The sequence below is a fragment of the Streptomyces sp. NPDC037421 genome, assembly GCF_055602105.1.
The window spans coordinates 342,074-397,410 of the sequence record NZ_JBVJWV010000001.1 but is presented as its reverse complement, the minus strand read 5'-3'; the positions used below and the strand labels follow the sequence as shown (position 1 = coordinate 397,410).

Below are 55,337 nucleotides of genomic sequence, written 5' to 3'. Positions count from 1 at the left end.
TCCCGGCGGCCCTGGGCCACCTGGCCCGGCGCCACCCGGGGCTGGAACCGAGGGTCCGCGAGACCGATCCGGCGGCGGTCGCGCACGCGCTGCGGGCCGGGGACCTGGACGTGGCCCTGGTCCACGAGTACGACTTCGTCCCCGCGCCGCCGGAGCCCGGGCTGGCCACCCGGCCGCTGTACGGGGAGGCGATGTACCTGGCCGCCCCGGCCGTCCCGCACCCGGCCCCCGCCACCGCCACCGCCGGCCCGGCCGCGGTCACCGGCCCCGACCAGGGCGCGGTCCTGCGCACCCACCAGGACGAGCCGTGGATCACCGCCACCCCCGGCACCCTCTGCCACGCCATGACCGTACGGGCCTGCCAGGCGGCCGGGTTCACTCCCCGGATCCGCCACCAGGTCGACGAGTTCGACACCGTCCTCGCGCTGGTCGCGGCCGGGCAGGGAGTGGCCGTCGTCCCCCAGCTGGGAGTGACCGGCCCCCCGGACCCCGCCGTCGCCCTCACCCGCCTGCACATGGAACGCCGCACCAAGGTCGCCTTCCGCAGCGGCGCCGCCGCCCACCCCGCCGTGGCCGCCTTCGCCGCGGCGCTGCGCGCGTCCGTACCGCCGGATCTGGCCGGAACCGGAGGCGGCGGGTGACGCGAAGGCCCGCACAACTCCCTTGGGGAGCCCCGCCCGTGTACGTTCGATGATCCAGACCGATCCGACCGATCCGAACAGAACGGGGTACGACGTGACACATCGCGTACGAGGGGTCATCGCGCGCAGCAAGGGCGCACCGGTGGAGACGACCACGATCCTCGTGCCCGACCCGGGGCCCGGCGAAGCCCTCGTCAAGGTCCAGGCCTGCGGGGTCTGTCATACCGACCTGCACTACCGCGAGGGCGGCATCAACGACGAGTTCCCCTTCCTCCTCGGCCACGAGGCCGCCGGCGTCGTCGAGTCCGTCGGCCCCGACGTCACCTCCGTCGCCCCCGGCGACTTCGTGGTCCTCAACTGGCGCGCGGTGTGCGGCACCTGCCGGGCCTGCAAGCGCGGCCGGCCCTGGTACTGCTTCAACACCCACAACGCCACCCAGCCCATGACCCTGGAGGACGGCACCCCGCTCTCCCCGGCCCTGGGCATCGGTGCCTTCGCCGAGAAGACGCTCGTCGCCGCCGGACAGTGCACCAAGGTGGACCCCGCCGCCTCCCCGGCCGCCGCCGGACTGCTCGGCTGCGGCGTGATGGCCGGCCTCGGCGCGGCCCTGAACACCGGCAACGTCGGGCGCGGCGACTCGGTCGCGGTCATCGGCTGCGGGGGAGTCGGCAACGCGGCCGTCGCCGGCGCCCGGCTGGCCGGCGCCTCGCGGATCATCGCCGTCGACCTGGACGAGCGGAAGCTGGAGTGGGCGCGCGGCCTCGGCGCCACCCACACCGTCAACGGGCGCACGGAGGACGTGGTCAAGGCGATCCAGGAGCTGACCGGCGGGAACGGCGCGGACGTGGTCATCGAGGCCGTCGGCCGCCCCGAGACCTACCGGCAGGCGTTCTACGCCCGCGACCTGGCCGGCACCGTGGTCCTGGTCGGCGTACCGACGCCCGAGATGCAGCTCGAACTCCCGCTCCTGGACGTCTTCGGGCGCGGCGGCGCGCTCAAGTCCTCCTGGTACGGGGACTGCCTGCCCGAGCGTGACTTCCCGCTGCTGGTCGACCTCTACCTCCAGGGCCGGCTCGACCTCGACGCCTTCGTCTCCGAGACCATCCCGCTCGACGGGGTAGAGGAGGCCTTCGCCCGCATGGAGCGCGGCGAGGTGCTCCGCTCGGTGGTCGGCTTCTGAGCCGCCGACCCGGGGCCGGGCCGGCGGCGAAGGCCGGCCCGGCCCCGGGGGCCTAAACTCGGCCGGGACGTCAGCCCCGGTCCCGGGCCCCGCCGCGATCCGGCGAAGGCGCGGGGGAGGGGATCCGCACCCAGACCCCAGGGGCCGTCCGTGACCCTCCCGCGCAGCTACCGCCAGCCCGGTGTCGTCCTGACCGACCACCGCTTCACCGTGCCGCTCGACCACGACCGCCCCGACGGGGAGCGCATCGAGCTGTACGCCCGCGAGGTGGTCGGACACGACAAGGATCCCGAGCGGCTGCCCTGGCTGCTGTACCTGGAGGGCGGTCCCGGCTTCGGGGCGCGGCGCTTCACCGGACGCCAGGCCTGGCTGGAACGGGCCCTCGCCGACTACCGGGTGCTCCTCCTGGACCAGCGCGGCACCGGCCGCTCCACCCCCGTCAACCGGCAGACCCTGCCCGCGCGCGGCACCCCGGCCGAGCAGGCCGCGTACCTCGCCCACTTCCGCGCCGACTCCATCGTCCGCGACGCCGAGGCCATCCGCCCCGCCCTGACCGCAGGCGCCCCCTGGACCGTGCTCGGCCAGAGCTTCGGCGGGTTCTGCACCACCCACTACCTCTCCACCGCGCCCGAGGGACTGTCCGCCGCCCTGATCACCGGCGGACTGCCTTCTCTCGACGCCACCGCGACCGAGGTGTACGAGGCCGCGTACCCCCGCATCGAGCGCAAGAACCTCGCCCACTACGCCCGCTACCCCATGGACGTCGAACGCGCCCGCCGCATCGCCGCCCACCTCGCCGAGCGCCCCGCCGAACTCCCCGGCGGCTACCGGCTCACCGTCGAGGCCTTCCAGTCCCTCGGCCTGGTCCTCGGCGCCGGAGACGGCAGCCACCAGCTGCACTACCTCCTGGAAGACGCCTTCGTCACCACCCCGGCGGGTCCCGTCCTCTCGGACGCCTTCCTGCACGCCGCCCACACCCGCCTCTCGTTCGCGGGCCACCCCCTCTACGCCCTGCTCCACGAGTCGATCTACGCCCAGGACCCGGCGGCCCCCACCGCCTGGGCAGCCGAACGGGTCCGCGCCGCACACCCCCGCTTCGACGCCGCGAAGGCCCTCGCGGGCGACGACCCGGTGCTCTTCACCGGCGAGACCATCCACCCCTGGCACTTCACCAGCGACCCGGCCCTCGCCCCCCTCCGCGAGACCGCCGGCCACCTGGCGTCCCGCACGGGGTGGGCGCCCCTGTACGACCCGGCCCGGCTCGCCGCCAACGAGGTCCCGGTGGCGGCCGCGGTCTACCACGACGACATGTACGTGGACACCGCCCACTCCCTGGCCACGGCCCGGGCCATCCGCGGCCTGCGGACGTGGGTGACGGACGAGTTCGAACACGACGGCGTCCGCGCGGGCGGCCCCCGCGTCCTGGACCGGCTGCTGTCCCTGGTCCGCGACGAGGTCTAGGAGAGCGGAACGCGGCGACGCGACGGCCTTCCCCGTCCAGGCCCGGCAGGGGAGCGTCGCCTATTGTGCGGCGTATGACCGAACAAGCTGAGCAGCAGCCGCCCTTGCAGCCGATGCCCGCCGACTGGCGGCGCGCCCTCGCGGTCGTCGCGCACCCCGACGACCTGGAGTACGGCTGCGCCGCCGCCATCGCCGAATGGACGGACGGCGGCCGCGAGGTCGCCTACCTCCTCGCCACGCGCGGCGAGGCGGGCATCGACGGGGTCGCCCCGGACGAGTGCGGTCCGCTGCGCGAGGCCGAGCAGCGTGCGAGCGCGGCGGTCGTCGGGGTCTCCACGGTGGAGTTCCTCGACCACCGCGACGGGGTCGTCGAGTACGGCCTCGGCCTGCGCCGGGACATCGCGGCGGCCATCCGGCGGCACCGCCCCGAGCTGGTGATCACGCTGAACCACCGTGACACCTGGGGCGGGGCGGGCGGCGGCGGGTACTGGAACACTCCCGACCACAAGGCCGTCGGCCGGGCCGTGCTCGACGCCGCAGCCGACGCCGGCAACCGGTGGATCTTCCCCGAACTCGTCTCCGAGCAGGGCCTGGAGCCGTGGGACGGGGTGCGCTGGGTCGCGGTGGCGAACACCTCCACGCCCACCCACGCCGTCGACGCCGGCCCCGGCCTGGAGCGCGCGATCCGGTCCCTGCTGGAACACAAGGCGTACATCTCCGCGCTGACCGACCAGGATCCCGAGGAGTACGTACGCAACTTCCTCACCGGCAACGTCGAGCAGACGGCGGCCCGCTTCGGCGGCCGTCCGGCGGTGCCGTTCGAGGTCTTCCCCCGCTGACCGGACCCCCCTAAGCTGACGTTCCGTCAGTTGACTTCGGGGGTGCGGTACAAGGTGATCGACACGGTCGGCAGGGAGGTGGGCGAGGGCGCGGAGCGCATCCGGCTGGACGTCGAGGACGGCTTGGCGCTCCTCACCCTCTGCCGCCCGGACAAGCTCAACGGCTGGAGCTGGGAGTCCACCCGCCAGCTGGGCCTGCTCGCCGACCGGATCCGCTTCGACCCGGAGGTGCGCGCGGTCCTGCTGCGCGCGCAGGGCCGGGCCTTCTGCGCGGGCATCGACGTGACCGCCCCCGGCGGCGCCATCACGGGTGGCTCGGCCGCCGAACGGACCCGCAACTACTACGAGGGCATCCGCTGGGTCCACGAGCGCTTCTCGGTCCTCGCCCGCCTGCCGCAGCCGGTCGTCGCCGCAGTCCAGGGCTACTGCCTGGGCTTCGGCTTCGAACTGGCCCTGATGGCCGACATCCGGGTCGCCGCCGCCGACGCCGTTTTCGCCCTGCCCGAGGCCCGGCTGGGTGTGGCGGTGGACGCCGGCGGCGACCTGCGCATCGCCCGGGAGGCCGGCGCGGGCTGGGCCAAGTTGCTCGCCCTGACCGGCCGCAGGATCGACGCGGCCACCGCCGAGCGCCTGGGCCTGGTCCAGATGGTCGTCCCCCGGGCCGGCCTGGACGCCGAGGCCCGCGCCCTGACCGCCGAGATCGCGGCGAACGCCCCGCTCGCCGTCCAGGGCATCAAGCGCTCGATCGACACCTACGCCGACGCCGCCCTGCCCGCCGCCCTGGACCGGGTCGCCATGACGGCGGCCCTCACCCTCACCTCGGAGGACGCGGCGGAGGGCTACGGAGCCAAGGCCGCCCGCCGGCCCCCTCATTTCAGAGGAGCGTGACCACCGGCCGCACCGAGAAGGCGTCCCACGCGTCCTCCCCCTCCGGCCCGTACGCGAACTCCGCCGCGCCCGGGTTGCACTGCGCCGTCGCCAGCGGCAGCCACCCGAGCAGCCGCCCGTACCCGCCGCAGACGGCTTCGCCGCCGTCCCCGCCGTGCACGGCCGCCCGGCCGTCGCTGAGCTCCGCGGTGTAGCTGTCGTAGGCGATGCGCAGTCCGAAGGCGTTCGGCTCGTCGCGGATCCCGCCCTTCCCGTACGCCTCCTCGGTCAACGGGCAGCCGTCGCCCCACCGGAACAGGGTGCGGGCTCCCGCCCCGCAGGCGTGCTCCCACTCGTCGGCGCTCGGCATCCGCAGCCCCCGCCCGGCCAGTTCGGCCGGGGTATCGGCGGGCAGCTCCGTCAGCTTCTCGTCCTCCACCGCCATCAGCACGGCGGCCAGCTCCGCGGTCCGGACCGGGCTGAGCTGCCCGGCGAGATGGGTCCGCAGGTCCGGTGCGAAGGCGAAGCCCTCGCTCAGGCTCTCCGCGTAGTCCGCCTCCTGCTCCGGCGTGGGCCGCCAGGCCGCGGTGTCGAAGCCGAGGCGCACACGGCCGCCGGGTATGAGCGCGAACTCCCGGCCCTCGCGCTCGATCAGCGCCCGGTGCACGGTCCCGCCCAGGTGCGGGACCGTCTCGAAGCGGCGCAGCCGCCCGCCCGTGCGGGCCGCGGCCTCCTGCGCGAGGCGGCGTGCGGCGGTGGGGGCGAGCGAACGCCACTGGTCGAAGGCCAGTCCGGCGAGGCTCATTCCCCGGCCTCCTGCACGGGGCCGTCGACGCGCTCCCAGTACGCGGCCGCCGGCTGCTGCGCACGGCGGGGTACGCGCAGGACCGGCAGCAGCTCGCGCCGGGACGTGCCCGGGGTCGGGCGGAGCCCGAAGTGGCGGGCGACCACCGCCACCAGGCCCGGGTCCCGGCCCTGGACGCGGCCGTCCGCGCGGAGCAGGCCGGCGGCGGCCAGCTCCGGGTCCAGAAGTCCAGGCTCGGTCCCGCCGCGCGCCAGCGGTCCCTCGGGGTCGTACGGGGCGCCCGGGGGAGCCGTCAGCGACCAGACGACCCGGCCCTCCGGGTCGGCGTACCGGAACTGGACGGGCTCGGCCGGCGACTCCCGCCACAGCGAGACCCCCGGGAACGGGGCCACGCCCGGCGCCACCCGGTCGGTGTGTGCCTCCAGCGCGAAGCTCCATCCGTCCTCGGCGACCCCGACGTGCAGCACGCCCAGGCGGGCCCGGTCCTCGTAGGCCGGGTGCCACCCCGACCCCACCGCGCTCAGCGGCGGCCGCAGGGACTCCGGATCCGCGCCGAGCCGCAGCGCCAGCCCGCGCGGGGTCGTGCCGCGCACGAACCCGATCCAGCGGGCGGACGCACCCGGTCCCGGCTCCAGCAGCGAACCCGGGTCCTGAGGTCCCGCCTGCGCGGGCCCCGGCGGCACCGCCGTCCCCGGGCGCGGGGTCGTCAGGATCCGGCCCGCCCGCTCCGCCGTGACCAGCGGCCGCAGGAAGGGGTCGGCCATCAGCTCGACCGGCAGCACGTGGCCGTCGCCGACCGGCCGCCACCGGGGCAGCGCCTCCTCGGCCAGCACCCGCCAGGCCTCCTCGGGGTCCCCCCACCGCGCGAGTTCCCGCGCCCGCTCCAGGGCCTCGTCCCGCCAGGCCCGGTGGACGCCCTCCCGGTAGCGCTGCCGGTAGCCGTCGAGTTCGGGGTCCTCGGGCGGGAACGGCCGCGAGTCCCCCTCGGCGATCACCGCGAGTACGGGCAGCACGGCGTGCCGGAGCAGCGGATCCCCCTGCGCCAGCTCGGACCGGGCGTCGGGCAGCATGTAGTGCTCCCCGCGCAGGGCCCGTATCTGGAACAGGTACACCGTCGCCGGCGCGTATCCGAACTGCCTCGCCTCCTCCAGTGCCCGCTCCGCCTCGGCGGCGCGCCCCGCCAGCAGGTCCCCGCGCGCCCGCTCCACCTGGGCGGCCACGGCCCGACGGGTCTCGCCGTCGGGCTTGCGCAGGGCGTGGAAGCTCTGGAACTCGGCGTACATCAGGTCGGCGAAGGACTCGTGCCGCTCCGGCCCTTCCCCGCTCCAGCTGGAGTACCGGTACGCGGCCCACTCGCCGTCGGCGTTGACGTCACCGGGGTCGAGCATCAGCCAGGTCTGGTCCCCCTCCAGGGAGATCTGGACCGCCCGGCCCCACCGAGCGGACTCGTACGGCTCCTCCTCCTCGTCCGCGTCCTCCTCCTCGCCGAAGTCCTCGTCCTCGTCTTCGTCCTCGGCGTCGAGGTCCTCCTGCTCCCACTCGCTGAGCATCTCGTACAGGTACTCCGACAGCTCCCGCAGCGGCCCCACCTCCGCCGCCGGGGCCAGCAGCTCCACGAACTCCCCGGCCCACCGCCAGCCGTCGGTGACCTCCAGGAAGGAGCGGTACGAAGGCGGCAGCGGGGCCCCCAGCCGGGCTTCGAGCGCGGCTATCCGCTCCGGCGGAGCGGGGTCGAAGCCCAGCCAGCCCAGGGGCGGCTCCGAGGGGGCCTCGGCGCGCATGGCCGTCTCCCGCTCGGCGCTCCAGGTACGCAGGAAGGGTTCCCAGTCGTCGATCTTCATGACCCCGATGGTGCCGCACGCCACTGACAGCGCCTCAGGAGCCCTTGCCGGACCGCGCGGCGCGCCCCGCTCACGGATGGAACGGCCCGCGCCCCAGCTGCTCGCGCAGCGGTACCACCTCCGGCTGGACCAGGGCCCGGCGCTGCCAGTTCGCCCCGTCGACCACCAGGGTGTGGCCGGTGACGAAGCGGGCGTAGGGCGAGGCCAGGAAGGTGGCGGCCCAGCCCAGTTCGCGCGGGGCGCCCACCCGCAGGGCCGGCTGGCGGGTGTCCTTGGAGTCCGGCGCGGCGCGCTCCAGACCGCCCCGGATGTCCTGGGTCATGTCGGCGTGCGGGAACAGCCCGGGTACCAGCCCGTTGACGCGGATGCCGTAGGGGCCCCACTCCACGGCGAGGGTCTCCACCAGGTTCTTCACCCCGGCCTTGGCGGCGGCGCTGTGGGCGAAGCCGGGGCCGCCGGTCCAGGCGTACGAGGCGCCGACGCTGACGATCGCCCCCGGGGTGCCGGCGGCGAGGTGGCGCCGGCCGAACTCGCGGGTCATGAACCAGGTTCCGGTCAGGGTGGTGTCGACCACCGCCCGCCAGGCGTTGGGCGACAGGTCCTCGGCGGGGCTGGGGAAGTTCGCCGCGGCGTTGTTGACCAGCACGTCCGGCGGCCCCAGCGCCGCCCCGGCGGCGTCGAAGACCTCCGAGACCCGCTCGGGGTCCCGGATGTCGCACACCGCGGCCGCCACCCGGCCCGCGCCGGGTACGGCCGCCAGCTCCTCGCGCGCCGCCTCCAGCTGTCCCGCGCGGCGCCCCGCGATCAGCAGGTCCGCGCCGAGCCGGGCGAACTCGGCGGCGATGGCCTTGCCCAGCCCGGTGCCGCCGCCGGTCACGAGGACCACCTGCCCCGCGTACGTGCCGGGGGGCAGGGCGGCGGCGCCGAGCGGAGGCGGCGCGGGCAGGCCGCGCCTGATCTCGTCCGTCATGGGGCATCGATAGCGCGCCGGCGCGCAGATCGCCATGCCCGTGACGGCGGCCGCTACTCCGGCAGGTACGCCTGCTTCGCCGCGCAGGTCCAGATCACCGGCTTCAGCGTGCCGCCCGCGTTGACGGCCGCGCCGCCGACCCGGCCGTCGTCGGAGACCGACGAGGCGGCGCTGGCCCGGTTCGCGGCGAGCCGGGGCAGGGCGAGTACCGGCCCGGTGCCCGTCCACAGCTGCGCCTGGTCGGGCAGGGTCTGCTCGTCCGGGTGGAACTTGGCGGTGCCGACGCTGACGTTGCCGGTCGGGCTGATCGCCTCGAAGGTGCCGTACGGGTGGGTCTTCAGCGCCCCGGGGGCGCCGACGGGCCCGGAGTACGGCGGGGTCCAGGTCACCGGCCGGAACTGATAGCCCATGCCGTACCAGTCGTAGCCGACGACGCGGCCGCTCTCGTCGATGTCCTGTACCCAGCTGTCGTTCGCGGTGCGGGTCAGGGCCTTGGCCGGTCCGCCGTCGGCGGGCCAGAGGACGGGGTAGGTGCCCTCCAGGCGGGCGCCGGTCTCGGGGACCTCGTAGTCCTCGCGCGCCATGCCGAGGACGTCGCCCTTGTTGTTGATGCCGGTGACCAGGCCGACCCGGGTACCGGGTGCGGCGTCCGCCGGCACGGCCAGGTCGCGGACCTTCAGACCGTCCTTCCACACGGTGCCCTGGCCCGACCGGGTGCGCGAGACGACGTAGCCGGCGTCGTTGACGTCGGCGTCGTCGGACAGCCAGTCGCTCCCCGGCAGACGGGTGACGGCGGCGTCGCCGGCCCGGTACGTGAAGAGGTACCCCTCGGCGCCGTGGACGGTGCCCACCATCAGCCCGTCCTTGTTCACGGCGACCACCGCGCCCGAGAGGCCGGCCTCCGGCACCGGGACCCTGTGGAGCCGGGTGCCGGTCCAGTAGACGGGCTTGCCGCCGGAGAGGCCGACGGACAGGTTGCCCGTGCCGAGGGCGAGGACCCCCTCGGTCTGCTCGTTGCCCACGTTGTAGCCGCCGGACCCGATGGAGCCCAGGACCTGGATCCGGGGCGTGCAGGACGGGGAGGCCGCGGCGGGTCCGGCGGCGGTGACGATTCCGGCCAGGACGAGGGCGGCGGCGGCCGCCGATCCGGCCCGGCGCGTGCGCGTGCTGTTCATCGTTCGGTTCCCCCCGTGGTGTGTGCGCGTGGCGCAGACGCGCGCCCGGACCGGTCGGCTCCGGGCTCGCGGTATCCCCTGGTGCGTCATATGCCCTGTGCAAGCGGCCTGTTGATGTTATCTCCAGGTACTGGCGTTCACTCTTCGTTCCTTCGTCCGATTTCCGGAGAGGGTGGGCGGCCCCCGGGCGGGGCGGGAACCCGCCCGGCGGTGATGGCGTGGACGAGGGTTCCCAAGGGGGCAAGCGACCGCTTAGTATGCCGCCGAGCGTGGTCCCTCGACGGCGGCTGGAGGCCCCGGATGCAGGCATGGCGAGTACACACGACCGGCGAACCCCGCGAGGCCATGCGCCTCGAAGAGGTCCCCGAACCGGTGCCCGGCGAGGGCGAGGTGAAACTCCGGGTGCTCGCGGCGAACGTCAACTTCCCCGACGCGCTCCTCGTCCGCGGCCAGTACCAGATCCGCCCGCCCCTGCCCTTCACCCCGGGCGTCGAGATCTGCGGCCTGACCGAGGACGGCCGGCGCGTCATCGCCAACCCGAGCCTGCCCCACGGCGGATTCGCCGAGTACGTCACCGCCCCCGCCCGCGCCCTGCTCCCCGCCCCCGGCACCCTGGACGACGCCGAGGCCGCCGCCCTGCACATCGGCTACCAGACCGGCTGGTTCGGCCTGCACCGCAGGGCCCGCCTCCAGCGCGGCGAGACCCTGCTCGTGCACGCCGCCGCCGGCGGGGTCGGCAGCGCCGCCGTCCAGCTCGGCAAGGCCGCCGGAGCCACCGTCATCGGGGTCGTCGGCGGCAAGGCCAAGGCCCGCACCGCCGAGGAACTCGGCTGCGACCTCGTCGTCGACCGCACCACCGAGGACGTCGTCACCCGCGTCAAGGAGTTCACCGGCGGACACGGCGCCGACGTCGTCTACGACCCCGTCGGAGGCGACGCCTACACCGCCTCCGCCAAGTGCGTCGCCTTCGAGGGCCGCATCGTCGTCGTCGGCTTCGCCAGCGGCACGGTCCCCGCCCCCGCCCTCAACCACGCCCTGGTCAAGAACTACGCCGTACTCGGCCTGCACTGGGGCCTGTACGCCGCCAAGGACCCCGCTGCCGTCCTCGCCTGCCACACCGAACTCACCCGCCTCGCCGCCGACGGCGCGGTCAAACCCCTCGTCAGCGAACGCGTCGCGCTCGACGGGGCCGCGGACGCCGTCCAGCGCCTCGCCGACGGCACCACCACCGGCCGGCTGGTCGTCGTACCGGCCCAGGACCCGGGAGCCGCCCGATGACCGCCGACGCCGAGGACCTCCTCGCCCGCACCCGCGCCCTCCTCGCCGCCCACCCGCCCGCCTCCACCGCCCCCGCCGACTTCCTGCGCGCCCGCTTCGACGCCGGACTCGCCTGGGTCCACTACCCCGAGGGACTCGGCGGACTGGGTGCCCCCCGCACCCTCCAGGCCGTCGTGGACGCCGAACTGGAGGCCGCCGGAGCCCCCGGCAACGACCCCCGCCGGATCGGCATCGGCCTCGGCATGGCCGCGCCCACGATCCTCGCCTACGGCACCGAGGAGCAGAAGGCCCGCTTCCTGCGCCCCCTCTGGCTGGGGGAGGAGGTCTGGTGCCAGCTCTTCAGCGAACCCGGAGCCGGCTCCGACCTCGCCGCCCTCGGCACCCGCGCCGTCCTCGACGAAGCGGCCGGCGAATGGGTGGTCGACGGCCAGAAGGTGTGGACCTCCAGCGCCCACACCGCCCGCTGGGCCATCCTCCTCGCCCGCACCGACCCCGGCCTCCCCAAGCACCAGGGCATCACCTACTTCCTGTGCGACATGCACGCCCCCGGCGTCGAGGTCCGCCCGCTGCGCCAGATCACCGGCGAGGCCGAGTTCAACGAGGTCTTCCTCACCGGCGTCCGCATCCCCGACACCCACCGCCTCGGCGCCGTCGGCCAGGGCTGGGCCGTCGCCCGCACCACCCTGATGAACGAACGCGTCTCCATCGGCGGCATGAGGATCCCGCGCGAGGGCGGCATGATCGCCCCCGTCGCCGCCGCCTGGCGCGAACGCCCCGCCCTGCGCACCCACGCCCTGCACCAGCGGCTGCTGGAACTGTGGGTGGACTCCGAGGTGGCCCGCCTCACCGGCGAACGGCTGCGCCAGCAGCTCGCCGCCGGCCAGCCCGGCCCCGAGGGCAGCGGCATGAAGCTCACCTTCGCCCGCCTCAACCAGGAGATCAGCGGCCTGGAGGTGGAACTCCTCGGCGAGGAGGGCCTCCTGTACGAGGACTGGACCATGCGCCGCCCCGAGATCGTCGACTTCACCGGCCGCGACGCCGGCTACCGCTACCTGCGCGCCAAGGGCAACAGCATCGAGGGCGGCACCAGCGAGATCCTCCTCAACATCGTCGCCGAACGCGTCCTCGGCCTGCCCGCCGAACCGCGCGACGACAAGGACACCGCCTGGAAGGACCTCTCCCGATGACGACGCAGTCCACACCGGCGCCGCAGCCCGGCCCGGCGGCCCCCAGCGCCCCCTACGACCTGCTCTACTCGCAGACCGAGGAGGAACTGCGCGCCGCCGTACGCGCCCTGCTCGCCGACCGCTGCGCCCCCGCCGGCGTCCTCGCCCGGGCCGAGACCGGCCACCCCCACGACCCCGAGCTGTGGCGCACCCTAGCCGCCGGGATCGGCGCCGCCGGACTGCTCGTCCCCGAGAAGCTCGGCGGAGCGGGCGCGAGCCACCGCGAGGCCGCCGTCGTCCTGGAGGAGCTGGGCCGGGCCGTCGCACCCGTGCCGTACCTGACGGCCTCCGTCCTCGCGACGGAGATCCTGCTCGCCGTCGCCTGCGACAACGCCGAAGCCGCCGCCCTGGTCGGCGAGGCCGCGTCCGGCCGACTGGTCTGCGTCCCCGCCCTCCCCCTCACCCTGGCCCCCGGCGCACCCCTGCCGGCGCCGGTCCACGACAGCGGCGCCGGGGTGCTCAGCGGCACCGTCACCTCGGTCGCGGACGCGGTGGCCGCCGACGTCCTGCTGGTCCTGGCCGACACCGGGCTGTACGCCGTCCCCGCGGACCGCGCCGCCCTGACCCCCCGGGTCCCCCTGGACCTGACCCGGCCGCTCGCCGACGTCACCCTCGACGGCGCCGCCGCCACCCGCCTCGCGGACCCCGCCAGCGCGCGGGCGGCCGTCGCCGGAGCCCTGCTGTCCGGCGCCGGACTGCTGGCCTCGGAACAGCTCGGGCTCGCCGAGTGGTGCCTGACCGAGACCGTCGCGCACGTACGGGGCCGCCACCAGTTCAACCGCCCCGTCGGCTCCTTCCAGGCCCTCAAGCACCGCCTCGCGCGGCTGTGGCTGGACGTGGCCTCCGCCCGGGCGGCCGCCCGCGCCGCCGCCGACGCCCTGGCCACCGGCGCCCCGGACGCCCCGCTCACGGTCGCCGTCGCCCAGGCGTACTGCTCCGGGGTCGCCGTCCGCGCGGCCGAGGAGTGCGTCCAGCTCCACGGCGGCATCGGCATGACCTGGGAGCATCCCGCCCACCTCTACCTCAAGCGCGCCAAGGCCGACTCCCTCGCCCTGGGCACCGTCGGCCACCACCGCGGCCTGGTGGCCGACTTCGCGGAACTCCCGGCGCCCTGACCCGACGGGGCGGGGGTGTGGCCCTGACCGGCGGTGCCCCGCCCCCGCCCCGCCGCCGGCCGGTTCCCATGCTCACCGCATGACGGCAACGATCACCCGGCTCACCGCCACCGCCCTCGCCGCCCACCGCCGCGAACTCGCCTCCCTGCTCGTCGGCATCGTCGGCGGCGGGGCCTCCCTCGGCTTCCTCGCCGGCCTGGACCACGAGGGCGCCGCCGCCTGGTGGGACGGCCTGCTGCCCGCCGTCGAGGAGGGATCCCTCGCGCTCTGGGCCGCCCGCGGCGCCGACGGCCGCCTGGAGGGCACCGTCGGCTGGTACCGGGAGTCCAAGCCCAACGGCCGCCACCGCGCCGAGCTGCGCAAGCTCATGGGCCACCCCGCCGCCCGGGGCCGCGGCACCGCCCGTGCGCTGCTGGCCGAGGCCGAACGGGAAGCCGCCCTCGCCGGGATCGTCCTGCTCTTCCTCGACACCGAGACCGGCAGCGGCGCCGAGCACGTCTACCGCTCCGCCGGCTGGACCGAGGCGGGCGCCATCCCCGACTACGCCACCGACCCGGCCGGAGTACTGCGCCCCACCACCCTCTTCTACGAGCACCCGAAGCACCCCGAGCACCCCGAGCACCCCGAGCGGACCAGGTGACAGGTGACCTCCCACGGCCGCTCCTCGTTGGACCGGTGGACACCGACCGCCGAGCGAGGGAGACCGTATGTACGCAGCACCCGCCGCACCACTGACCCGCCGCGCGGTCCTGCGTACGGCCTTCGGCGCGGCCGTGGCGGGCGGCGTGGCCGCGGCCCTGGCGCCCGTACTGCGCGCCCGGGGCCCCCGCCAGACCCTCACCCCGGCCCCGCTCGCCGAGGAGACGTACCGCGGCCGCCACATCAGCGTGGACCTGGCCTCCGCGCAGGTCCGCATCGACGGCCGGCCCCTGCACGTCATGCGCCGTGCCGACGGGAGCTACCTCAGCGGGGTCAACCACTTCGAGTCCTACGAGACCCCGCTGGAACTCGCCCGCGCCGCCGTCGACGAACTCGGCACCAGCCAACTGGCCTTCGCGGCACCGCACCACGGCTGACGGACGGGAACGGGAGGAGCACCGCCTTGTACACCCGGCAGAACCAGAAGAACCTGACCAGCGCCCAGAAGAAGCGGTTCACGGCCGCCCTGCTGGAACTCAAGCGCAACGGCACCTACGACGAGTTCGTCCGCACCCACGGCACCTACTTCGTCCCCGACCGGGAGCGGAGGCTGCGCGTCGGGCACATGTCCCCCTCGTTCTTCCCCTGGCACCGGCGCTACCTGCTGGAATTCGAGCAGCGGCTGAGGGCCGTCGACCCGCAGGTCTCCATCCCGTACTGGGACTGGACCACCGACAACAGCCCCGCCTCCTCCCTCTGGGCCGAGGACTTCCTCGGCGGCACCGGCCGGGAGGGCGACCGCCAGGTGACCACGGGCCCCTTCGCCTACGAGCGGGGCAACTGGACGGTCACCGTCGGCGTCAGCGAGGCCCGCTTCCTCACCCGCAACCTCGGCCGGCCGGCCAACCCGATCACGCTGCCGACCGCCGCCGAACTCCAGTGGGCCCTCGACGACCCCGTCTACGATTCCGCGCCCTGGGACTCCACCGCCCGCGACGGCGGCTTCCGCAACAAGCTGGAGGGCTGGGCCGCGCCCAGGAGCGAGCGCTGGCGCAACCACAACAAGGTCCACCAGTGGATCGGCGGCCACATGACCGGCGGCACCGCCCCCAACGACCCGGCCTTCTGGCTGCACCACGCCTTCGTGGACCTGCTCTGGGACCGCTGGCAGCAGCGCCACCCCGGCTCCGGCTACCTGCCGGCGGCCCCCCTGGAGCTGGGCGACCTCCAGCGCGGCCGGGTCATCTCCCTGGACGAGCCGATGCCCCCGTGGGACGTGACCCCGCGCGAGACGCTGGGGCACCGGGGCGTCTACCGCTACGAGTGACCGGCGGCCCCCGAGCAGCACAGGGGGCCGCCACCCCGCCGACGCGCGGAGCCGCACGGAAGCCGCACGCGGACACGGAAAGGGCCCCCGCCGTACGAGTACGGCGGGGGCCCTTCAGCCGGTCAGGCGGGCGAGATGATCACTCGCCGTAGCTGCCGCCCTCGGTGTGGTGCTTGTCGCCGCCACCGGAGGCGTTGACGCAGGTGTTGCCGAAGGCCGGGTTCAGCAGGGCGATCACGTTCACGGTGTTGCCGCAGACGTTGACCGGGATGTGGACCGGGACCTGCACCACGTTGCCCGACCCGACACCGGGGGAGCCGACCGCCGCACCGTGCGCTCCGGCATCGGCGACAGCCAGACCCGCACCGGCGGCCACGGCGGTGCCCGCCACAGCGGTGATGGCGAATGCCTTCGCGATACGCGACATCAAGATCTCCTCATGAGATGTGGGGCGCCGCATCGCTGCGGCTTGTGACATGGCGTACAACGCGTCGGAAGCCGAGTGGTCACGGCCCGTTCGGCTACCGGGTGACACGAAAACGGACAGAGCCGGAGTACGTCCGTACCCGAGTGACCGTTTCCCGGCCGCACAAGCGACACTCCCGGCCCGGCGCGATCCGTTCCGCGCGACCCGATCGTGCCTTGTCAGGCCCTGGACGCCTGTGCGACGGTGCCCCGGAGGACACCCCGGTGAGGAGAGCACGGATGAGCGCAGCGGACGGCGGACGGCCGCGGGCCGGTACCGGAGCGGGCGTCGTGGAGGGCCGCTGGGAGAGTGACGGGACCGCCGTCTTCCGGGGGATCCCCTACGCGGCCGCGCCCGTCGGCTCCCGCCGGTTCGACGCCCCGCGGCCCCCGGCCGCCTGGGACGGCGTACGCGACGCCGGGGCGTTCGGGCCCACCGCGCCCAAGGTGCCCTACCCGCCGGCCTTCGCCGCCCTGCTGCCCGATCCGAAGGTCCCCGGCGCGAACTGCCTGAACCTGAACGTATGGACCCCGGACCCGGCTCCCGGGGCCGGCCTGCCCGTCATGGTGTGGCTGCACGGCGGCGCCCACACCCGCGGCTCCTCGGCCGTCCCCGTCTACGACGGCTCGGCGTTCGCCCGCGACGGGATCGTGCTCGTCTCGGTCAACTTCCGGCTCGGCGTCCTCGGCTACGGGCTCTTCCCCGACGCGCCCGCCAACCGGGGTCTGCTCGACCAGATCGCCGCCCTCGAATGGGTGCGGGACAACATCGCGGCCTTCGGCGGCGACCCCGCCCGGGTCACCGTCTTCGGCGAGTCCGCCGGCGCCATCAGCGTCGGCGCCCTGCTCGGCGCACCCCGGGCCCAGGGCCTCTTCGCCCGGGCCGTCCTGCAGAGCGGCGCCCCCGAGGCGCTGCCGCGCGACGGGGTGCGGACCATGGTGCGGCGGATGGCCTCGCTGCTCAACGTGCCCGCCACCGCGCGGGCCTTCGCGGGGGTGGGCCTGCCCGCGCTGCTCGCCGCCCAGGCGGCGGTGCTGCGGCGCTCCTCCCCGGTGCTCGGCGGTCCCGCCTTCGGGCTGGTCACCGACCCGGACTCGCTGCCCGCCGACCCGCTGGAGGCGGCCACCGCCTCGAAGGTGCCGCTGCTGCTGGGCTGGACCGCCGAGGAGCACCGGCTGTGGCTCGCGCCGACCGGCGGCACGCGGCTGCTGGACCGGCTCGGGCCGGCGGCCGTGGCGCTGGGCCGGCTGCGCAGCGGCAAGGACCGGGCGGCCGTACGGGCGCTGCGCGCCGCGCTGCCCGGGGCCTCCCCGGCCGACCTCGCCGGGCACCTGATCACCGACCGGCTGCTGCGCGACCCGCTGCGCAGGATCGCCGGGGCCCCGCGCCCGGCCCCGAGCCACCTCTACGAGTTCCGCTGGCCCAGCGGCGTACCGGGCCTGGGCGCCTGCCACGCCCTGGAACTGGGGTTCGTCTTCGACACCCTGGGGGTGCCGGAGTCCACGTGGCTGGCCGGGCCGGACGCCCCGCAGGCGCTGGCCGACGAGATGCACGGGGCCTGGGTCCGCTTCGCCGCGACCGGGGATCCCGGCTGGGCGCCCTGGGACGGCGACGGCCCGCCGAAGTTCTTCGACGGGCCGGAGCCGGAGGCAGTGCGGGGCGCGGAGGCTGTTACTCCACTGGTCCTTCCATGACCTTGCTGATGAACTCCATCGGTCCCAGGCCCATGTTCGGCACGTAGGTCTTGGCGTTGTGCTGGCCGCCGGGGATCACCCTCAGGCTGGTGTGGATGGGGCCCTTGGTGTACGTCTGGACGAACTTCTGCACGTCCGGCAGCGTCTTCTTGTTGCTCTCGTTGTCGCCGACCTGGAAGGCCAGGTAGACGTCCGGGCCCTTCTTGTCGATGAGCTGCTTGGCGAGGATCTCCGGGTTGTTCTCGGCCTTCTCCTTGTCGTAGCCCTTCCACAGGGAGGAGTCCGGGACGATGTCCGGGCCGGAGGCGATCACGGCCTTGAACTTGTCCGGGTGCTTCAGCACGGCCTTCAGGCCGGCGAAGCCGCCGGTGGAGGAGCCCATGAAGGCCCAGCCGTCACGGGACTTGATGGTGCGGAAGTTCTCCCGCATCAGGTCCGGGACGTCCTCGGTCAGCCAGGTGCCCATCTTGGGCTGGCCGGGGATGTCGGAGCCGTCCCAGTAGACGCCCTTGTCGTCCGGTCCCGGGTTGAGCACCGGCATGGCGAGGATGAAGGGCTTGCCCTTGCCCTCGTGGTACCACTTGCTGATGCTGGTCTGGAGGCCCAGGTCGGTGCCCATCCAGTAGTTGTTCGGGTAGCCGGCGCCGCCCGGCAGGGCGATCATGACCGGGAAGCCGCTCTTGGCGAACTGCGGGTCGTTGTACTCCTTGGGCGCCCACACCCAGACCTTGCCCGAGAAGCCGGACTTCTTGCCGGTGACGGTGGCCACGCCGATCTGCGTGCCGTCGCTCAGGGTCGAGGTGTTCTTGAAGTCGGTCTTCGGGCCGGTGGGCATCGACATCTTGGAGTTCGGCGCCTGCTTGGCCGCGCCGTTCTTGTCGCCGGCGGGCCCGCCGAAGGAGACGTCCTTGCCCTTGTCTGTGAAGGGGGGTATCTCGAAGTAGGCCATCGTGCCCGCCGCGATGCCGCCGAGGGCCAGGACCGCGACGCCCGCGATGATCCAGCGCTTCACCTTGGACTTGCGGCGCGGCTCCTCACCGTAGGGCGGCTCGGAGTAGCCGTACTGCGGCTGCTCGTACGGGGGCTGCCCGGGACCCGGCTGGTACGCCTGGCCGGGGCGCTGCTGCTCGAAGCGGGGCGGCTCGTAGTCCGGACGCTCGTAGCGGGGCTGCGCCTGCGTGGGCTCGTCGAAGCCGCCGGGGCGGTACTGGTCCTGGCCCTGCGGGGGCCGGGGCGGCTGCGGCCGGCCCGGCGGCGGGCCGCCGTACGGGCCGGCTCCCTGCGGGGCGCGGCCGTGCGGCGGCTGGGGCCGGCCGCCCTGGGGCGCGTACTGCGGCGGGCCCTGCTGTCGGCCTTGCTGCCGGCCGGGCTGCTGCCCTTCCGGCCGGTACGGCGGCTGGTCCTGGCCGTCGGGTTCGTACGACATGTGCGGTGGCTCTCCGGCTGTTGCTGCCCCGTTTGGGGATGGTCTGCTTCCGTTCGAATGATGAACGAAAGGGCTGCTGGGTTCCTCATTTTTACTTCTCTTGGGATTCCGCGGAGAAGGTCATTACCCGTCACCCACGGTGCCCCCGGTGTTCCCTTCCCGTTATCCAAGCATCGCTGGCTCATGCGCATGCCGGTGGGTATGGTGCGTCCGCGCCGCCGCCCCCGATCCCCGCACCACCCCCACGTCCGGAGGTGTGTCCCCGTGTTTGGCATGACCATTTCACGGCCTCGCCGCAAGACCGCCCTCGCCACCGCCTTCGGCGCCACCGCCGCCGGAGCCGCCCTCTGGGCCGGCATCGGCCCCGCCCAGCCCGCGCACGCGGCGGGCCTGCCCGCCCCCGACCACACCGTCGTCGTGGTCTTCGAGAACCACGCCTACAACCAGGTCATCGGCAGCTCCAGCGCCCCCTACATCAACTCCCTGAAGGCCGGGGGCGCCAACCTCACCAGCTCCTACGGCATCACCCACCCCAGCCAGCCCAACTACCTCCAGCTGTTCTCCGGTTCCCACCAGGGCGTCACCGGCGACAGCTGCTACACCCCCGGCTTCAGCTCCGCCCCCAACCTCGCCTCCGAGCTGATGGCCGCCGGCAAGAGCTGGGGCAGCTACAACGAGGGCCTGCCCAGCCAGGGCTCCACCACCTGCTCCAGCGGCAAGTACGCCCGCAAGCACAACCCCTGGTTCGCCTTCTCCAACGTGCCCACGAACACGGCGAAGACGATGGCGCAGTTCCCCACGGACTTCACCACCCTCCCCAAGGTGTCCTTCGTCGTCCCCGACCTGTGCAACGACATGCACGACTGCTCCGTCGGCACCGGCGACACCTGGCTCAAGAACAAGCTCAAGGCGTACGCGGACTGGGCCAAGACCCACAACAGCCTCCTCGTCGTCACCTTCGACGAGGACAACCGGCTCGCCGGCAACAAGATCCCGACCGTGCTCTACGGCCAGCCCGTCACGCCCGGCTCCACCTCCGCCACCACCTACAACCACTACGACGTGCTGCGGACCCTGGAGGGCCTGGCCGGGCTGACCACCCACGCCGGGAACGCCGCCACCGCCAAGGACATCACGGGGATCTGGACCTCCTGACCATGTACGTCGCGGACAGTCGCGGTACCCCCGCGCCCGCCGTGGCCCCCGAGCCGCAGGCCGCCGCCCCGGGCAACAGCCCCGGGCGGCGCGCCGCCCTCGCCCCCACGGTGCTCGCCCTCGGCACGGTCTCCCTGATCACCGACGTCTCCTCCGAGATGGTCACGGCCGTGCTCCCGCTCTACCTCGTCGCCGGACTCGGGCTCAGCCCCCTCGGCTTCGGCCTCCTCGACGGCCTCTACAACGGCGTCAGCGCCCTGGTCCGGCTCACCGGAGGCCACCTCGGCGACCGCCTCGGCCGCCACAAGGCCCTCGCCGGCATCGGCTACGGCCTCTCCGCGCTGTGCAAGCCGCTGCTGCTGCTCGCCCGCACCCTGCCCGCCATCGGCGCCGTCCTCGCCCTCGACCGCACCGGCAAGGGACTGCGCACCGCCCCCCGCGACGCGCTGATCTCCCTGGCCGCCGCCCCCGCGGAACGCGGCCGGGCCTTCGGCGTCCACCGCGCCATGGACACCGCCGGCGCACTGATCGGACCGGTCCTCGCCTTCCTGATCCTGCGCGGCGCCGCCGACGGCTACGACGCCGTCTTCACCGTCAGCGCCTGCGTGGCCGCACTCGGCGTCCTGGTGCTCGTGCTCTTCGTACCCGGCCGCCGCACCGTCCCCGCCCCCGGAGCCGCCCCCGTGTCCCTGCGCGGCGCCCTCGGCCTGCTGCGCGGCCGGGACCTGCGCCGGACCGCACTCTGCGCCCTCCTGCTGGGCCTGTGCACCGTCAGCGACGCCTTCGTCTTCCTGCTGCTGCAACGGGCCACCGGGATCGCCGACCGCTGGTTCGCGCTCCTCCCGCTGGGCACCGCGGCCGCCTTCTTCCTGCTGGCCCTGCCGCTGGGCCGGCTCGCCGACCGCGTCGGCCGCCGCGCCGTCTTCCTCGGCGGCCACCTCGCGCTGCTCGCCGTGTACGCGCTGCTCCTCACCGGCGGCCAGCACCCGTCGCTGCCGTACGCGGTGCTCCTGCTGCACGGCGGCTTCTACGCGGCCACCGACGGCGTGCTCATGGCCGAGGCCGCAGGAGCCGTCCCCGAGGAGCACCGGGGCAGCGGGCTCGCCCTCGTCCAGACCGGCCAGGCCCTCGCCCGGTTCGCGGCCTCCCTCGGCTTCGGCGCCGCCTGGACCCTCTGGGGCGCCCGGCCCGCCCTCGCCGCGGCCGCGGTCCTGCTCGCCGCGGCCCTCGCCGGATGCCTGTGGCTGCGGCCCGCCGACGCCCCGCAGGCCTGATCCCCGATCCCCCTTGCCCGAAAGGCCCCCATGACCCTCCAGCGCCGGATCCTGATCCTGGTCACCGCCGTCCTGCTGCTCGCCGGAGTCGGGGTGTTCGCCGTCGTGCGCGCCTCCTCGCGCGCCGCGGAGAAGGACCAGGCCCGCGCCGGCGGGCCGCAGGTCACCCGGGGCGAGGTTTCCCTGGCCCCGGGCGGCGGCAGCCGGATCGTCTTCCGGAACATGGCCTGGGGCCCGCACCGCGACGAGCTCGCCACCGTCCCGGCCGGCGCCCCCGGGGGTCCCCGTACCGCCTCCGGCGTCAGCTGCCTGCGCTTCCACGCCGCGGCCGGCACCGGGATCTGCCTCCAGGCCGACAAGGGAGGGGTGCAGGAGGGCTACCGGGCCGTCGTCCTCGACGGCGGCCTCAAGGAGGTGTCGGCGCACCCGCTCGCCGGGATCCCCACGCGCGCCCGGGTCTCGCCCGGCGGGCACCTCGCCGCGTGGACCGTCTTCGTCGGCGGGGACTCGTACGCCGGTACGGACTTCTCCACCCGTACCTCGCTGCTCGACCTGCGCACCGGGAAGCTCGACGCCTCCCTGGAGGACTTCACGGTCCTCAAGGACGGCAAGGAGTACCGCAACGCCGACGTGAACTTCTGGGGCGTGACCTTCACCGCCGACGAGAAGGCCTTCTACGCGACCCTCGCCACCGGCGGCAGGACCTACCTCGTCCGCGGGGACCTGGCCGCGCGCACGGTCACCACGCTCCGGGAGAACCTGGAGTGCCCGTCGCTGTCCCCCGACGGGACGCGGCTGGTGTTCAAGAAGCGGGTGCCCGGACTGCCCGCCGAGGCGCCGTGGCGGCTGTACGCGCTGGACCTGGCCTCGATGCGGGAGACCCCGCTCGCCGAGGAGCGCAGCGTGGACGACCAGGTGGTGTGGCGTGACGACCGGACCCTCGTCTACTCCCTGCCGGGCGACTTCGGAGCCGACCTGTACACCCTGCCCGCCGACGGCGGCGGCGCCCCGGCCCGGCTGGCGGACTCGGCCCTCGCCCCGGCCTTCCTCGGCTGAATCACCGGGGGAGGGGCGGGACGAGGGCCGCGGCGGGGCGCAGCAGGACCGTTACGCCGGAATCAGCGTCCGGCGCCGGCGGCGGCGCGGGGCGGCGCTGGAGAGCCGCAGCTCGATGATCGAGCGGACGGTGGGCCACTCCTCGTCGAGGATCGAGTAGAAGGCCGTGCTGCGCACCGCCCCGTCCAGCCCCCGCGAATGGGCCCGGCGGACCCCTTCGCAGGTGAAGCCGAGACGTTCCATGGCGGCACGGGAGCGCCCGTTGCGGGCGTCCGCGCGCAGCGAGATCCGCCGCACGCCCCAGGTCTCGAAGGCGTGGCGCAGCATGAGCAGCTTCGCCTCGGTGTTGATGCCGGTGCCCTGGGCGCCCGGGGACAGCCAGGTGTTCCCGATCTCGGCGGCATCGGGGATCGCGGTCGCCGGATCACCGAAGGGGACCCCCGGGACGGCGGGCCACACCAGCGGACCCTGCCAGTAGTCGAGTTCCAGGAACCGGGTCGAACCGACCACCCGACCGTCAGTGGCTCTGACGACGGCGAACGCAAGCGATCGACCCGCTGCCTGATCGGCGAGGGCACGGTCGATGTACTCGTGGGACGCCTGCAACCCGTGCGGCACGGGAGTGAAGGCGTAAGTCGTACGATCCTCGGCCCCGGCCACGGCCAGGGCCTCGGTGTGGTGGGGGGCGAGGGGCTCGAGCCGCACGGAGCGGCCGGCGAGGAGTACGGGTACGGGCACGGAGCCTTCGGTCCTTCTGGGCGGTGGGGTGGTTGCACAGTGTGCGCTCCTGACGTCACCCCCCGCGCAAAACGCGGGTGAAAGGCAACGGGCTGTCAGGTGAACGCGAGTGGCTCAATGTAGCCCCTTAAAGTCCTCTCATGAACCCCCAATTTGGCAATGGCGCGGCATCGATTTGGGATGACTTCGGTCCCCGGCGCGCGGAGGCCGTCCTGCTGGTCCACGGACACCCGTTCAACCGGTCGATCTGGGCGCCCCAGGCGACGGAGCTGGCCGCCGCCGGCTATCGAGTCATAGCCCCTGACCTGCGAGGATATGGAGAGAACCCGGCGGTCGGTGAGCGGACCCTGCTCGCGGACTTCGCCGACGACCTGGCCGCTCTGCTCCGGCGCCTGGGAATCGAACGGGCGGTCGTCGGAGGAGTTTCCATGGGCGGGCAGATCGCGCTCGAGCTCCGGTTGCGCCACCCGGGTCTGGTGCGGGCCCTCGTGCTCAGCGACACCTCCCCGGTTCCGGAGACCGAGGACGGCAAGGAGTTCCGCCGGAAGCTCGCCGAACGGCTCCTCGCGGAGGGTATGCGTCCGTATACCGAAGAGGTCATTGACAAGATGCTGGCGCCCTACAACGTCACCGGCCAGCCGGAGGCCGCCGCCCGGGTCACCGCCATGATGTGCGCCACCGATCCCAGGGGAGCGGCGGCGGCCCTGCGCGGGCGGGCCGAGCGGCCCGACTACCGGCCCGTGCTCGCCGCCCTGCCCGAGGAGGTGCCCTGCCTGGTGCTGGTCGGCGAGGACGACGTCTACACCCCGGTCGCCGAGGCCGAGGCGATGTGCGCGCTCGTGCCGCACGCCCGGCTCGCCGTGATCGACGGGGCCGGGCACCTGCCGGGGGTGGAGCAGCCGGAGGCCTTCAACCGGGCGCTGCTGGAGTTCCTCGCCGTCGTGCCGTGAGCGCTGCCGCGCCCCGAGTGCTGTTCCGCCCAGAAAGAAATGCCCTGGCCGCGCACCGGCGGCGGGGCTAGCTTGGCCGCCATGCGCGAAGTGATCTTGAATGACGGTCGGACGCTGGCGGTCGAGGAGTGGGGGGTGCCCGGCGGGACTCCGGTCGTCTACCTCCACGGCAGCCCGATGAGCCGGCTGGCCCGCCACCCCGACGACTCCCTGTTCCGCGAGCTCGGCGTCCGGCTGATCACCTACGACCGGCCCGGATTCGGGTGCTCCACCCCGCACGAGGGGCGCCGGGCCGTCGACGCCGCCGCCGATGTGGCCGCCATCGCCGACGCGCTCGGCCTGGACCGCTTCGCGGTGTTCGGGGTGTCCGGGGGCGGTCCGCACGCCCTGGCGTGCGCCGCCGCGCATCCAGGACGCGTCACGCGGGTGGGAGCGCTGGCGAGCCTGGCGCCGCGGGACGCGGCCGGACTGGAGTGGACCGCCGGCATGAACGAGGGGAACCGCCGCAGCGCGGCCGCCGCCCTGACCGGGCGGGCGGCCGTCATGGAGCACCTCACGAACGTCGGAACGGCCGGCCTGCCGCCGCTGCCGGAGGTCGAACGGGCCGTCCTCTCCCGGCCGGACGTCAGTGCCATGCTGGGCGCGGCCTTCGCCGAGGCGGTCCGTCCGGGGCTGGACGGCTGGGTGGACGACGTCATGGCGCTCTTCGGCACCGGGTGGGGGTTCGACCCGGCGGCCGTCGCGGTGCCGGTGCGGCTCTGGCACGGCGGCCTGGACACGCTCGTTCCGCCGGCCCACGGCGAGTGGCTGGCCGCGCGCATCCCGGGCGCGGCCCTGCGGCTCCAGGCCGATGCCGGGCACGGCGGCCACTTCGACGCCACCCCCGCGATGCTCGGCTGGCTCGCCGGCGGCGCGGACGACCCCGCCTGAGATCATCCGGGGATGGACATGGACGACGTACTGCGCCGGCTGGCCGCCGTCGGGCCCTTCTTCTCCGTCCCCTGCGGAGCCGAACCGCCCGGGCCGGGCTTCCGGCCGCTGGCGGAGCTCTACGGGGAGCGGCTGGGCCCCTACGTCGAGGAGGTGGGCCGCCGGACCCGGAGCGGCCCGGGGCGGGTCGCGGCCTCCACCGCACAGTTCGGGATCGCCTCCCGGCTGTGGTCGCTGGGCCTCGGCTGCGCCGCCCTGTCCGGGCGGCTGCCGGACCTCGACCCCGGCCGGGTGTGGTGGCGGCTGCCCGACGCGGGCTCGCTGGAGCTCTGGCTGCCCGAGCCGGCCGCGGGCCTGCCCGCCGAAGCCCTCGGGGAGAGCGTCCTCGGGAACCTCGGCCTGCTGGACGCCGCCCTGCGGGAGCGGTACGGGGTCTCCGCGAAGGTGCTGCGCGGCAACGCCGCCTCCGGGCTGGTCGGCGCCCTGCGCGTGCTGCTCGACCGGGTCCCGGACGGGGAGGGCGGGGCGGCGGTGGAGCTGGCGGGGGGCCTCCTCGCCGACGGCGGGACCCTGGCCGGCACCGGCTCCTTCATCCACGAACCGGGCCTGGGCGTGGCCTTCGTACGGCGCAGCTGCTGCCTCTACTACCGGGTGCCGGGCGGCGGACTCTGCGGGGACTGCGTGCTGCGCACCCGGTGACGCGAAGGGCCACAGGGGAGCGGACGTGCCGCTTCCCTATGGCCCTCTGTGCGCGGTGCGTCCTAGAAGGTGAGGTTCCAGGAGTCGATCTTGCCGGTGTCGCCGCCGGCGTTGTCGTTCACACGGAGCTTCCAGGTGCCGTTCGCGACCTCGGAGGAGGCGTTGACGGTGTAGGTCTGGCCGATGTTGTCCGTGCTGCCGCCGGCCCGGTTGTGGACCGTGTAGACGGTGCCGTCGGGGGCGACCAGGTCGACCTTCAGGTCACCGATGTAGGTGTGCGCGATGGTCACGCCCACCTTGAGGGTGGCCGGGGCGTTGCCGGTCACACCGGTGACGGCGATGGGGCTCTCCACCGTGGTGTTGTCGCCGATGGCGAAGTCCGCGGTGTTCTCGAAGTACTTGCCGGCCGGGGGCGTGGAGCCGCCGACCGCCTTCAGCGCGTCGGCCTGGCCCTCGCCGAAGAAGGCGTTGTTGGCCGTGGTGCCGGTGCAGCGGCTGTCCGACGGGCAGGGGATGTCGTTGGCCTGGGTGGCCAGCCGGTCGCGGATCTGCGCCGGGGTGAGGGCCGGGTTGGCGCTCACCATCAGCGCGGCGACACCCGTGACGTGCGGGCTGGCCATCGACGTGCCGCTCTTGGAGCCGTACTTGCCGCCCGGCAGCGTGGAGTAGACGTCCTGGCCCGGGGCCGCGACGTCGATGACGCCCTGGCCGAAGTTGGAGAACGAGGCCTTGGTGGTGCCGGTGCCGTTCGCCGCGACCGTGACCACGCCCGGCAGTTCGGTCGGGATGTCGACGCAGGCGTTGGTGATGGTGCGGGTGACCGGGGTCGAGTCGTTCGGGCTCGCCGTGTCGGTCGTCTTGTGGGCGAGGTCGTAGTTCTCGTTGCCCGCCGCGGCGATCTGGAGCGAGCCCTTGCCCTCGGCGTACGCCTGGGCGCGGTTGACGCCCTCGATGATGGCGGCCTGGTCGAGGTTGTCCGGGCAGTTGAACTGCCACGGGTCGGTGTAGTAGCTGTTGTTGGTGACCTTGAAGCCGTGGTCACCGGCCCACACGAACCCGCAGATGGTGTTCTCGGCGAAGAAGAGCGAGGTGTTCGGCTCGGCGATGCGGACCGAGGAGATCTTCACGCCCGGGGCCACGCCGACGACGCCCTTGCCGTTCTTGGCGGCGGCCACCGTGCCGGCGACGTGCGTGCCGTGGTCACCGACGTCGCGCCAGGCGCCGGCGCGGGTGTCGGTCTTGCCGTAGGCGCAGGAGACCGAGTCGGCGGCGTTGAAGTTCGGCGCCAGGTCCTGGTGCTGGTCGTCCACACCGGTGTCGAGGATGCCGACCTTGACGGTGGCCGAACCGGCGTTGACGGCCCAGGCCTGGTCCGCCTTGATCTGGCTCATGTCGGCGCGGACCGGCTCGCCGGCCGGGGTCGTCGACTGGCCCGGATTGGCGGGCAGCGCCGGGTTGTAGGCGTCGGCCGGGACGTCCGAGGTACGGGTGGCGCCGACCTTCTGGACCCCGCTGACCCCGCGCATCGTCGTGGCGAAGGTGCCGGAGGCCGAGTGGGCGACGATCACGCCGATCGCGTCGTAGGACGCGAAGACAGTGCCGCCGTTGGCGGTCACGGCCGAGCGCACCGCCGAGCTGTCACCGGGAGCGGTGATCACGAGGTAGGCGCGGGTGCCGGCGGCCCAGGTCGCACTCTGGGAAGCCGGGGCCGCAGCCTTGGGGGCCGCCGCCGGGGCGGAGGCCGGGGAGCCGGAGGGACCGACGGGAGCGGTGCCGGCGAGCGCGGCGGGGGCTCCGAAGGTGAGGGCGGCGCCGAGAGTGGCGGCCAGCACCAGGGTACGTCGAGGTCGGCTGGATATGTGGGGTATCAATGCGTCCTCCGAAGACGGGCCGGCGGTGCTGGTGGCACCTACTGGTCCGTACGAAACGAGTGGTGGACGCAAGATGTCAGACGCGCGGCCCCGGAGGGAAGTACCTTTTAGCGCAGCAGAGTTGAAGATCACATGGCCGAAAGTGGCGGTTCGCCACCGTTCGTTGGCGTTTGATGCGGGAACCGGCCGGGCTGGGCACCGTGGGGGCGAGCCCTGCCCGGCCGGATCCCGCGGGTGCGCGGGCCCGGAGGCTCAGGCCGGCACACCGTCCTTGGGGCCGGCCGCCGGACCGGGCACGGCCGGCGGGGCGGGCTCGACGGGTTCACCAGGCGCCGTGTGGCCGTCGTCCACCAGCGTGGCCTCGTCGAAGGGCAGCCGCCCGGCGAGGACTTCTCCGGCCCGCTCGCGGTCGAACTCCTTCGTCCACGTCCCGATCAGGACGGTGGCCACGGCGTTGCCCGCGAAGTTCGTCAGCGCCCGCGCCTCGCTCATGAAGCGGTCGATGCCGACGATCAGGCCCACCCCGTCGACGAGTTCGGGCCGGTGCGACTGGAGGCCGCCGGCCAGGGTGGCGAGGCCCGCGCCGGTGACCCCGGCCGCCCCCTTGGAGGCCACGATCATGAAGAGCAGCAGCGATACCTGCTCGCCCAGGGCCAGGGGCTTGCCCATCGCCTCCGCGACGAAGAGCGAGGACATGGTCAGGTAGATGGCGGTCCCGTCCAGGTTGAACGAGTAGCCCGTCGGCACGGTGATGCCGGTGACCGGCCGGGATACGCCCAGGTGCTCCATCTTCGCGATGAGCCGCGGCAGCGCCGACTCGGAGGAGGAGGTCGACAGGATCAGCAGGAACTCCCGGCCCAGGTAGCGCAGCAGCGCGAAGACGCTCACACCCGTGCAGACCCGCAGCAGGGTGCCCAGCACCACGAAGACGAAGAGCAGGCAGGTCGTGTAGAAGCCGATCATGATGACCGCGAGGGACTTCAGCGCGTCTATCCCGGTCGCCCCGACCACGGCCGCGATCGCCCCGAAGGCGCCGACGGGCGCCGCCCACATGATCATCGACAGCACCCGGAACACCATCTTCTGCACGTGTCCGATCCCGCGCAGCACCGGCTCGCCCGCCGGGCCCATCGCCTGGAGCGCGAACCCGCACAGCAGCGCCACCAGCAGGGTCTGCAGCACCTCGCCCCCGGTGAAGGCGGAGACCAGGGTGGTCGGGATGATCCCCAGCAGGAACTCCTGGGTGCTCTCCGCCCCGCCCGCCTTGGCCTGCGCCTCGCCGGCCCGTGCCGCGGCCTCGGTCAGGTGCAGCCCGCTGCCCGGCTCCAGCAGGTTCCCCACCAGCAGCCCGATGGCCAGTGCCACCGTGGACATCACCATGAAGTACCCGAGGGCCAGCCCGCCCACCGCGCCCACCTTGGCGGCCTTGCGGACCGAGCCGATCCCCAGCACGATCGTGCAGAAGATCACCGGCGAGATCATCATCTTGATGAGGTTCACGAAGCCGGTGCCCAGCGGCTTGAGCTCGACGGCCACGCCGGGTGCGGCGAAGCCGACGGCGATGCCGAGCAGCACCGCGGTGATCACCGCGATGTAGAGGTAGTGGGTTCTGTCGCGTCTGGCGGCCATGTCGCGCCTCCTGGGTGGTGAAGTGGTTCCGGGAGACCATCGCCCACCCTGTGACCCCGGTCACCCTTGCGTTCATTGAGTTCACGGCCCGGTGCACACTGAACGCCATGTTCCGCCTCCCCCGGCCGCCCCGCAGCCTCGCCGGCCAGCTCTTCGCCATGCAGGTCCTGCTGGTCGCGCTCGTCGTCGCCGGCTGCGCGGTCTTCGCGTACGCCACCGCCCGCGACCAGGCCGAGGACGCCGCCCGGCGGCAGGCCGGAGCGGTGGCCCGGGCCGTCGCGGACTCGCCCTCCGTACACGAGGCCGTACGCGCCGGCGCACGCGGAGCCGACCCCTCCGCCGCACTCCAGCCCTACGCCGAGCGGGTGCGCACCGACTCCGGCGTGGACTTCGTGACGATCATGGCCCCGGACGGGAGGCGCTGGACCCACCCCGACCCGCGCCGCATCGGCGAGCGCTTCCTCGGCAACACCGCCCCGGCCCTGCGCGGCGCCACCTTCAGCGAGACCTACACCGGCACCCTCGGCCCCTCCATCCGCGTGGTCACCCCGCTCCGGGACGCGGACGGCACCGTCATCGGCCTGGTCAGCGCGGGGATCACCATCCGGGCCATCAGCGCCCGCCTCGCGGAGCAGCTCACCGCCCTCGCCTGGGTGGCCGCCGGGGCACTGGCCCTCGGCGCGGTGGGTACGTACGTGGTCAACGCCCGGCTGCGCCGCCACACCCACGGCATGGACGCCGCCGGGCTGAGCCGGATGTACGACTACCACCAGGCGGCCCTGCACGGGGTCCGGGAGGGGCTGCTGATGCTCGACGGCCACCGCAGGATCACGCTCATCAACGACGCGGGCCGCGAACTCCTCGGCCTGCGCGGGGAGGTCACCGGCAGCGGCGTCGCCGACCTGGGCCTGCCCGCCCCGCTCACCGGGGCGCTGCTCGCCGACCGGACCCGGGTCGACGAGGTGCACCTCAGTGCGGAGCGGGTCCTCGTCGTCAACAGCTCGCCGGTGGCCGGCGGCGGCCGCCGCGGCACCGTGGTCACCCTGCGGGACCACACCGAACTCCAGGCCCTCACCGGGGAGCTGGACCACGAGCGCGGGTTCACGCAGGCCCTGCGCTCCCAGGCCCACGAGGCGGCCAACCGGCTCCACACCGTGGTCTCCCTGATCGAACTGGGCCGCAGCGAGGAGGCGGTGGAGTTCGCCACCGCCGAACTGGAGCTGGCCCAGGCGCTGACCGACGAGGTCGTCGCCGCCGTGGGCGAGCCGGTACTGGTCGCCCTGCTGCTCGGCAAGGCCGCGCAGGCGCACGAGCGCGGCATCGAGCTGGTCGTCACCCCGGAGTGCGGGGCGATCGAGGCGGGGCCGGGGGTGCCGCCGGCCCGGGACCTGGTCACGGTGCTCGGCAACCTCGTCGACAACGCCCTCGACGCCCTGACGGGGGTGCCGGGCGGGCGGATCACCGTCACCGTGCGCCGGGACGCGGCCGGGCTGCTGCTGCGGGTCGCGGACAACGGGCCCGGGCTGCCCGAGGGGGCGGACGTCTTCCGGCGGGGCTGGTCGGGCAAGGGGGAGGGGCGCGGCCTGGGCCTGGCCCTGGTCCGCCAGGTGGCCCACCGGCACGGCGGCTCGGTGGAGGCCGCCGACGCCCCCGGAGGCGGAGCGGCGTTCACCGCACGGCTCCCGCTGCCGGTGTCTGGGGAGGCTTCGGGGCACGGGCGGGCGGACGCTGCCCCGCAGGCGGTGGAGTGCGGCGCGGTGCCGGCCGGCTCGGAGGCGTCCGGGGAGGACGGCGGGGCGGGGGCCGCGCGTGGCGGCGCTCCCGCCGCGCCGGGCGACGGGCGGCACGGTCAGGGCGGTGCGGCGTGAGCGCGCCCGTGCGGGTCCTCGTCGTCGAGGACGACCCCGTCGCCGCCGACGCGCACGCGCTCTACGTCGGCCGGGTGCCCGGCTTCACCGCCGTGGCGGCCGTCCACTCCCTGGCCGAGGCCACCCGGGTGCTGGAGCGCACGCCCGTCGACCTGCTGCTGCTCGACCTCACCCTGCCCGACGGCCACGGGCTGCGCTTCGCGCGCGGACTGCGGGCGGCCGGGCATCCCGCCGACGTGATCGCCGTGACCTCGGCGCGGGACCTGGCCATGGTCCGCGAGAGCGTGTCGCTGGGCGTGGTGCAGTACGTGCTCAAGCCCTTCGCGTTCCCCACCTTGCGCGAACGGCTGCTCCGCTACGCCGAGTTCCGCGCCGCCGCCGGCGAGGCGGCGGGCCAGGACGACGTGGACCGGGCGCTCGCCGCACTGCGCGCGCCCGCTTCCGCCCAGCTGCCCAAAGGGCTCAGCGCCCCGACCCTGGACCGGGTCGCGGCGCTGCTGCGGGCGGCGCCCGAGGGGCTGACCGCCGCGGGGGCGGCCGAGGCGGCCGGGATCTCGCGGATCACCGCCCGCCGGTACCTGGAGCACCTGGTGGACACCGGGCGCGCGGACCGTACGCCCCGGTACGGCCAGGTCGGCCGCCCCGAACTGCACTACCGCTGGCTGGCGGCGGCCGGCTCGGTGTCGAACGTGTAGAACTTCCGGTGGTCGATCATGTCGGCCGGGGTCACGTCGTTCCACGGCCGCATCGTGTCGCGCAGGTCGACCACGTTGGGGGTGCCGGCGGCCGGCAGGTAGGGGGAGTTCGGGTTCTTCGCCTGCCAGTCCGCCCAGAGCTTGTCCACGAAGGCGTGGTGCATCCAGAAGACCGGGTCGTTGGGGGAGACGCCGGTGGCCATCTGGCCGCCGACCCACACGTGCACCCGGTTGTGGAGGTTGGCGCCGCGCCAGCCCTCCAGGTTGTTGCGGAAGCCGTTCGAGGAGCTGTTCCAGGGGGCCATGTCGTAGACGGGCATGGCCAGTACGGCGTCCACCTCGGCCCGCGTCGGCAGCTGGGCGACGCCTTCGCCGAGCGCGCGCCGCAGGTAGGAGCGGCCGTCCACGCGGACCGCTATTTCCCACTTGCCCGTCGCGTAGGCGAAGGGGCCGTCCATGACCTGCCCGTCGCGGGCGCGGCCGGTGCCGCCGAGGAAGTCGGCGGCCCAGAGGGAGGAGCGGGCGGTGCGGTCGGCGGTCCAGTCCCAGTACGGGAGCGAGACGCTCTTGTCCACCGCCTGAAGAGCCGCTTCGAATTCGAGCAGAAAGCGGCGGTGCCAGGGGAGGAAGGACGGGGAGCGGTGGCCCACCCGGTCGCCCGAGTCGGTGTCGCTCATGATGAAGCCGTTGTGGGTGGTGACGAAGCGGTCGTAGCGGCCGGTGCGCTTCAGTTCGAGCAGCGCGTTGGTGAAGGCGCGCTTCTCCTCGGCGGTCAGCGCGGCCTGGTTCTTGCGGACGGCCATCACATGCCGCCCATCTGCATCGGGGCGAGCTGGGCGCCCTGGAGCTCGCGCACGGCGGCCCGGGCCAGCGAGGCGGGGTCGGTGAAGGTCTCGTAGTGGTTGACGACGCTGATCCAGGTGCCGTCGGCGTTGCGCATGACGTGCAGCTCGCGGCCGTCTATCCGGACGGTCGGCATTCCGGCGCCGCCGTGGTGGCCGCCGTGGTGACCGCCGCCGGTGGCGGGGGATATCTGGATGCGGCGGCCCTGGTACACCTCGTCGACGGTGCCGGCCGGGGTGGTGGCGGCGCGGGAGTCGGTGGCGGCGGCGTGCGCGGTGGCGCCCGCTATGCCGAGGACGGTGAGTGCGCCGGCAGTGGTGCCCAAGGCCTGCCGACGGGTGATCTTGTTCATGGCGGAAGAACTATCAGGGCCTGTACGACAGTTGACCGCTATCCGGACATCAGCGGATAAGTTCTATGTAGAACCATTTGGACGATCTTCCCGTCCGGACCGGCTCCAGTGGCCCGGACGGGAAGATCTACGGAAGAAATACTACTGGACGGTAATTTTTTCGGCCGGGCGGGGGGTCCTATGGAGGGGGTCACACCCGGGACTCGGCCGGAAGCCGTGCCGGAAAGCGCCCCGCACGACCGGTTTTCGAGGGGTTCTGAAGCCGATGTGCGGGGTGGTTTGCACCTATAGTCCGGATATGGCTCTTCATCAGACGAAGGACACCCACGCCCGGGACGACGGGACGGACGTGTTCACGTCCGCCCTGAGCGGCCAGGTCCTCCCGAAGTACCGGATCCCCGACGACCACTCGCCCTCCGAGGTCGTCTACTCGCTCCTGCACAACGAGCTGCTCCTCGACGGCAACGCCGCCCAGAACCTGGCCACCTTCTGCACCACCTGGTCGGACGACGCCGTTCACCGCCTGATGAACGAGTGCCTCGACAAGAACATGATCGACAAGGACGAGTACCCGCAGACGGCCGAGATCGAGGCCCGCTGCGTCAACATCCTGGCCGACCTCTGGAACGCCCCGCCCGGCCACGTCGGCACCGGCTGCTCCACCACCGGCTCCAGCGAGGCCGCCATGCTCGGCGGCCTCGCCCTCAAATGGCGCTGGCGCGAGCGCCGCCGCGCCGAGGGCAAACCTGCCGACCGCCCCAACCTGGTGTGCGGCCCGGTCCAGATCTGCTGGGAGAAGTTCGCCCGCTACTTCGACGTCGAACTGCGCCAGGTCCCCCTGGAAGCCGGCGCCACCGGCCTGCGCCCCCACCAGCTCGCCGCGTACGTCGACGAGAACACCATCGGGGTCGTCGCCATCCTCGGCGTCACCTACACCTGCGACTACGAACCCGTCGCCGAGATCGCCGCCGCCCTCGACCGGATCCAGGCCGAGCACGGCTGGGACGTTCCCGTCCACGTGGACGCGGCCAGCGGGGGCTTCGTGGCCCCCTTCCTGCACCCCGACACGGTCTGGGACTTCCGGCTGCCGCGCGTGGCCTCCGTCAACACCTCGGGGCACAAGTACGGGCTCGCCCCCCTCGGCGTCGGCTGGATCGTCTGGCGCACCGCCGACCTGCTCCCCGCCCAGCTCGTCTTCGACGTGGACTACCTGGGCGGCGACATGCCCACCTTCGCCCTCAACTTCTCCCGCCCCGGCGGAGAGGTCATCGCCCAGTACTACCTCTTCCTGCGGCTGGGCCGGGGCGGCTACCGGCGCGTCCAGCAGGCCTGCGCCGACACCGCCCGGTACCTGGCCGCCGAGATCGAGGGCATGGGGCCCTTCACCCTGCTCTACGACGGGCAGGGCGCCCTGCCCGCCGTCTCCTACACGCTCACCGACCCGGCCGGAGCCGGCTTCAGCCTCTACGACCTGTCCGACCGGCTGCGGATGCGCGGTTGGCAGGTGCCCTCGTACCCGCTGCCCGCCGACCGGCAGGACACCGTCGTCCAGCGCGTGCTGATCCGGCACGGGGTGACCCGCGACCAGACCGCCCTGCTCGTCGACGACCTGCGCCGGGCCGTGGAACACCTCACCGCCACGCCGCAGCCCGTCCCCGCCACCGCACCACGGCCCGGCTTCCACCACTGACCGGCCTCACGGCCTCACGGCCTCACGGCCTCACGGCCTCACGGCCTCACGGCCTCACGCCGACCAGCGCATCCCCAGCGCCGTCAGCGCGGCCACCCGCTCCGGGGCCAGCTTCGCCGCCCGGGAGCGCTGGTTCGCGATCCACGCGCCCAGCCGCAGCTCCTGCCCGCCGACCGGCTCCACGTGCGTGCGCGGCACCCGCAGGTGCCCCTCGCGCGCGTGGAACCGCCGGGCGGCCTCCAGATGCCCCGCCCAGGCGGCGGCGTGGCTCCGGCGCGGGGGCGGGCGCTCCGCCTCCGCGGCCGGCGACAGCCCCAGCCCGTGCTCCAGCAGCCACCGCTGCGCCCAGGCCAGCCGCTCCCACCCCAGCCGCTGGCTCCGCACCCACAGCCCCAGGTCCTCGCCCTGGACCACGACCGAGCCCGGACCGAGCGGGACCGCACCGCCCGCGTCCAGATGGGCGCGGGTCAGCCGGAACGCCCGCTGCCAGCCGATGTCCCAGACCGGGCACCAGGACGCGTCGATCTCCTCCAGGGCCTCCCGGCGCTCCTGCGGCAGCGCACCCGGCCCCTCCCGCCGCGCGGCGGCCCGGTTGTTCTTCATCCACACCCCGACCGGCACCCCGCGCCAGGTCGCGTCCACCGGCGGCAGCAGGTGCCCGTGCTCGGCGGCCCAGGCGCGGGCCGCCGCGAGCCCCTCCTCGAAGGCCACGTCGAAATGGCTCCACACCATGCCGAGTTCCTCCAGCTCACGGGTTCGCTCCCGGCCCAGCGCACCCCTGCGGTACGTGCGCCGCGCGTCCGCGATCCACTGGCCGAGCGGGAACCCCGCGAGGGCGGCCGGCCACTGCGCGCCCCCCGCCGGCACCTTGAAGGCGAACGGCACCTTCAGGTCCCCGGCCGACGCCGCGTAGACCCGGGCCGCCTCCGCCCCCCGCCGCCACTGCGTGTGCTCCGGGTTGAGCACGCGCAGCCGGATGAAGGCCGCCAGCAGCGCCGGATCCCGGGGCACGGAGAAGCTCAGCAGCGCCCGGGCGCCCGCCCCGGGGCCCGTGCCGGCCCCGGCCGCCGCCGGGGCCTTCGCCGCCGCGCTCGGCGCCTGCGGCTGGGCCAGGGCCTCCACCAGCCTGGAGTCGTGCGCCCTCAGCGCCTCCAGGAGCCGCGCGAGGTCCCCGTACGCCCGTGAGGTCAGCATCGACTCCGGGGACTCCCCGGGGCCCAGCAGCACCGGCACCACCAGGGAGGCCACCTTCCCCTCACCCGGCCGGATCCGCAGCGCCCGGCCCACCGCCTGCACCAGGTCCGGCATGGAACCGCGTACGTCCGCCCAGAAGACGGAGTCGCACTCCTTGATGTCCACCCCCTCGCCCAGCACCCGCACGCTGCCCAGGAACGCCTTGTCCGCGACCCGGTCCGCGGCGAACGCCTCCAGCACCCGCCGCCGGTGCGCCGCCGTGTGCTGCCCGCACAGCCAGTCCGCCCAGACCGTGCGCGGATACACCGGCAGCGGCGAACGGCTCGTCACCCGCAGCCGGGCGGCGACCGCCGGAAGCCCCGCCGCGAACGCCTCGGCCTCCTTGGTCAGGTGATGGAACACCAGGGTCCGCCGGAAGCCCTGGTCCGCCGCGGCCGTCACCAGAGCCGCCTGGAGCGCGGCGAGCCGCATCCCGCGCACCCGGTCCGAGCGGCCGTCGGCCCCCAGCAGCACCGCCGACTGGAACCCGGGGTCGCTGACGTCCACGCACACCACCCGGTACGGGGCACAGACGCCCCGGTCGATGGCGTCCGACAGGGACAGGGTGTAGCAGCGGGCGCCGAACGGCCCCTGGGGATCGTCCTCCATGGACGCGACCAGCTCGCCCCGGCCCCGCGGCTCCGCGCCGCCGGCCGTCTCCGCCGCGTACGCGCCGGCCCCGGCCTCCTCCTCCGGCTCCTCGGCTTCCTCGCTGTCCTCGCCGTCGCGCCACACACGGGGCGTGGCCGTCATGTACAGCCGCCGCACGGAGGGGATCCGGGCGTTGTCGTGCACCACCGCCCAGGGCTTGCCGATCCGCCCCGAGGTGCGGTGCGCCTCGTCGACCACGACCAGGTCCCAGGGCGGCAGCCCCGCCAGGTGCGCCCCCTCGATGGTGCCGAGGCCCAGCGAGGCGTACGTGGCGAACACCGTCAACCGCTCCACCGGCCGCGACCCCCACCGGGCCAGCTGCCCCGGAGCGGTCGTCGTGGGCACCCCCACGTCCTCGCCGCGCAGCGAGCACACCGCCAGCGCCCGGCCGGTGCGGCCCCCCTCCCGCCAGGCGGCGACGGTCTGCACGAGCAGGTCGAGGGAGGGGACGAGCACGAGCACCCGGCCCGCCCGCAGCTCCTCGGCCGAGCGCACGGCGACCAGGGACTTGCCGGACCCGGTGGCCATGATCACCTGGGTCCGCAGGCCCCGCTCGGGCAGCCGGCCGGTGGCGGGCAGCTGGAGCGCGCGCACGACGGCGTCGACGGCCTCGCGCTGATGAGGGCGCAGCTCCTGCCTTGCCATACACCCCACCCCGCCCGCGTTGATCTGCTCGTTCCGCTCCAGCCCCTATCTTGCCCGCATTCTGAGTCAAAGAGGAGCGCGCGGGGCCGACCGGGTCAGCGCGCCCCGAAGTTCTGCGTCCACCAGGGGCCGCCGGACCCGGTGTGGATGCCCACGCCGATGTCCTTGAACGAGCAGTTGAGGATGTTGGCGCGGTGGCCCGGGCTCTTCATCCAGGAGTCCATCACGGACTGCGCGGTCTGCTGCCCCCTGGCGATGTTCTCCCCGTACGTCGACCACCGGTACCCGGCGGCCGTGGTCCGCGCCCCCGGGTCGGCGCCGTCGGGGTTGGTGTGGTCGAAGAAGTCCCGCCGCGCCATGTCGTCGGAGTGCCCCTGGGCGGCGTTGCGCAGCTGCGCGTCCTCCTTCAGCGGGCCGCAGCCGGCCGCCGCGCGCTCCGCGTTGACCAGGGCGATGACCTGCCCCGCCACGCCCGCCGGCGCCGGGCCCGGGGCCGGCGGGGCCGGGGGCTTCGCGGTGCTCTTCGTCGGCGCGGGAGCCGCCGGGCTCTTCGAGGTGCTCGCCGAGGCCGACGGGGAGGCCGAAGCGGAAGCCGACGCGGAGGGCGAGCCCGACACCGAAGCGGAAGGCGAGGCCGGGGCGGAGCCGGACGGCTGCGGCGCGGCGGAGTCCGGCGCCGAGAGGGCGGCCAGCGGAGAGCCGGGCGCCCCGCCCGCCTCGGCCTTCTTCGAACCGGGCAGCTGCCCGAGGTACACCAGGCCGCCGCCCGCGACGCACGCGGCGACCACCGCGCCGCCGATGGCCCGGCGCCGGTTCTGGCGGCGCTTGCGCTGCGCCGCGCGGCCGTCGGGTCCGGCCGGACCCTCGGAACCGCCGGCGGCGTCCCCGCCCCTGCGCCGGGCGGCGCGGCCCGGGCCCGACACCACCGGCGAGAGCTGGGTCGCCGCGTCGGCGAAGGCCACGTTCGCCGGGGCGTAGCCGGCGGCCACGGCGGACCGTACGCCCGCCAGCAGCGCCGCCGTGACCGGCACCAGCGCCAGCCCCGCCAGCAGCCCCTCCGCCGGCACCAGCCCGTTCCACAGCCCCGAGCAGCGCATGCACTCGCGGGCGTGCCGGGCTATTCGCTTGCGCCACAGCGCGGAGGGCCGGCCGTCCCAGGTGCCCGTCATCGCCCGCAGCCCCTCACAGGGCGGCTGCGTCTCCAGCGCCCGCTCCACCACGCGGGCGGACTCCAGCTGCGCCTTCATCCGCTGCACCCGCACCGCCGTGTGCTGCGGGGTCAGCTCCAGCGCCGAAGCCACGTCGGCCCGGGTCAGCTCGCCCGCGCACTCCAGCCACCACAGGGACAGCAGCGCCCGGTCGTCGGGCTCCAGCCAGCGCGTGGCACGGGCGGTCTCGCGGCGCTGCCCGGACAGGTGGAGCCGTACGACCGTGAGGTCCGCGAAGTCGGCGCCGGGATCGGCGACGTCCTGGGCGGCCTCCAGCCCGCTCTGCCCGAGGCCGCCGCTGCGGGCCTGCCAGTGCGCCCGTACGCGGTTCATCGCGATGGCCACCAGCCAGGACCGGAAGCTCTCGTCCGTCCGCAGGCCGCCCAGCCCGTCGAGCGCCCGCAGCATGGTGTCCTGCACCACGTCGTCCACGTCGTGGGACCCCTGCAGCGCCCGCCCGACCACGTTGTAGACCAGCGGCAGGTGGGCGCTGACCAGCTCGTCCTGCGCGCGGGGATCGCCCGCGCGGGCCGCTGCCACCAGCTCTGCCGTGTGCTGTGTACTCATGTGAAGTTCCCTGTCCGTACCGGCGGTCGATGTTGCCCGATAACTGGGAGACCGTCGAGTGGGGCCCGGATAACGGTTATCCGGAGGAATCTTTTTCCCCGCCGCCCGGGGGACTCCAGATGCGGGACGGCAGGGACTCCGCCAGGGTGCTGAAGAAGTGCTGGTCGCGCCAGGCCCCGCGGTTGCCGATCACGAACAGCCGGCGCTTCGCACGGCTCACCGCCACGCTGAGGAGGTTCGGGCGGGAGGCCGCCCAGGCCCGGGCGCCCGGGCGGCGCGGGCCGGTGCAGAGGACCAGGATGACGACGTCCGCCTGCTTGCCGGTGAACTCCAGCAGGTGGGCGGCGGAGGCCACCCCTTGCCCGAGGGGGGAGTCCTCACCGGCCCCGACGGGCTCCCCGAGGGCCCCGGGCCCGCCTGCCCCAGGTGTCGGCCTCCTCCTCGAACCCGTCGAGCAGGTGTCGCGTACGGAGACGAGGACGCGGTGGCGGGAGTGGGTGAACCGCTCCTGCCGGCCCCCTCGTCCGACGCGCCGGACGGGCGAGGGGGTGACCGGGCGGCGCTCCGGTGTGTATGGTCTAGACCATCAAGTCGCGGTGTGCGGCGTGCCGTTCCACGCCGTGGAGCAGCCGGGAGGGTTCCATGTCCTGCCATCCGTACGCGGTGCTGGCCGCCCAGCGTCTGCTCCCGGTGCTGCGCAGCGCCGACGCCGACCGGGCCGTGCGGGCCACCGGGGAACTGCTCGGCGCCGGGTGCCGGGCCGTGGAGCTCACCACCTCCACCCCCGGCTGGGCCCGGGCCGTCGCCCGTGCCGCGGGGCTCCGCGACGCACGGGGGCGGACCGCGGTCATCGGGGTGGGTACGGTGACCACCGCCGCCGAGGCCGGGGCGGCCCTCGACGCCGGGGCCGCGTTCCTCGTCTCCCCCTACCCGGCCCCCGAGGTCCGCGAGGCCGCCGAACGGCGCGGGACGCCCTTCCTCGAAGGCGGCTTCACCCCCGCGGAGATAGCCGCCGCCGTCCGGGGCGCGGGCGCCGCGAAGGTGTTCCCGGCCCACGTGGGCGGGCCGGACTTCATCCGCTCCCTCAGGGCCGTGCTGCCGGACGCCGTGCTCGTCCCGACGGGCGGGATCCGGCCCGGCGAGGTCCGCGAGTGGCTCGACGCGGGCGCGAGCGCCGTCGGCGTCGGCAGCGGCCTGCCAGCCGACCCTGGGGAGCTGGCCGCGGTCTTCGCGGAGCTGGCCGGGCCCTGCTGCGGCGGGGAGGGGTGCCGGCCGTGAGCCTCCCGGACTACGACGTCCTCGTCCTCGGCGAGGTCCTGGTCGAGATCCACGCCGACACCGCCCTGCGCGCGGCCGCCGACGGCACCGCCGCCCGGATCTCCTACTCCGGCGACGCCCTCAACGCCGCCGCCGCGGCCGCCGCGGCCGGGGCCCGCACCGCGCTCCTGACCGTCGTCGGGGAGGACGAGCTGAGCGTCCCGCTGCTGCGCCGCGCCGCCGAACTGGGCGTGGACGTCGCCCACGTCCACCGCGCGCCCCGCCCCAACGGGGCCTACCTGCTCTCCGCGGACCCCGACGGGGACCGGGAGTTCGTGTACTGGCGCACCCGCAGCGCCGCCTCCACCCTCTCCCCGGCCCACGTCGGGGACTGGCTCCCGCTGCTGACCGGCTGCCGGGCGCTGATCACCAGCGGGATCACCGGCGCGCTGTCCCCGGGCAGCCGCGAGGCGGTCCTGGCCGCCGCCCGCGCCGTCCACGCGGCGGGCGGGCACGTCACGTACGACCCGAACCACCGCCCCCGTCTGACCGGCCGCGCCGAGGCCCGGTCCCTGCTCGCCGCGATCGCCCCGCTGACCGGGCTGCTGAAGACCTCCTGCCCGGCCGACGCGCTCGCCCTGGTGGACACCGCCGACCCGGCCACCGCCGCCGCCCGCTACCGGGCGCTGGGGGCGCGCGCGGTGGCCGTCACCGCCGGCCCGGCCCGGCTGCTCCTGGACGACGGCACCCGGGCGGTGTACCACCCCGTCCCCGTCGACCCGGCGCCCGTCGACACCACCGGCGCCGGGGACTGCTTCACCGGCACCGCCACGGCCCGGCTCGCCCTGGGCGACCCGCTCGGGCGGGCGGTGGCCTGCGGCGTGGCGGCGGCGTCCCTGTCGGTGGCGGGCCGCGGCGGCACGGGGCGGGTGCCGGCCTTCACGGAGACGGCGGCGCTGGCCGCGCGGCTGGCGCAGGACACGGCTTAGTCCCAGAACTCCGCCTCCTCGGCCTCCCGGTCCGGCTGCTCGTACGGGAGAGGGTCCGTGACCCAGCCGGCGGCGAGGACGAGGCGGGAGGTGCGGTGCACCGCCAGGAAGCCGAAGGGGCGGTGGAAGCGCACTTCCGCTTGGCGGACGCGGTAGCGCAGGCGGGGCATGCCGGCCCCCACTGCGCCGAACGCCGTCACCGCGGCCGCTTCGAAGCCCCTCGCGTGGAAGCGGGCGACCGCCGACTGCCGCGCCGAGCCGACGGCCAGGGGAGTGGAGCTGATCCCGGGGAAGCGGCCGGAGCCGCGGTCGGCGGCGGCTTCCAGGCCGAACAGCCGTGCCTGGGCGAGGAGATCGTGCTCCGCACGGACCTCGAAGGCGGGTGTCGAGATGCTGAGCCACGGCTCGGGCGACTCGGAGGGCACCGTCCTGAGGGTCAGGCCCGGGCCCGGGTTCCCGTCGGGGAGCAGGCTCGCGCCCGTCGACGGGCGGGCCCTGGCGGCGGCCTCGATCCCGGTCCTCAGGACCTCGCCCAGCGGGGCGTCCGGCTCGCCCAGGACGAGGTGGACGTCCACCCCCGTGTCCCCGACCACTTCGAGCAAGGTGACCGGACCGGCGGGGCCGTGGGCCACCTTGGCCCGGTCCAGCAGAGAAGTGACGCGGTGCAGCATGACCAGGTTCCGGCCGGCCCAGGGGCCTTCGTACATCTCCTGCGGGTACTCCCAGAACGGCCGGATCCATTTCAGCCGCAGCGCGAGCGCGGAGGCCAGGACGAAGCTGACGGCGTTCCGGCCCTGCGGCAGCGCGACCGGCATGCGCTCGATGAGGCCGTCCGTCCGCTCGGAGGCCCACGCGTCGAGCACCTTGCCGTCGGCGTCCGGGTCGCCGGACAGCGTGCCCCGGGTGCCCTCCGGGAGCGCGGTCAGCCAGGCCGGCTCCAGCGGGAGGTCCGCCCCGGCCCACAGGCCCGTCGCCGCCCGCAGGCCCCGTACGCCGTCCAGCGCGGCCAGCAGTTCCCGCGCGGCCTGCGCCGCGTCCTCGGCGGGTATGCCGAGGGCCTCCTCCAGCTCCGAACGGGCCCCGTGCGCCGCCCCGTCCGCGAGCAGGGCCAGCAGCGGCCAGACCCCGGCGGCGGTGAAGACCGTACCCCCGTCCACGCCGCAGGCTCCGGCGGCCCAGCGCGCCGTGAGCCGGTTGACCGCCCGTACCGTCGAGTTCCTCATGCCGGGAGGGTACGTGGTGGGGCGCCGCCGGGCCGGACGGTCCTTCCTCGGCCCGGCGGCGCCGGTTCAGCGGCCGCGCAGGCCCTGGTCGACGGCCGTGGTCAGCTCGCCGTCGGCGGTGTCGGCGTCCAGGGACCAGAACATGGCACCGCCCAGGCCCCGTTCGCGGACGTACCGGGCCTTCGTGCGCAGCACCTGCGGGTCGTCGTAGGTCCACAGGGTGGTGCCGTCGAACAGCCAGGCGTGGCCGCCGCGCCGGTCGCGGTGCACCTGGAAGGTGCCGGAGGCGGCCAGCTTCCTCAGCTCCTCGTAGTCCTCGTACCCGGCCGCCCACTTCGCCGGCGCCGGTCCCGCGGCAGGCCGCCCCATCCCGTCCCCGCCGCCCGTGACCCCGGTCCAGCCCTGCCCGTAGAACGGCATGCCGACCACGAGCTTGCGCGCGGGCGCCCCGCGCCGCAGCCAGGAGTCCACCGTGCCGTCGACGCTGAAGTCGCCCCGGGCGTACAGCGCGGACTGCTGGGCGGTGGTCTTCTCCCCGGACACGTGGAAGTCGTAGCCCTGGAGCGTGACGAAGTCCAGGTCGCGCATGATCCGGCGGACGTCGAAGCCCGCGTCGATCTTGGCGGGGGCGGCCGGGACGAAGGCCGTCAGCTCGTACGAGCGCCTGCGCTCGCGCCCGAACGCGTCGAGCTGGGTGCGGAACTCGTGCACCAGCTCGGCGAAGTTCCGCTTGTCCTCCGGCCGGAACTTCGTGTCGGTGTCACCCTCCGAGCCCGGCCACTCCCAGTCCAGGTCGATGCCGTCGAAGACCCCGGCGGCGGCGCCGGCCCCGCCCCGGGCGCCGTCCCGCGGCAGGTCGCCCTTGAGGTAGAGGTCGATGCAGGAGCGGACGAGGGCCTTGCGGGAGGCGGGGGTGAGGGCCGCGTCCGAGAAGTGGGTGGACCAGCTCCAGCCGCCCAGTGAGATCAGCACCTTGAGGCCGGGGTGCCTGGCCTTGAGCTCCTTCAGCTGGTTGAAGTTCCCGGCCAGGGGCTGGTCCGCGGTGTCGGCGACGCCGTCCACGGAGTCGGCCGCGTCCAGCGGGCGGGCGTAGTCGGCCCAGGCGTCGGCCTCGCCGGCCACGTTGCCCGTGAAGCACTTGCCGTCGGCGCCGATGTTCCCGAAGGCGTAGTTGACGTGGGTGAGTTTGCCCGCGGTGCCGTTCGCCTCCAGGTCCCGGACCTGGAAGTCGCGCCCGTAGACGCCCCACTGGGTGAAGTAGCCGACCTTCCGGTACGAGCGGTCGTGCCCGCCCGCCGGGTCCCGGTCCCCGGCCGCCACGGCGGGCGCGAAGGCGGTCAGCAGGGAGAGGGAGCAGGCGGCGACGGCCAGCCGGCCGAGGGTGCTGCGGCGCATGGGCTTCCTTTGCGGATGCGGGGGAGTGGTGCTCCTGGGCCGTGCGGGGACGGGCGCGGCCCTGCACCGGCGGCGCCCGTCCACCCGGGAACGTATTGGTCTGGACCATCCCGGTCAAGGGGGCGTTCACCCGGGTGCCCACCACGACGGCGGCCCGTCCGAAAAACCTCCTTCACGACGCTGGGCACCTCCACGCCCCCTCGCTACCCTCCGCGCATGATTCCCACGGTGGTCTGGGGCACCGGCAACGTCGGCCGCGCGGCGATCCGCGCCGTCGACGCCCACCCGGCGCTCGAACTCACGGCAGTCATCGTCCACGACCCCGCGAAGGCCGGCCGCGACGCCGGCGAACTCGCCGGACTCGGCCACCGGCTGGGGGTGGCGGCCACCGACGACATCGCGGCGGTGCTCGCAGCCCGCCCGGCCGCCGTCGTCTACGCGGCGTCCGGCGACGTCCGTCCGGACGACGCCCTCGCCGACATCACCCGCGCCATCACCGCCGGCGCGGCCGTCGTCAGCCCCGCCCTCTACCCGCTCTACGACCACCGCAGCGCCCCGCCGGAGTTCCGGGACCCGGTGCTGGCCGCGATCGCCGAGGGCGGCGGCTCGCTCTTCGCCTCCGGCGTCGACCCCGGCTGGGGCAACGACGTGCTCCCGCTGCTGATCAGCGGCCTGGCCACCACCGTGGACGCCATCCGCTGCCAGGAGATCTTCGACTACTCCACGTACGACCAGCCGGACTCCGTACGCCACCTCGTCGGCATGGGCCACCCCATGGACTACCAGCCGATGATGCTGATGCCCTCGATCCCCACCATGGTGTGGGGCGGCCAGATCCGGATGATGGCCCGCGCCCTCGGCGTCGAACTCGAAGAGATACGCGAGACCTCCGAGCGCCGCGCCCTCGACACCACGGTGAGCACCCCCTCCATGGGCCTCTTCGAGGCCGGGACCCAGGGCGCCATCCGCTTCGAGGTCCAGGGCGTCGTCGGCGGCGAACCCCGCATCGTCATCGAGCACGTCACCCGGATCCACGCCTCCTGCGCCCCCGACTGGCCCGTCCCGCCCGACGGCGGCGCCGGAGCCCACCGGGTGGTCATCGAGGGCCGCCCGCGCATCGAGGTGACCGTCGAGGCCACCGACGAGGGCGGCAACCGCTCGGCGGGCGGGAACGCCACCGCCGTCGGCCGCCTGGTGGGGGCCATCGACTGGCTGGTGGCCGCGGAACCCGGCCTCTACGACGCCCTGGACGTCCCGCTGCGGCCCGCAGTCGGCAAACTCGGAAGGAAGCAGCCATGAGAATCGACATCCCCGACGGTCAGCACCCGATCGAGTACGTGTGGGGGGACATGGTCCCGGGCATCGGCATGGCCGCCGCCAACTTCTCCCTCTCCGTCTACGCCCACACCACCCTGGGCCTGCGCGAGTTCGAGGCGGCGCGGCTGCGCATCGCGCAGATCAACGGGTGCGTCTTCTGCCTCGACTGGCGCACCGACCGGGACGGGGAGAAGGTCGAGGAGGAGTTCGCGGACGCCGTCACCGAATGGCGCACCACCGGGGCGTTCGACGACCGCACCCGGCTCGCCGCCGAGTACGCCGAGCGCTACACCCTGGACCACCACAACCTCGACGAGGACTTCTGGGCGAGGATGACCGCGCACTACAGCCAGCTGGAGATCGTGGAGCTCAGCATGAGCATCGGCTCCTGGCTGGCCTTCGGCCGGCTCAACCACGTACTGGGCCTCGACAGCGTCTGCGTGCTGCCGGGCGGCTGAACCGTGACGCCCCGGCCGGGGCACGGCCCGGGGCCGCCCGGAGGATCCGGACGGCCCCGGGAACCGGTCCGCGCAGAGGCCTGCGCAGAGGCCTGCGCAGAGGCCTGCGCAGAGGCCTGCGCAGAGGCCTGCGCAGAGGCCTGCGCAGAGGCCTGTTCAGAGGTCCGTGGCGATGATCTTCTCGATGTTCCGCTCGGCGAGGGCCGTGATCGTCACGAACGGGTTGACGCTGGTGTTGCCGGGGATCAGCGCTCCGTCGATGACGTACAGGCCCGGGTGCCCGTGCAGCCGGCCGTAGTTGTCCGTGGCCCTGTCCAGCACCGCGCCGCCCAGCGGGTGGTACGTGAGGTGGTCGCCCCAGACCTTGTTGGTGCCGAAGAGGTCGGTGCGGTAGATCGTCCCCTCCTTGGAGTTGATCTTGTCGAAGATGGTCTTCGCCATGTCGATGGACGGCTGCTTCCACGCCGTCTGCCAGTCCAGCTCGACCTTCCCCGCCGCCGCGTTCCACGAGAACCGCGCCCGGTTCGGGTTCTTGGTGATGGAGAGGTAGAAGGACGCGTACGTCTCGATCCCCGTCGGCAGCGGGGCCACCTCGGCGAAGGCGCCGCCCGCGTCCCAGTTGTCGATGCCGCCGCAGGGGATGGAGGCCTGCACCTTCCCGGTCGGGTCCCACATGTGGTTGGCGCGGCCGCACATGACGTTGCCGTTGTCGCCCCAGCCCTTGCCCACCTCGTCGTTCAGGTGCGGCAGCGCGCCGGTCGCCTTCAGCCGGACCAGCAGCTTGCTCGTCCCCACGCTGCCGGCCGCGAAGAACACCCGGTCGGCGGTGACGGTCTTGGTGGCGAGGACGTCCCCGGAGGTGCCGAGCTGCTCCATGGCGACCGTGTAGCCGCCACCGTCCGAGGGGGAGACGGTGGTGACCCGGTGCAGGGGCGAGATGGTGACCCTTCCGGTCGCCCGGGCGGCGGCCAGGTAGGTCTGCTGGAGGGACTTCTTGCCCGCGTTGTTGCCGTAGAGGATCTCCCCGTCGACCGCGGACTTGGGGACGGTGCCGGCCACCTCCTGCTTCATGTAGTCCCAGTCGTAGACGTCGGGGACGAAGACGAAGGGGAACCCGGAACGCTGGGCGTGCCTGCGGCCGACGCGGGCGAACTGGTAACAGTCGACCGTATCGAACCAGGCCGGGTCGATGAGCCCCACCCCGAGCCCGGCGTTGGCCCGCGGGTAGTAGGTCCGGTACATCTCCTCGGCGTCCACCGAGGGCAGGATCGCGGCGAAGTTCTGCCGCTTGGGGGTCACGGCCATGCCGCCGTTGACGAGCGAGCCGCCGCCGACGCCCCGGCCCTGGTAGACGATGATCCCGCCCATCTCCTCGGCATCGAGGATGCCCGTGTGGCGGGGGACGTCCTTGTCGATGGGGAAGCCGAGGAAGTTGCTGAGCGGAGCCTTGGTCCTGGTGCGCAGCCAGTACGAGCGGTAGTCGGGCCTGGTGGTGTTGGCGAAGATCTTGCCGTCGCTGCCGGGGGTGTCCCAGGCCATGCCCATCTCGGCCATGTGCACCGGGACACCGGCCTGGGCGAGCCGCAGCGCGGCGACGGAGCCGCCGTAGCCGGTGCCGATCACGAGGACCGGGACGCGGGCCCCGGATTCGATGGGCCCGGTGGCGGCGTCGGTGGCCGGTTCGGCATGGGCCGGGGTGACGTCGACCGTCAGCGCCATCGCTCCGAGAATAGAACCAGTTCCAGCGATGAATCCGCGGCGGGAAACACCCATGGATACCTTGCTGTGCAGGCTTTTGTCACTCATGTGACGTTCCTCACTCTCGATGGAGTGGGAACAAGTTCTACTGGCGAATGCCTGCTAAGTCACTACACGCGTCGCGGTAACTTCCGGCTGGTTCCGTTCCATTGGGCGCTGCGGCCGCAAGGCTCAGGAAAGGCTCCAGTGGCCCACGTCGTCCCCCAGTCCCGCGTCCAGCGCGAACTGCACGGCGGCGAGGCGGGCACCCTCGGGAAGCTTGAACGTGACGAACCCGGAGGCCGAATCCCCGGGGACCAGGGTGACGGTGTCCGGCAGGCTCGGCCCGGCACCGGTCGCGGTGCCCGTCCCCGTGAACCGCTGCCCCTCGGTGTCGAGCAGGTGCGCGGCCGGCGCGGGGGAGTCCTCGTACGGCACCGTCCCGGTGTTAACCAGCCGCAGCTCCACCGCCACCAGCCGGTCCGACCCGGCCCTCCCCGCGGGGTCGACGACCCGGGTCAGGGTGACGTCGAGCCGCTCCCCGGCCCGGTCCCCGTCGAGGGACACCGTCTCCCCGGACCCGTCGGGCCCGGCACCGACGAGCAGCAACACGAGGAGGGGCCCCAGCAGGCGCCCCGGACGGTGGCGCACGACTCCTCCTCGGCTCCGCGTTCCGCCCCCTCCCCGCCCACGATCCTCCGCCCGCCCCCCTCCCGCCACCGGCGGCGCGCAAAATGGATTGGATCTTCCGGCCGCTTCATGGCAGGGTGTGTCCCATCCGAAGGGGTATAGCTCAGCTGGTCAGAGCGCTGGTCTCCAAAACCAGATGTCGTAGGTTCGAATCCTGCTACCCCTGCCATCGTGAGCAGTTGCTTCACCACCGAAGTCCCAGGTCAGACGAGTCTGCCTGGGACTTTGACGTTTGCGGCCGGGCGCACGCCGGCCTTCCCCCGGCCGTGGCTCAGCTCGGTCACCTGCCTGCCCCGCTGTGCGGTGGATATTGCAGGTGACGCTTCCGGGCGCCCCGGTACCCTGTGGCATGAGCGACACGACCGCACTTGGCGACCGCATGAAGCGGTACGAGGCCGCGCACCGGGCTGTCCTGCCCCGGCGCACCTATACGATCCTGCGCCTCGACGGCCGGGCCTTTCACACCTACCTGCGTGACGCGGACAAGCCGTTCGACATGGACTTCGTGAAGGACATGGCCGCCGTCACCGAGGCGCTCTGCGCCGAGGTCAGCGGCACGGCCTTCGCCTACCACCAGTCCGACGAGATCAGCCTGCTGCTCACCGACTTCGCCAGTCAGGGCTCCGAGCCCTGGTTCGGCGGTGTCGTCGCCAAGCAGCTGTCGGTGTCGGCGTCGCTGGCCACGGCGGTCCTCAACGAGCGCCGGCCCGGCCGGCGGGCCCTCTTCGACGCGCGGGTCTTCACCATGTCCGACCCCGTCGAGGTCGCGAACTACTTCGTGTGGCGGCAGCGGGACGCGGTCCGGAACTCGATCTCCATGGCGGCCCAGGCCCACTTCTCCCACAAGCGGCTCCAGCGCATGTCGACCGGTGCCATGCAGGAACTGCTGTGGTCGGAGGCAAAAGTGAACTGGAACGACTACCCGGCCGCCTGCAAGCGGGGCCAGGTGGCCGTGAGGGCCAGCGGAGAGAGGGACGTCGAGTACACCGACAAGCGGTCCGGCGAGACCGTGCGGACCACTGCTCTCCGGTCCTGGTGGGAGGTCGGGGGCGCGGACCACTTCTCGGCGGAGCCGGGCGGATGGCTCGCGCAGTGGATCCCGGCGATGCCGGCGCTGACGGCCTGACCGCACCCGCTCTCCCGGCGCGGTCGGTCCGGACCGCCCGGCGGGCGCAAAGACCGGATCTGGCAGACTTGGCACGGTTGTCCCGGCGGTGCAGGACAGGAAACCGGTGTGAATCCGGTGCGGTCCCGCCACTGTGACCGGCCGCCGCGTGCGCGTGGGGGCCGGGAGTCAGACACTGACGCACCGCCTCTTCACTTCGACCGGGGACGAGGATCCCCCGGAGAGGCCTCACCATGTCGCGTGTCCGCGCCGCCGTGCGCTCCTTCCTGCCGTTCGCCCTCGTCGTGCCGCTCGCCGCCTGCGGCGGGCCGCCCGGGCCGGAGCGGCCCGCAGCCGGTGCGCAGGCCGCGCCCGGGTTCCCGTACACCGTCACCAACTGCGGTGTCAGCAGCACCTATCAGGCGCCGCCCGAGCGCGCCGTCACCATGAACCAGCACGCCACCGAGATCATGCTGGCCCTCGGGCTCCAGGACCGGATGGCCGGCACCGCCTACCTCGACGACTCCGTGCTGCCCGCCTACCGGCCCGCCTACGACAGGATCAAGGTGCTGGCGAAGGAGTACCCCTCGAAGGAGGTGCTCCTCGGCGCCAACCCCGATTTCGTGTACGGCGGTTATGCCAGCGCCTTCGACAAGGGGCAGGGCCGGGACCGCGAAGGGCTCGCCAAGGCCGGCATCGGCTCCCGGCTGAGCGTGGAGTACTGCACCCAGGGCCCGGTCGGGCTCGAACAGCTGAAGACCGAGATCACCGAGGTCGCCCGGACCTTCGGCGTGCCCGAGCGCGGCGAGGCCCTCGTCCGGGAGGAGCAGCGGCGCGTCGACGCCGTCACCGCGCGGGTGAAGGACCGGGCCCGTCCGTCCGTCTTCGTCTACGACTCCGGCGAGGCCTCCGCCTTCACCTCGGGCGGGAACGGCATCGGCAACGAGATCGTCTCCCTCGCCGGGGGCGCGAACGTGTTCGCCGACCTCAAGGACACCTTCGGTGACGTGCCGTGGGAGAAGGTCATCGAGCGCGGACCCGAGGTCGTCCTCGTCTACGACTACGGCGGCACCACCGTGGAGGCCAAGAAGCAGCGCCTGTTGAACGACCCGGCGCTGGCGGAGGTTCCCGCCGTCAAGAACCGGCGGTTCGTGGTACTGCCGCTCTCCTCCGCCGTGCTCGGCGTGCGCGTCGCCGACGCCGTCGAGTCCCTGGGCCGCCAGCTGCACCCCGACGCCCCGTGAGGCGCGGGCCGGCTGTGGTGCTCCTCGCCGCCGCGCTCGCCGTTTCGGCGGTGGCGGGGCTGGCCCTGGGGCCCGTACGGATCCCACCCGGTCAGGTCGTCGACATCGTCCTCGGCGGCCCCGGGGCGCGCGGGGCCTTCGCCTCCATCGTGTGGGACGTGAGGATGCCGCGCGTACTGCTCGGGGCCGTCGTCGGGGCCGGGCTGGCCGTGGCCGGCGCCGTGCTCCAGGCCCTCGTGCGCAACCCGCTCGCCGACCCCTTCCTGCTCGGGGCCTCCTCCGGGGCCTCGGCGGGGGCGGTGCTGGTCATCGTGTTCGGCGCGGGCGCCGCCGGACTCGCCGGCGGGCTCGGGCTGCCGGCCGCCGCCTTCGCCGGGTCCACGGCCGCGCTCGTCGCCGTCTACGCCATGGCCCGGCGCGGCGGCACCATGACCACCGGCCGGCTGATCCTGGCCGGGGTCGCCGTGCAGTACATCCTGTCCGCGCTGACCAGCCTGGTCCTCGTCCTGTCCGCGCATCCCGACCAGATCCGCACCGCGCTGTTCTGGACCCTGGGCGGTCTCGGCGGGGCCCGCTGGGACGAACTCGCCCTGCCGGCCGCCGTGCTGCTCGCCGGCACCGGCCTGCTCACCGCCCTGGCCCGGCCGCTGGACCTGCTGCTCGCGGGGGAGGAGGGCGCACGCACCCTCGGCCTGGACACCGGCCGCTTCCGGGCCGCCGTCTTCGTGCTCACCTCCCTCGTCGTCGGGGTGCTCGTCGCCTACAGCGGGGCCATCGGCTTCGTCGGGCTGATGGTCCCGCACGCCGCCCGCATGGCCGTCGGCGCCGGCCACCGCGCGCTGCTGCCGGTGGCCGCGCTCGCCGGGGCCGTCTTCCTGGTCCTGGCCGACCTGGTCGCCCGTACGGCGGCGGCCCCCGAGGAGGTCCCGGTCGGGGTGGTCACCGCGCTGGTGGGCGGGCCGTTCTTCCTGTGGATGCTGCGCAGGACGAGCCGGACCGAGGGGGTGGCGGGATGACGCGCGGACCGGCGGAACTCGCCGTCGAGGCCCTGCGTTACGAGGTGGACGGGCACACCCTGCTGCACGGGGTCGACCTCACGGCCCGCCCCGGCGAGACGGTCGGCGTGGTCGGGCCCAACGGCAGCGGCAAGACCACCCTGCTGCGCTGCGTCTACGGCACCCTGCGGCCCACCGCCGGCCGGGTGCTGCTCGACGGGGCCGACGCCGCGGCGCTGGGCGTCAAGGAGCGCGCCCGGCGGGTGGCGGTGGTCCCGCAGGACGCCACGGGCACCTTCGGGCTGACCGTCCGCGAGGTCGTCGCCATGGGCCGCAGCCCGCACAAGCGCTTCTGGGAGCAGGACGGCCCGGAGGACCGGCGGCAGGTGGCCGGGGCGCTGGAGAGGACCGGCGCGGCCGGCTACGCGGAGCGGCGCTTCGAGGAGCTCTCCGGCGGCGAGCGCCAGCGTGCCCTCGTCGCCCGCGCCCTGGTCCAGGAGCCGGGCCTGCTGGCCCTGGACGAGCCGACGAACCACCTCGACATCCGCTACCAGCTGGAGGTGCTCGGCCTGGTCCGCGGCCTGCCCGCGACCGCCCTCCTGGTGCTGCACGACCTCAACCTCGCGGCCTCCTTCTGCGACCGGCTGTACGTCCTGTCGGCGGGCCGGGTCGTCGCCGCGGGACCGCCGGGCGAGGTGCTGGACGAGGAACTGCTGGCGGAGGTCTACGGAGTCCGCACCCGCGTCGGCACCCATCCGACCACGGGCGCCCCCAGCATCGTCTACCTGCCGGATCCGGCAGGTTAGCGGCCGGCGGCAGCTCCCTCACAGGGACATCGTGCCGAGTTCGCGGGCGATGCGTACGAAGGACCGGACCATCGGGTTGTCGTTGTCCGACCGCCAGACCAGACCCCAGCGCAGCTTCGGGGCGTCGTGGAGGTGCAGGTAGGTGATGTCGGGGCGGACGTGGAAGCGCGTGACCTGGGCCGCGAAGGAGTGGACGGCTTCACCCGACGAGATGATCATGAACAGCGAGTCCAGATCAGCGGCGATGCAGAAGTTCCGCTCGATCGTCCGGCCACTGGGCGTGTGGAAGGGCATGAACGCGTCCTCCCAGTAGGCGGGCGCCCGCGACTCCCCGCCGATCACGCCGTGGTCGGCGAACACCTCCAGGGACACCGAAGGCCGGACCGCGAGGCGGTGGTCGGACGCCACGGCCGCGACCCGGGGCTCCTCGAACAACACCGGGCCCACGGTGAGATCCGGTTCCTCGACGGGGAGCCAGGTGAGCAGCAGGTCCGCTTCGCCCCTGCGCAGCGGCCCGAACGGATCGATGAAGCCGTTGTAGCGCAGTCGTATCCCGCACGTCGGATTCAGGGAGCGGAACGCATCCCAGTAGGGCCGCAGTTCGTGTGCGTTGGAGACCAGCAGGTTGATCCGCAGGACGTCCGTCTTGCCCTGGGCGGTGAGCCGGGCCCGGTCCACGCTCGCCTTCAGCCCCTGGAAGGCGGGGCGCAGGTCGTCACGCAGCTGCTCGCCGACCGGTGTGAGCCGTACCTGGCGGCTGGTCCGTTCGAAGAGCTCGGCCCCGATCGACCGCTCTTGTTTCTTGATCGCCTGGCTGACCCGCGCCGCCGACACGTGCAGCCGCTCGGCCGTCCGTCCGAAGTGCAGCTCCTCCGACAACGTCAGGAAGATCTCGATGTCGCGCAGTTCCACGCGCCCCCACGCCCCCGCATGTTCGTTAACCCCGGGCTTAACCAGCGTTGCATGATCAACCGTTGATCATCATCTTGTCCACACCGGATGCTCGGTGCATGAACGTCGTCACTACCAAGGTGTCGTTGACCGTGGAGGACGTAGATGCCTCCAGCCGCTTCTTCACCACCCATCTGGGCTTCCGCGAAGTCGAGTCGGCGCAGGGGTACGTCTGCCTCCGCCGGGACGACACCTCCGCCGAGATCGCCCTGTCCGAGCGCGACCCCGAGCTGCCGCCGCAGGCGTGGCGGGGCCAGGGGCTGGCCGATCTTGCCGTGACCCTGACCGTCACGGACGTCGCGGCCGAGTACGAACGGCTGCGCCGCGAGGGAGCCGCCATCGACGGCCGGATCCGCCAGGAGCCGTGGGGTGAGCAGCTGTTCCAGCTCACCGATCCCAATGGCGTCGTGGTGCGGCTCACCGAATGGGTGCCGCCGGCCGGCGCCCCCGAACGCGCTTAGCCGAAAGGTTTCACTTTTCCGTGGACGAGATAAGACAGTCGCGGCGGCCCGATCCACGCCGCTGGCTCATCCTGGTCGTGTTGTGCCTGAGCACACTGGTCCTGGTCATCGACAACATGGTGCTCACCGTGGCCATTCCGCCGCTCGCCGAGGACCTGGGGGCGAGCGCGCAGGACATCCAGTGGATCATCGACTCCTACATCCTGGTCTTCGCCGGACTGCTCCTCACCTCGGGCAGCCTCTCGGACCGGTTCGGCCGTCGCCGCGTGATGGTCATCGGCCTGGCGCTGTTCGGCGCCGCCTCGGTGCTCGGCACCATCGCCGACAGTCCCGGTCAGCTGATCCTGGCCCGTGTGCTGATGGGCGTCGGCGGAGCGCTGGTCATGCCGAGCACGCTGTCCATCCTCATCACCGTCTTCGACGAGGCCGAGCGGCCCAGGGCGATCGCCGCCTGGGGGGCCGTGTCCATGCTCGGCGTGGTGGGCGGCCCGCTGCTCGGTGGCTGGCTGATCTCCGCGTACTGGTGGGGTGCGGTCTTCCTGGTCAACATCCCGGTCGCGGCCCTGGCCATCATCGCGGCGCTGGTCCTGATGCCGGAGTCCAAGGGGCCCTGGCGCAAGGCCGACCCGCTGGGCATGGTGCTGTCGGTGGCCGGGATGACCGCGCTGGTGTGGACGATCACCGAGCTGCCCAAGGACGGCCTGGAGCGTACGAGTACCCAGGCCGCGCTCGCCGTGGCGGTGCTGGGCCTGGCCGGATTCGCCGTCTGGGAGACCCGTACGGCACACCCGATGGTCCCGCTCTCGCTGTTCCGCAACCGGGTCTTCACCGGCTCCAGCCTGTCGCTGGTGCTGCTGACCTTCGCCAATGGCGGCCTGCTGCTGGTGCTGACCCAGTACCTGCAGTTCGTCCTCGGTTACACCCCCACCGAGACCGGCCTGGCCTTCACCCCGCTCGCCGTCGCCGCGCTCGCCTTCAACGGCATCGGTGCCGGTTCGCTGGCGAGGACCGGCACCCGGATCATGGTGGTCCTCGGGCTGCTGCTGATCGCGGCCGGGTCCGCCGTCCTGACCGGGCTGTCCTCGGGTGACGGCTGGGGACCGCTGACCACCGCGATGGTCCTGATCGGAGCGGGCGCCGGACTGGTGATGCCCGCGGCCACCAGTTCCCTGATGGGGGCCGTCCCGGCCGAACACGCCGGTGTGGGGTCCGCGGTCAACGACACCGTCCAGCAGGCCGGCGCCGCCCTCGGTGTGGCGGTGCTGGGCGCCGTCCTGTCGAGCAGGTACACCTCCGAGATGCCGGAGCGTGCGCCCGAGGCAGCCCGTCACTCCGTCTCCGAGGCGCTCGGCGAGGCCGCCCGCACCGGGGACGCGGAGCTGGCCGCCGCCGCCCGCGAAGCCTTCACCTCCGCGATGTCCTCCACCTTCCTGGTCGGTGTCTGCGGCGTACTGGGTGCCGCACTGCTGGCGCTCTTCCTCATGCGCAGCCGCAAGGCCGAAGCGGCCGCGAAGGAGGCCGCGGCGGGGGAAGCCGCCGCCGGCGGAGCCTCGCTGACCCAGGACCAGTTCGCCCCGGTCGCCGGGCCCTGACGCACCACGCACCACGCACGACGCACGACCACCATCCGGAACAACGAGCTCAAGGAGAGCACCATGCAGAAGTTCGACACCCCCTCCGCGATCGCCGCCGTCCTGGACGTCCC

At 73.9% G+C, this 55,337-nt stretch carries 51 protein-coding genes, 1 tRNA gene and 1 riboswitch (2 of these 53 running past the window's edge); of the genes, 33 read left to right on the top strand and 19 right to left on the bottom strand.

The window, feature by feature from the left end; genetic code table 11:
• The 5 genes from ACZ7IF_RS01705 to ACZ7IF_RS01685 all read left to right on the top strand — a co-directional run.
• On the top strand, positions 1-641 hold the 3' portion of the coding sequence (locus ACZ7IF_RS01705) for a LysR family transcriptional regulator (protein WP_470961333.1). 319 nt of this gene lie to the left of the window's left edge; only the last 641 of its 960 coding nucleotides appear in the window; the start codon falls outside the window, past its left edge; its stop codon occupies positions 639-641.
• A 94-nt stretch (positions 642-735) separates the two neighbouring features.
• The gene (locus ACZ7IF_RS01700; protein WP_470961331.1) at positions 736-1,821 is read left to right on the top strand and encodes an S-(hydroxymethyl)mycothiol dehydrogenase; all 1,086 of its coding nucleotides are present in this window, start codon (positions 736-738) and stop codon (positions 1,819-1,821) included.
• 150 nt (positions 1,822-1,971) lie between these two features.
• The gene (locus ACZ7IF_RS01695; protein ID WP_470961329.1) at positions 1,972-3,282 is read left to right on the top strand and encodes an alpha/beta fold hydrolase; all 1,311 of its coding nucleotides are present in this window, start codon (positions 1,972-1,974) and stop codon (positions 3,280-3,282) included.
• Between the two features lie 74 nt (positions 3,283-3,356).
• Complete coding sequence (locus tag ACZ7IF_RS01690; RefSeq protein ID WP_470961327.1) at positions 3,357-4,121, top strand: PIG-L deacetylase family protein; 765 nt, start codon at positions 3,357-3,359, stop codon at positions 4,119-4,121.
• Positions 4,122-4,163: 42 nt separating this feature from the next.
• Positions 4,164-5,009 carry an enoyl-CoA hydratase/isomerase family protein gene (locus ACZ7IF_RS01685; protein ID WP_470961325.1) on the top strand — a complete coding sequence of 282 codons (846 nt, stop codon included), beginning with the start codon at positions 4,164-4,166 and terminating at the stop codon, positions 5,007-5,009.
• Here ACZ7IF_RS01685 and ACZ7IF_RS01680 read toward each other — a convergent pair.
• The 4 genes from ACZ7IF_RS01680 to ACZ7IF_RS01665 all read right to left on the bottom strand — a co-directional run bounded on the left by ACZ7IF_RS01680 (position 4,996) and on the right by ACZ7IF_RS01665 (position 9,779).
• Positions 4,996-5,793 (bottom strand): hypothetical protein, encoded by a 798-nt coding sequence (locus ACZ7IF_RS01680; protein WP_470961323.1) that lies wholly within the window; start codon positions 5,791-5,793, stop codon positions 4,996-4,998. The two genes, ACZ7IF_RS01685 and ACZ7IF_RS01680, sit on opposite strands and share 14 nt — an antisense overlap.
• Entirely contained in the window at positions 5,790-7,634 is a 1,845-nt protein-coding gene (locus tag ACZ7IF_RS01675) for an SMI1/KNR4 family protein (protein ID WP_470961321.1), read from the bottom strand. Before ACZ7IF_RS01675 ends, ACZ7IF_RS01680 begins: the two co-directional genes overlap by 4 nt.
• 70 nt (positions 7,635-7,704) lie before the next feature.
• Entirely contained in the window at positions 7,705-8,604 is a 900-nt protein-coding gene (locus ACZ7IF_RS01670; RefSeq protein WP_470961319.1) for an SDR family oxidoreductase, read from the bottom strand.
• Positions 8,605-8,657: 53 nt separating this feature from the next.
• Positions 8,658-9,779 carry a hypothetical protein gene (locus ACZ7IF_RS01665; RefSeq protein WP_470961317.1) on the bottom strand — a complete coding sequence of 374 codons (1,122 nt, stop codon included), beginning with the start codon at positions 9,777-9,779 and terminating at the stop codon, positions 8,658-8,660.
• 300 nt (positions 9,780-10,079) lie between these two features.
• On the opposite strand from ACZ7IF_RS01665, the gene ACZ7IF_RS01660 reads away from it, so the two are divergent.
• The 6 genes from ACZ7IF_RS01660 to ACZ7IF_RS01635 all read left to right on the top strand — a co-directional run bounded on the left by ACZ7IF_RS01660 (position 10,080) and on the right by ACZ7IF_RS01635 (position 15,364).
• A complete protein-coding gene (locus ACZ7IF_RS01660) occupies positions 10,080-11,057 on the top strand; it encodes an NADPH:quinone oxidoreductase family protein (RefSeq protein WP_470961315.1) in 978 nt (325 codons plus the stop codon).
• On the top strand, positions 11,054-12,244 hold the full coding sequence (locus ACZ7IF_RS01655; protein ID WP_470961313.1) for an acyl-CoA dehydrogenase family protein: 1,191 nt from the start codon (positions 11,054-11,056) through the stop codon (positions 12,242-12,244). The genes ACZ7IF_RS01660 and ACZ7IF_RS01655 overlap by 4 nt, the downstream gene beginning before the upstream one ends.
• Positions 12,241-13,398 (top strand): acyl-CoA dehydrogenase family protein, encoded by a 1,158-nt coding sequence (locus tag ACZ7IF_RS01650; RefSeq protein ID WP_470961311.1) that lies wholly within the window; start codon positions 12,241-12,243, stop codon positions 13,396-13,398. Before ACZ7IF_RS01655 ends, ACZ7IF_RS01650 begins: the two co-directional genes overlap by 4 nt.
• A gap of 79 nt (positions 13,399-13,477) precedes the next feature.
• A complete protein-coding gene (locus tag ACZ7IF_RS01645) occupies positions 13,478-14,038 on the top strand; it encodes a GNAT family N-acetyltransferase (protein WP_470961309.1) in 561 nt (186 codons plus the stop codon).
• Between the two features lie 67 nt (positions 14,039-14,105).
• Positions 14,106-14,474, top strand: a complete 369-nt coding sequence (locus tag ACZ7IF_RS01640) for a tyrosinase family oxidase copper chaperone (protein ID WP_470961307.1) — start codon at positions 14,106-14,108, stop codon at positions 14,472-14,474.
• A gap of 26 nt (positions 14,475-14,500) precedes the next feature.
• Positions 14,501-15,364 (top strand): tyrosinase family protein, encoded by an 864-nt coding sequence (locus tag ACZ7IF_RS01635; protein WP_470961305.1) that lies wholly within the window; start codon positions 14,501-14,503, stop codon positions 15,362-15,364.
• A 139-nt stretch (positions 15,365-15,503) separates the two neighbouring features.
• On the opposite strand, the gene ACZ7IF_RS01630 is transcribed toward ACZ7IF_RS01635, so the two are convergent.
• A complete protein-coding gene (locus ACZ7IF_RS01630; RefSeq protein ID WP_125603764.1) occupies positions 15,504-15,791 on the bottom strand; it encodes a chaplin in 288 nt (95 codons plus the stop codon).
• A 278-nt stretch (positions 15,792-16,069) separates the two neighbouring features.
• Between ACZ7IF_RS01630 and ACZ7IF_RS01625 the strand changes: the two genes are divergently transcribed.
• Positions 16,070-17,524 carry a carboxylesterase/lipase family protein gene (locus ACZ7IF_RS01625; RefSeq protein ID WP_470961303.1) on the top strand — a complete coding sequence of 485 codons (1,455 nt, stop codon included), beginning with the start codon at positions 16,070-16,072 and terminating at the stop codon, positions 17,522-17,524.
• On the opposite strand, the gene ACZ7IF_RS01620 is transcribed toward ACZ7IF_RS01625, so the two are convergent.
• Positions 17,502-18,950, bottom strand: coding sequence for an alpha/beta hydrolase (locus ACZ7IF_RS01620; protein ID WP_470961301.1), 1,449 nt, complete (start codon positions 18,948-18,950; stop codon positions 17,502-17,504). The genes ACZ7IF_RS01625 and ACZ7IF_RS01620 overlap by 23 nt on opposite strands.
• A 273-nt stretch (positions 18,951-19,223) precedes the next feature.
• Here ACZ7IF_RS01620 and ACZ7IF_RS01615 point away from each other — a divergent pair, with 273 nt between their 5' ends.
• Genes ACZ7IF_RS01615 through ACZ7IF_RS01605 form a run of 3 tightly spaced genes read left to right on the top strand, consistent with a single transcriptional unit; the run spans position 19,224 to position 22,435 of the window.
• On the top strand, positions 19,224-20,105 hold the full coding sequence (locus ACZ7IF_RS01615; RefSeq protein ID WP_470961299.1) for an alkaline phosphatase family protein: 882 nt from the start codon (positions 19,224-19,226) through the stop codon (positions 20,103-20,105).
• A gap of 2 nt (positions 20,106-20,107) precedes the next feature.
• Positions 20,108-21,379 (top strand): MFS transporter, encoded by a 1,272-nt coding sequence (locus ACZ7IF_RS01610; protein ID WP_470961297.1) that lies wholly within the window; start codon positions 20,108-20,110, stop codon positions 21,377-21,379.
• A 30-nt stretch (positions 21,380-21,409) separates the two neighbouring features.
• Positions 21,410-22,435, top strand: coding sequence for a TolB family protein (locus ACZ7IF_RS01605; RefSeq protein ID WP_470961295.1), 1,026 nt, complete (start codon positions 21,410-21,412; stop codon positions 22,433-22,435).
• 51 nt (positions 22,436-22,486) lie between these two features.
• On the opposite strand, the gene ACZ7IF_RS01600 is transcribed toward ACZ7IF_RS01605, so the two are convergent.
• Positions 22,487-23,173, bottom strand: a complete 687-nt coding sequence (locus tag ACZ7IF_RS01600) for a GNAT family N-acetyltransferase (RefSeq protein WP_470961293.1) — start codon at positions 23,171-23,173, stop codon at positions 22,487-22,489.
• Positions 23,174-23,313: 140 nt separating this feature from the next.
• Here ACZ7IF_RS01600 and ACZ7IF_RS01595 point away from each other — a divergent pair, with 140 nt between their 5' ends.
• The 3 genes from ACZ7IF_RS01595 to ACZ7IF_RS01585 all read left to right on the top strand — a co-directional run bounded on the left by ACZ7IF_RS01595 (position 23,314) and on the right by ACZ7IF_RS01585 (position 25,752).
• The gene (locus tag ACZ7IF_RS01595; protein WP_470961291.1) at positions 23,314-24,123 is read left to right on the top strand and encodes an alpha/beta fold hydrolase; all 810 of its coding nucleotides are present in this window, start codon (positions 23,314-23,316) and stop codon (positions 24,121-24,123) included.
• A gap of 81 nt (positions 24,124-24,204) precedes the next feature.
• Positions 24,205-25,053 (top strand): alpha/beta fold hydrolase, encoded by an 849-nt coding sequence (locus ACZ7IF_RS01590; protein WP_470961289.1) that lies wholly within the window; start codon positions 24,205-24,207, stop codon positions 25,051-25,053.
• Between the two features lie 12 nt (positions 25,054-25,065).
• Positions 25,066-25,752, top strand: a complete 687-nt coding sequence (locus tag ACZ7IF_RS01585; protein ID WP_470961287.1) for a (2Fe-2S)-binding protein — start codon at positions 25,066-25,068, stop codon at positions 25,750-25,752.
• A 62-nt stretch (positions 25,753-25,814) separates the two neighbouring features.
• On the opposite strand, the gene ACZ7IF_RS01580 is transcribed toward ACZ7IF_RS01585, so the two are convergent.
• Together ACZ7IF_RS01580 and ACZ7IF_RS01575 are read right to left on the bottom strand one after the other, a co-directional pair.
• Entirely contained in the window at positions 25,815-27,584 is a 1,770-nt protein-coding gene (locus ACZ7IF_RS01580) for a S8 family serine peptidase (protein WP_470961285.1), read from the bottom strand.
• Positions 27,585-27,875: 291 nt separating this feature from the next.
• Positions 27,876-29,252, bottom strand: coding sequence for a cation:dicarboxylate symporter family transporter (locus ACZ7IF_RS01575; protein WP_470961283.1), 1,377 nt, complete (start codon positions 29,250-29,252; stop codon positions 27,876-27,878).
• A gap of 107 nt (positions 29,253-29,359) precedes the next feature.
• On the opposite strand from ACZ7IF_RS01575, the gene ACZ7IF_RS01570 reads away from it, so the two are divergent.
• Both ACZ7IF_RS01570 and ACZ7IF_RS01565 read left to right on the top strand, forming a co-directional pair.
• The gene (locus tag ACZ7IF_RS01570; protein WP_470961281.1) at positions 29,360-31,120 is read left to right on the top strand and encodes a sensor histidine kinase; all 1,761 of its coding nucleotides are present in this window, start codon (positions 29,360-29,362) and stop codon (positions 31,118-31,120) included.
• On the top strand, positions 31,117-31,815 hold the full coding sequence (locus ACZ7IF_RS01565; protein ID WP_470961279.1) for a response regulator: 699 nt from the start codon (positions 31,117-31,119) through the stop codon (positions 31,813-31,815). The genes ACZ7IF_RS01570 and ACZ7IF_RS01565 overlap by 4 nt, the downstream gene beginning before the upstream one ends.
• Here ACZ7IF_RS01565 and melC2 read toward each other — a convergent pair.
• Entirely contained in the window at positions 31,773-32,618 is an 846-nt protein-coding gene (gene melC2 / locus ACZ7IF_RS01560) for a tyrosinase MelC2 (protein WP_470961277.1), read from the bottom strand. The genes ACZ7IF_RS01565 and melC2 overlap by 43 nt on opposite strands.
• A complete protein-coding gene (gene melC1, locus ACZ7IF_RS01555) occupies positions 32,618-33,010 on the bottom strand; it encodes an apotyrosinase chaperone MelC1 (protein ID WP_470961275.1) in 393 nt (130 codons plus the stop codon). Before melC1 ends, melC2 begins: the two co-directional genes overlap by 1 nt.
• Before the next feature lie 298 nt (positions 33,011-33,308).
• Here melC1 and ACZ7IF_RS01550 point away from each other — a divergent pair, with 298 nt between their 5' ends.
• The gene (locus tag ACZ7IF_RS01550; RefSeq protein ID WP_470961273.1) at positions 33,309-34,700 is read left to right on the top strand and encodes a glutamate decarboxylase; all 1,392 of its coding nucleotides are present in this window, start codon (positions 33,309-33,311) and stop codon (positions 34,698-34,700) included.
• Between the two features lie 54 nt (positions 34,701-34,754).
• Here ACZ7IF_RS01550 and ACZ7IF_RS01545 read toward each other — a convergent pair whose 3' ends face one another.
• The 3 genes from ACZ7IF_RS01545 to ACZ7IF_RS01535 all read right to left on the bottom strand — a co-directional run bounded on the left by ACZ7IF_RS01545 (position 34,755) and on the right by ACZ7IF_RS01535 (position 39,359).
• Complete coding sequence (locus ACZ7IF_RS01545; RefSeq protein ID WP_470961271.1) at positions 34,755-37,229, bottom strand: helicase associated domain-containing protein; 2,475 nt, start codon at positions 37,227-37,229, stop codon at positions 34,755-34,757.
• Between the two features lie 95 nt (positions 37,230-37,324).
• A complete protein-coding gene (locus ACZ7IF_RS01540; protein WP_470961269.1) occupies positions 37,325-39,004 on the bottom strand; it encodes a sigma-70 family RNA polymerase sigma factor in 1,680 nt (559 codons plus the stop codon).
• A gap of 76 nt (positions 39,005-39,080) precedes the next feature.
• Positions 39,081-39,359: a hypothetical protein gene (locus tag ACZ7IF_RS01535; protein ID WP_470961267.1), complete on the bottom strand. Its 279-nt coding sequence runs from the start codon at positions 39,357-39,359 to the stop codon at positions 39,081-39,083.
• Positions 39,360-39,646: 287 nt separating this feature from the next.
• On the opposite strand from ACZ7IF_RS01535, the gene ACZ7IF_RS01530 reads away from it, so the two are divergent.
• Entirely contained in the window at positions 39,647-40,282 is a 636-nt protein-coding gene (locus ACZ7IF_RS01530) for a bifunctional 4-hydroxy-2-oxoglutarate aldolase/2-dehydro-3-deoxy-phosphogluconate aldolase (protein ID WP_470961265.1), read from the top strand.
• Positions 40,279-41,250: a PfkB family carbohydrate kinase gene (locus tag ACZ7IF_RS01525; protein WP_470961263.1), complete on the top strand. Its 972-nt coding sequence runs from the start codon at positions 40,279-40,281 to the stop codon at positions 41,248-41,250. Before ACZ7IF_RS01530 ends, ACZ7IF_RS01525 begins: the two co-directional genes overlap by 4 nt.
• Here the strand turns inward: ACZ7IF_RS01525 and ACZ7IF_RS01520 are convergent.
• Together ACZ7IF_RS01520 and ACZ7IF_RS01515 are read right to left on the bottom strand one after the other, a co-directional pair.
• Positions 41,247-42,473 carry a serpin family protein gene (locus ACZ7IF_RS01520; protein WP_470961261.1) on the bottom strand — a complete coding sequence of 409 codons (1,227 nt, stop codon included), beginning with the start codon at positions 42,471-42,473 and terminating at the stop codon, positions 41,247-41,249. The genes ACZ7IF_RS01525 and ACZ7IF_RS01520 overlap by 4 nt on opposite strands.
• Positions 42,474-42,539: 66 nt before the next feature.
• Complete coding sequence (locus ACZ7IF_RS01515) at positions 42,540-43,868, bottom strand: glycoside hydrolase family 18 protein (RefSeq protein ID WP_470961259.1); 1,329 nt, start codon at positions 43,866-43,868, stop codon at positions 42,540-42,542.
• 216 nt (positions 43,869-44,084) lie between these two features.
• Here ACZ7IF_RS01515 and ACZ7IF_RS01510 point away from each other — a divergent pair, with 216 nt between their 5' ends.
• Entirely contained in the window at positions 44,085-45,167 is a 1,083-nt protein-coding gene (locus ACZ7IF_RS01510; RefSeq protein WP_470961257.1) for an NAD(P)H-dependent amine dehydrogenase family protein, read from the top strand.
• A complete protein-coding gene (locus tag ACZ7IF_RS01505) occupies positions 45,164-45,643 on the top strand; it encodes a carboxymuconolactone decarboxylase family protein (RefSeq protein WP_470961255.1) in 480 nt (159 codons plus the stop codon). Before ACZ7IF_RS01510 ends, ACZ7IF_RS01505 begins: the two co-directional genes overlap by 4 nt.
• 156 nt (positions 45,644-45,799) lie before the next feature.
• On the opposite strand, the gene ACZ7IF_RS01500 is transcribed toward ACZ7IF_RS01505, so the two are convergent.
• Positions 45,800-47,449, bottom strand: a complete 1,650-nt coding sequence (locus ACZ7IF_RS01500; RefSeq protein WP_470961253.1) for a GMC oxidoreductase — start codon at positions 47,447-47,449, stop codon at positions 45,800-45,802.
• Positions 47,450-47,572: 123 nt separating this feature from the next.
• Positions 47,573-48,031 carry a DUF4352 domain-containing protein gene (locus tag ACZ7IF_RS01495; protein WP_470961251.1) on the bottom strand — a complete coding sequence of 153 codons (459 nt, stop codon included), beginning with the start codon at positions 48,029-48,031 and terminating at the stop codon, positions 47,573-47,575.
• Between the two features lie 131 nt (positions 48,032-48,162).
• On the opposite strand from ACZ7IF_RS01495, the gene ACZ7IF_RS01490 reads away from it, so the two are divergent.
• The 5 genes from ACZ7IF_RS01490 to ACZ7IF_RS01470 all read left to right on the top strand — a co-directional run bounded on the left by ACZ7IF_RS01490 (position 48,163) and on the right by ACZ7IF_RS01470 (position 52,220).
• Positions 48,163-48,239 (top strand) — tRNA-Trp (locus ACZ7IF_RS01490).
• 180 nt (positions 48,240-48,419) lie between these two features.
• A complete protein-coding gene (locus ACZ7IF_RS01485) occupies positions 48,420-49,196 on the top strand; it encodes a tRNA(His) guanylyltransferase Thg1 family protein (RefSeq protein ID WP_470961249.1) in 777 nt (258 codons plus the stop codon).
• A gap of 56 nt (positions 49,197-49,252) precedes the next feature.
• Positions 49,253-49,394: riboswitch (cobalamin riboswitch) on the top strand.
• A 35-nt stretch (positions 49,395-49,429) separates the two neighbouring features.
• The gene (locus ACZ7IF_RS01480; RefSeq protein ID WP_470961247.1) at positions 49,430-50,419 is read left to right on the top strand and encodes an ABC transporter substrate-binding protein; all 990 of its coding nucleotides are present in this window, start codon (positions 49,430-49,432) and stop codon (positions 50,417-50,419) included.
• A gap of 14 nt (positions 50,420-50,433) precedes the next feature.
• Entirely contained in the window at positions 50,434-51,435 is a 1,002-nt protein-coding gene (locus ACZ7IF_RS01475; protein WP_470961245.1) for a FecCD family ABC transporter permease, read from the top strand.
• Positions 51,432-52,220, top strand: coding sequence for an ABC transporter ATP-binding protein (locus ACZ7IF_RS01470; protein WP_470961243.1), 789 nt, complete (start codon positions 51,432-51,434; stop codon positions 52,218-52,220). Before ACZ7IF_RS01475 ends, ACZ7IF_RS01470 begins: the two co-directional genes overlap by 4 nt.
• An 18-nt stretch (positions 52,221-52,238) precedes the next feature.
• Here ACZ7IF_RS01470 and ACZ7IF_RS01465 read toward each other — a convergent pair whose 3' ends face one another.
• Positions 52,239-53,132: a LysR family transcriptional regulator gene (locus tag ACZ7IF_RS01465; protein WP_470961241.1), complete on the bottom strand. Its 894-nt coding sequence runs from the start codon at positions 53,130-53,132 to the stop codon at positions 52,239-52,241.
• A gap of 98 nt (positions 53,133-53,230) precedes the next feature.
• On the opposite strand from ACZ7IF_RS01465, the gene ACZ7IF_RS01460 reads away from it, so the two are divergent.
• The 3 genes from ACZ7IF_RS01460 to ACZ7IF_RS01450 form a co-directional block, all read left to right on the top strand.
• Entirely contained in the window at positions 53,231-53,632 is a 402-nt protein-coding gene (locus ACZ7IF_RS01460; protein ID WP_470961239.1) for a VOC family protein, read from the top strand.
• The gene (locus tag ACZ7IF_RS01455) at positions 53,596-55,224 is read left to right on the top strand and encodes an MFS transporter (RefSeq protein WP_470961237.1); all 1,629 of its coding nucleotides are present in this window, start codon (positions 53,596-53,598) and stop codon (positions 55,222-55,224) included. The genes ACZ7IF_RS01460 and ACZ7IF_RS01455 overlap by 37 nt, the downstream gene beginning before the upstream one ends.
• Before the next feature lie 63 nt (positions 55,225-55,287).
• Positions 55,288-55,337, top strand: partial view of a DUF4097 family beta strand repeat-containing protein gene (locus tag ACZ7IF_RS01450; protein ID WP_470961235.1) — the 5' portion only. Its footprint extends 622 nt past the window's final position; the window shows 50 of its 672 coding nt (coding positions 1-50); the start codon lies at positions 55,288-55,290; the stop codon falls past the right edge of the window.

Excerpts from the sequence above, each read along its gene's own strand:
- ACZ7IF_RS01690 (WP_470961327.1), top strand. The coding sequence starts at position 3,357 with ATGACCGAACAAGCTGAGCAGCAGCCGCCCTTGCAGCCGATGCCCGCC.
- ACZ7IF_RS01680 (WP_470961323.1), bottom strand. The coding sequence starts at position 5,793 with ATGAGCCTCGCCGGACTGGCCTTCGACCAGTGGCGTTCGCTCGCCCCC.
- ACZ7IF_RS01675 (WP_470961321.1), bottom strand. The coding sequence starts at position 7,634 with ATGAAGATCGACGACTGGGAACCCTTCCTGCGTACCTGGAGCGCCGAG.
- ACZ7IF_RS01670 (WP_470961319.1), bottom strand. The coding sequence starts at position 8,604 with ATGACGGACGAGATCAGGCGCGGCCTGCCCGCGCCGCCTCCGCTCGGC.
- ACZ7IF_RS01665 (WP_470961317.1), bottom strand. The coding sequence starts at position 9,779 with ATGAACAGCACGCGCACGCGCCGGGCCGGATCGGCGGCCGCCGCCGCC.
- ACZ7IF_RS01660 (WP_470961315.1), top strand. The coding sequence starts at position 10,080 with ATGCAGGCATGGCGAGTACACACGACCGGCGAACCCCGCGAGGCCATG.
- ACZ7IF_RS01655 (WP_470961313.1), top strand. The coding sequence starts at position 11,054 with ATGACCGCCGACGCCGAGGACCTCCTCGCCCGCACCCGCGCCCTCCTC.
- ACZ7IF_RS01650 (WP_470961311.1), top strand. The coding sequence starts at position 12,241 with ATGACGACGCAGTCCACACCGGCGCCGCAGCCCGGCCCGGCGGCCCCC.
- ACZ7IF_RS01645 (WP_470961309.1), top strand. The coding sequence starts at position 13,478 with ATGACGGCAACGATCACCCGGCTCACCGCCACCGCCCTCGCCGCCCAC.
- ACZ7IF_RS01640 (WP_470961307.1), top strand. The coding sequence starts at position 14,106 with ATGTACGCAGCACCCGCCGCACCACTGACCCGCCGCGCGGTCCTGCGT.
- ACZ7IF_RS01630 (WP_125603764.1), bottom strand. The coding sequence starts at position 15,791 with ATGTCGCGTATCGCGAAGGCATTCGCCATCACCGCTGTGGCGGGCACC.
- ACZ7IF_RS01625 (WP_470961303.1), top strand. The coding sequence starts at position 16,070 with ATGAGCGCAGCGGACGGCGGACGGCCGCGGGCCGGTACCGGAGCGGGC.
- ACZ7IF_RS01620 (WP_470961301.1), bottom strand. The coding sequence starts at position 18,950 with ATGTCGTACGAACCCGACGGCCAGGACCAGCCGCCGTACCGGCCGGAA.
- ACZ7IF_RS01615 (WP_470961299.1), top strand. The coding sequence starts at position 19,224 with ATGACCATTTCACGGCCTCGCCGCAAGACCGCCCTCGCCACCGCCTTC.
- ACZ7IF_RS01610 (WP_470961297.1), top strand. The coding sequence starts at position 20,108 with ATGTACGTCGCGGACAGTCGCGGTACCCCCGCGCCCGCCGTGGCCCCC.
- ACZ7IF_RS01605 (WP_470961295.1), top strand. The coding sequence starts at position 21,410 with ATGACCCTCCAGCGCCGGATCCTGATCCTGGTCACCGCCGTCCTGCTG.
- ACZ7IF_RS01595 (WP_470961291.1), top strand. The coding sequence starts at position 23,314 with ATGAACCCCCAATTTGGCAATGGCGCGGCATCGATTTGGGATGACTTC.
- ACZ7IF_RS01590 (WP_470961289.1), top strand. The coding sequence starts at position 24,205 with ATGCGCGAAGTGATCTTGAATGACGGTCGGACGCTGGCGGTCGAGGAG.
- ACZ7IF_RS01585 (WP_470961287.1), top strand. The coding sequence starts at position 25,066 with ATGGACATGGACGACGTACTGCGCCGGCTGGCCGCCGTCGGGCCCTTC.
- ACZ7IF_RS01575 (WP_470961283.1), bottom strand. The coding sequence starts at position 29,252 with ATGGCCGCCAGACGCGACAGAACCCACTACCTCTACATCGCGGTGATC.
- ACZ7IF_RS01570 (WP_470961281.1), top strand. The coding sequence starts at position 29,360 with ATGTTCCGCCTCCCCCGGCCGCCCCGCAGCCTCGCCGGCCAGCTCTTC.
- melC2 (WP_470961277.1), bottom strand. The coding sequence starts at position 32,618 with ATGGCCGTCCGCAAGAACCAGGCCGCGCTGACCGCCGAGGAGAAGCGC.
- melC1 (WP_470961275.1), bottom strand. The coding sequence starts at position 33,010 with ATGAACAAGATCACCCGTCGGCAGGCCTTGGGCACCACTGCCGGCGCA.
- ACZ7IF_RS01550 (WP_470961273.1), top strand. The coding sequence starts at position 33,309 with ATGGCTCTTCATCAGACGAAGGACACCCACGCCCGGGACGACGGGACG.
- ACZ7IF_RS01545 (WP_470961271.1), bottom strand. The coding sequence starts at position 37,229 with ATGGCAAGGCAGGAGCTGCGCCCTCATCAGCGCGAGGCCGTCGACGCC.
- ACZ7IF_RS01540 (WP_470961269.1), bottom strand. The coding sequence starts at position 39,004 with ATGAGTACACAGCACACGGCAGAGCTGGTGGCAGCGGCCCGCGCGGGC.
- ACZ7IF_RS01530 (WP_470961265.1), top strand. The coding sequence starts at position 39,647 with ATGTCCTGCCATCCGTACGCGGTGCTGGCCGCCCAGCGTCTGCTCCCG.
- ACZ7IF_RS01520 (WP_470961261.1), bottom strand. The coding sequence starts at position 42,473 with ATGAGGAACTCGACGGTACGGGCGGTCAACCGGCTCACGGCGCGCTGG.
- ACZ7IF_RS01515 (WP_470961259.1), bottom strand. The coding sequence starts at position 43,868 with ATGCGCCGCAGCACCCTCGGCCGGCTGGCCGTCGCCGCCTGCTCCCTC.
- ACZ7IF_RS01510 (WP_470961257.1), top strand. The coding sequence starts at position 44,085 with ATGATTCCCACGGTGGTCTGGGGCACCGGCAACGTCGGCCGCGCGGCG.
- ACZ7IF_RS01505 (WP_470961255.1), top strand. The coding sequence starts at position 45,164 with ATGAGAATCGACATCCCCGACGGTCAGCACCCGATCGAGTACGTGTGG.
- ACZ7IF_RS01500 (WP_470961253.1), bottom strand. The coding sequence starts at position 47,449 with ATGAGTGACAAAAGCCTGCACAGCAAGGTATCCATGGGTGTTTCCCGC.
- ACZ7IF_RS01485 (WP_470961249.1), top strand. The coding sequence starts at position 48,420 with ATGAGCGACACGACCGCACTTGGCGACCGCATGAAGCGGTACGAGGCC.
- ACZ7IF_RS01480 (WP_470961247.1), top strand. The coding sequence starts at position 49,430 with ATGTCGCGTGTCCGCGCCGCCGTGCGCTCCTTCCTGCCGTTCGCCCTC.
- ACZ7IF_RS01470 (WP_470961243.1), top strand. The coding sequence starts at position 51,432 with ATGACGCGCGGACCGGCGGAACTCGCCGTCGAGGCCCTGCGTTACGAG.
- ACZ7IF_RS01460 (WP_470961239.1), top strand. The coding sequence starts at position 53,231 with ATGAACGTCGTCACTACCAAGGTGTCGTTGACCGTGGAGGACGTAGAT.
- ACZ7IF_RS01455 (WP_470961237.1), top strand. The coding sequence starts at position 53,596 with ATGGGTGCCGCCGGCCGGCGCCCCCGAACGCGCTTAGCCGAAAGGTTT.